Annotated in this window: 50 protein-coding genes and 4 pseudogenes (1 of these 54 cut by a window edge); 33 read left to right on the forward strand and 21 right to left on the reverse strand. The window is 71.9% G+C overall.

What is annotated here, in order from left to right:
• Positions 1-669, reverse strand: the 5' portion of a protein-coding gene (locus tag ACZ4QV_RS31645; protein ID WP_361154791.1) for a PI-PLC domain-containing protein. It extends 321 nt beyond the left edge of the window; 669 of the gene's 990 nt are visible here — the first part of the coding sequence; the start codon lies at positions 667-669; its stop codon lies beyond the left edge, outside the window.
• A gap of 1,248 nt (positions 670-1,917) precedes the next feature.
• Here ACZ4QV_RS31645 and ACZ4QV_RS31650 point away from each other — a divergent pair.
• The 6 genes and pseudogenes from ACZ4QV_RS31650 to ACZ4QV_RS31675 all read left to right on the forward strand — a co-directional run bounded on the left by ACZ4QV_RS31650 (position 1,918) and on the right by ACZ4QV_RS31675 (position 9,455).
• Positions 1,918-3,108: a sensor histidine kinase gene (locus tag ACZ4QV_RS31650; protein ID WP_361154792.1), complete on the forward strand. Its 1,191-nt coding sequence runs from the start codon at positions 1,918-1,920 to the stop codon at positions 3,106-3,108.
• A complete protein-coding gene (locus tag ACZ4QV_RS31655) occupies positions 3,101-3,766 on the forward strand; it encodes a response regulator transcription factor (protein WP_361154794.1) in 666 nt (221 codons plus the stop codon). Before ACZ4QV_RS31650 ends, ACZ4QV_RS31655 begins: the two co-directional genes overlap by 8 nt.
• Positions 3,767-3,983: 217 nt before the next feature.
• Positions 3,984-5,285, forward strand: a complete 1,302-nt coding sequence (locus ACZ4QV_RS31660) for a serine hydrolase domain-containing protein (RefSeq protein ID WP_467763725.1) — start codon at positions 3,984-3,986, stop codon at positions 5,283-5,285.
• Positions 5,286-5,431: 146 nt separating this feature from the next.
• A pseudogene (locus ACZ4QV_RS31665) lies at positions 5,432-6,256 on the forward strand (methyltransferase domain-containing protein).
• A 164-nt stretch (positions 6,257-6,420) separates the two neighbouring features.
• A complete protein-coding gene (locus ACZ4QV_RS31670) occupies positions 6,421-7,392 on the forward strand; it encodes an alpha/beta fold hydrolase (protein ID WP_361635006.1) in 972 nt (323 codons plus the stop codon).
• A 527-nt stretch (positions 7,393-7,919) separates the two neighbouring features.
• Positions 7,920-9,455: a trypsin-like serine protease gene (locus ACZ4QV_RS31675; protein WP_361587093.1), complete on the forward strand. Its 1,536-nt coding sequence runs from the start codon at positions 7,920-7,922 to the stop codon at positions 9,453-9,455.
• A gap of 397 nt (positions 9,456-9,852) precedes the next feature.
• Here the strand turns inward: ACZ4QV_RS31675 and ACZ4QV_RS31680 are convergent, their stop codons facing one another.
• Complete coding sequence (locus tag ACZ4QV_RS31680) at positions 9,853-10,044, reverse strand: hypothetical protein (RefSeq protein ID WP_467763726.1); 192 nt, start codon at positions 10,042-10,044, stop codon at positions 9,853-9,855.
• Between the two features lie 164 nt (positions 10,045-10,208).
• On the opposite strand from ACZ4QV_RS31680, the gene ACZ4QV_RS31685 reads away from it, so the two are divergent.
• Positions 10,209-12,536, forward strand: a complete 2,328-nt coding sequence (locus ACZ4QV_RS31685) for a glycosyl hydrolase family 28-related protein (protein WP_467763727.1) — start codon at positions 10,209-10,211, stop codon at positions 12,534-12,536.
• A 76-nt stretch (positions 12,537-12,612) separates the two neighbouring features.
• Here the strand turns inward: ACZ4QV_RS31685 and ACZ4QV_RS31690 are convergent, their stop codons facing one another.
• Complete coding sequence (locus ACZ4QV_RS31690; RefSeq protein ID WP_467763728.1) at positions 12,613-13,521, reverse strand: helix-turn-helix domain-containing protein; 909 nt, start codon at positions 13,519-13,521, stop codon at positions 12,613-12,615.
• A gap of 153 nt (positions 13,522-13,674) precedes the next feature.
• On the opposite strand from ACZ4QV_RS31690, the gene ACZ4QV_RS31695 reads away from it, so the two are divergent.
• Positions 13,675-14,505, forward strand: a complete 831-nt coding sequence (locus ACZ4QV_RS31695; protein ID WP_361620146.1) for an alpha/beta fold hydrolase — start codon at positions 13,675-13,677, stop codon at positions 14,503-14,505.
• Positions 14,506-14,574: 69 nt separating this feature from the next.
• On the opposite strand, the pseudogene ACZ4QV_RS31700 reads toward ACZ4QV_RS31695, so the two are convergent.
• A pseudogene (locus tag ACZ4QV_RS31700) lies at positions 14,575-15,284 on the reverse strand (SDR family oxidoreductase).
• 118 nt (positions 15,285-15,402) lie between these two features.
• Between ACZ4QV_RS31700 and ACZ4QV_RS31705 the strand changes: the two are divergent.
• Both ACZ4QV_RS31705 and ACZ4QV_RS31710 read left to right on the forward strand, forming a co-directional pair.
• Positions 15,403-16,192: pseudogene (locus ACZ4QV_RS31705) on the forward strand (helix-turn-helix transcriptional regulator).
• Between the two features lie 98 nt (positions 16,193-16,290).
• The gene (locus tag ACZ4QV_RS31710; RefSeq protein WP_361634996.1) at positions 16,291-17,040 is read left to right on the forward strand and encodes an SDR family NAD(P)-dependent oxidoreductase; all 750 of its coding nucleotides are present in this window, start codon (positions 16,291-16,293) and stop codon (positions 17,038-17,040) included.
• A gap of 60 nt (positions 17,041-17,100) precedes the next feature.
• Here the strand turns inward: ACZ4QV_RS31710 and ACZ4QV_RS31715 are convergent, their stop codons facing one another.
• The gene (locus tag ACZ4QV_RS31715) at positions 17,101-17,808 is read right to left on the reverse strand and encodes a B3/B4 domain-containing protein (RefSeq protein ID WP_361634993.1); all 708 of its coding nucleotides are present in this window, start codon (positions 17,806-17,808) and stop codon (positions 17,101-17,103) included.
• 96 nt (positions 17,809-17,904) lie between these two features.
• Positions 17,905-18,741, reverse strand: a complete 837-nt coding sequence (locus tag ACZ4QV_RS31720; RefSeq protein WP_467763729.1) for an EamA family transporter — start codon at positions 18,739-18,741, stop codon at positions 17,905-17,907.
• Positions 18,742-18,900: 159 nt separating this feature from the next.
• Here ACZ4QV_RS31720 and ACZ4QV_RS31725 point away from each other — a divergent pair, with 159 nt between their 5' ends.
• Entirely contained in the window at positions 18,901-19,485 is a 585-nt protein-coding gene (locus ACZ4QV_RS31725) for a helix-turn-helix domain-containing protein (protein WP_361154807.1), read from the forward strand.
• On the opposite strand, the gene ACZ4QV_RS31730 is transcribed toward ACZ4QV_RS31725, so the two are convergent.
• The 3 genes from ACZ4QV_RS31730 to ACZ4QV_RS31740 are packed head-to-tail and all read right to left on the reverse strand — an operon-like array spanning position 19,407 to position 20,560.
• On the reverse strand, positions 19,407-19,829 hold the full coding sequence (locus tag ACZ4QV_RS31730) for a hypothetical protein (RefSeq protein ID WP_467763730.1): 423 nt from the start codon (positions 19,827-19,829) through the stop codon (positions 19,407-19,409). The genes ACZ4QV_RS31725 and ACZ4QV_RS31730 overlap by 79 nt on opposite strands.
• Positions 19,826-20,341, reverse strand: a complete 516-nt coding sequence (locus ACZ4QV_RS31735) for an MFS transporter (protein ID WP_467763731.1) — start codon at positions 20,339-20,341, stop codon at positions 19,826-19,828. The genes ACZ4QV_RS31730 and ACZ4QV_RS31735 overlap by 4 nt, the downstream gene beginning before the upstream one ends.
• 60 nt (positions 20,342-20,401) lie before the next feature.
• Positions 20,402-20,560: a hypothetical protein gene (locus tag ACZ4QV_RS31740; RefSeq protein ID WP_467763732.1), complete on the reverse strand. Its 159-nt coding sequence runs from the start codon at positions 20,558-20,560 to the stop codon at positions 20,402-20,404.
• On the opposite strand from ACZ4QV_RS31740, the gene ACZ4QV_RS31745 reads away from it, so the two are divergent.
• Both ACZ4QV_RS31745 and ACZ4QV_RS31750 read left to right on the forward strand, forming a co-directional pair.
• Positions 20,546-21,202 carry a TetR family transcriptional regulator gene (locus ACZ4QV_RS31745; protein WP_467763733.1) on the forward strand — a complete coding sequence of 219 codons (657 nt, stop codon included), beginning with the start codon at positions 20,546-20,548 and terminating at the stop codon, positions 21,200-21,202. The genes ACZ4QV_RS31740 and ACZ4QV_RS31745 overlap by 15 nt on opposite strands.
• A 176-nt stretch (positions 21,203-21,378) precedes the next feature.
• Entirely contained in the window at positions 21,379-21,720 is a 342-nt protein-coding gene (locus tag ACZ4QV_RS31750) for a hypothetical protein (protein WP_361154962.1), read from the forward strand.
• Positions 21,721-21,804: 84 nt separating this feature from the next.
• Here ACZ4QV_RS31750 and ACZ4QV_RS31755 read toward each other — a convergent pair whose 3' ends face one another.
• Together ACZ4QV_RS31755 and ACZ4QV_RS31760 are read right to left on the reverse strand one after the other, a co-directional pair.
• The gene (locus tag ACZ4QV_RS31755) at positions 21,805-22,404 is read right to left on the reverse strand and encodes a TetR/AcrR family transcriptional regulator (RefSeq protein WP_361879803.1); all 600 of its coding nucleotides are present in this window, start codon (positions 22,402-22,404) and stop codon (positions 21,805-21,807) included.
• Between the two features lie 33 nt (positions 22,405-22,437).
• Positions 22,438-23,229 (reverse strand): MBL fold metallo-hydrolase, encoded by a 792-nt coding sequence (locus tag ACZ4QV_RS31760; RefSeq protein ID WP_467763734.1) that lies wholly within the window; start codon positions 23,227-23,229, stop codon positions 22,438-22,440.
• Positions 23,230-23,934: 705 nt separating this feature from the next.
• On the opposite strand from ACZ4QV_RS31760, the gene ACZ4QV_RS31765 reads away from it, so the two are divergent.
• The 5 genes from ACZ4QV_RS31765 to ACZ4QV_RS31785 all read left to right on the forward strand — a co-directional run bounded on the left by ACZ4QV_RS31765 (position 23,935) and on the right by ACZ4QV_RS31785 (position 26,621).
• On the forward strand, positions 23,935-24,798 hold the full coding sequence (locus ACZ4QV_RS31765) for an ATP-binding protein (protein ID WP_467763735.1): 864 nt from the start codon (positions 23,935-23,937) through the stop codon (positions 24,796-24,798).
• A 101-nt stretch (positions 24,799-24,899) separates the two neighbouring features.
• Positions 24,900-25,322, forward strand: a complete 423-nt coding sequence (locus ACZ4QV_RS31770; RefSeq protein ID WP_361154815.1) for a hypothetical protein — start codon at positions 24,900-24,902, stop codon at positions 25,320-25,322.
• Positions 25,323-25,381: 59 nt separating this feature from the next.
• Positions 25,382-25,885 (forward strand): hypothetical protein, encoded by a 504-nt coding sequence (locus ACZ4QV_RS31775; protein WP_467763736.1) that lies wholly within the window; start codon positions 25,382-25,384, stop codon positions 25,883-25,885.
• Between the two features lie 68 nt (positions 25,886-25,953).
• Complete coding sequence (locus tag ACZ4QV_RS31780; RefSeq protein WP_361587134.1) at positions 25,954-26,250, forward strand: hypothetical protein; 297 nt, start codon at positions 25,954-25,956, stop codon at positions 26,248-26,250.
• Positions 26,235-26,621, forward strand: a complete 387-nt coding sequence (locus ACZ4QV_RS31785; RefSeq protein WP_467763737.1) for a BBE domain-containing protein — start codon at positions 26,235-26,237, stop codon at positions 26,619-26,621. Before ACZ4QV_RS31780 ends, ACZ4QV_RS31785 begins: the two co-directional genes overlap by 16 nt.
• A 56-nt stretch (positions 26,622-26,677) precedes the next feature.
• Here ACZ4QV_RS31785 and ACZ4QV_RS31790 read toward each other — a convergent pair whose 3' ends face one another.
• Positions 26,678-27,664 carry an NADP-dependent oxidoreductase gene (locus ACZ4QV_RS31790; RefSeq protein WP_361634974.1) on the reverse strand — a complete coding sequence of 329 codons (987 nt, stop codon included), beginning with the start codon at positions 27,662-27,664 and terminating at the stop codon, positions 26,678-26,680.
• Between the two features lie 50 nt (positions 27,665-27,714).
• On the opposite strand from ACZ4QV_RS31790, the gene ACZ4QV_RS31795 reads away from it, so the two are divergent.
• Positions 27,715-28,341, forward strand: a complete 627-nt coding sequence (locus ACZ4QV_RS31795) for a TetR/AcrR family transcriptional regulator (RefSeq protein ID WP_361154820.1) — start codon at positions 27,715-27,717, stop codon at positions 28,339-28,341.
• On the opposite strand, the pseudogene ACZ4QV_RS31800 reads toward ACZ4QV_RS31795, so the two are convergent.
• Positions 28,338-28,897: pseudogene (locus tag ACZ4QV_RS31800) on the reverse strand (transposase); the annotation flags it as partial. The gene ACZ4QV_RS31795 and the pseudogene ACZ4QV_RS31800 sit on opposite strands and share 4 nt — an antisense overlap.
• A gap of 517 nt (positions 28,898-29,414) precedes the next feature.
• A complete protein-coding gene (locus ACZ4QV_RS31805; protein ID WP_467763738.1) occupies positions 29,415-30,938 on the reverse strand; it encodes a chitinase in 1,524 nt (507 codons plus the stop codon).
• Between the two features lie 312 nt (positions 30,939-31,250).
• On the opposite strand from ACZ4QV_RS31805, the gene ACZ4QV_RS31810 reads away from it, so the two are divergent.
• Entirely contained in the window at positions 31,251-31,667 is a 417-nt protein-coding gene (locus ACZ4QV_RS31810; RefSeq protein ID WP_361154823.1) for a nuclear transport factor 2 family protein, read from the forward strand.
• Between the two features lie 4 nt (positions 31,668-31,671).
• Here the strand turns inward: ACZ4QV_RS31810 and ACZ4QV_RS31815 are convergent, their stop codons facing one another.
• From ACZ4QV_RS31815 to ACZ4QV_RS31830, 4 genes are all read right to left on the reverse strand, one after another.
• A complete protein-coding gene (locus ACZ4QV_RS31815) occupies positions 31,672-32,472 on the reverse strand; it encodes a thioesterase II family protein (protein ID WP_467763739.1) in 801 nt (266 codons plus the stop codon).
• The gene (locus ACZ4QV_RS31820) at positions 32,469-35,801 is read right to left on the reverse strand and encodes a non-ribosomal peptide synthetase (protein ID WP_467763740.1); all 3,333 of its coding nucleotides are present in this window, start codon (positions 35,799-35,801) and stop codon (positions 32,469-32,471) included. The genes ACZ4QV_RS31815 and ACZ4QV_RS31820 overlap by 4 nt, the downstream gene beginning before the upstream one ends.
• A gap of 67 nt (positions 35,802-35,868) precedes the next feature.
• The gene (locus ACZ4QV_RS31825) at positions 35,869-37,173 is read right to left on the reverse strand and encodes an aspartate aminotransferase family protein (RefSeq protein ID WP_467763741.1); all 1,305 of its coding nucleotides are present in this window, start codon (positions 37,171-37,173) and stop codon (positions 35,869-35,871) included.
• A 136-nt stretch (positions 37,174-37,309) separates the two neighbouring features.
• Positions 37,310-37,981, reverse strand: a complete 672-nt coding sequence (locus ACZ4QV_RS31830; protein WP_467763742.1) for a hypothetical protein — start codon at positions 37,979-37,981, stop codon at positions 37,310-37,312.
• A gap of 962 nt (positions 37,982-38,943) precedes the next feature.
• Between ACZ4QV_RS31830 and ACZ4QV_RS31835 the strand changes: the two genes are divergently transcribed.
• The 10 genes from ACZ4QV_RS31835 to ACZ4QV_RS31880 all read left to right on the forward strand — a co-directional run bounded on the left by ACZ4QV_RS31835 (position 38,944) and on the right by ACZ4QV_RS31880 (position 51,157).
• Entirely contained in the window at positions 38,944-39,609 is a 666-nt protein-coding gene (locus tag ACZ4QV_RS31835) for a hypothetical protein (protein WP_361154831.1), read from the forward strand.
• Between the two features lie 42 nt (positions 39,610-39,651).
• Entirely contained in the window at positions 39,652-40,899 is a 1,248-nt protein-coding gene (locus ACZ4QV_RS31840) for an FAD-dependent oxidoreductase (protein WP_467763743.1), read from the forward strand.
• The gene (locus ACZ4QV_RS31845) at positions 40,896-41,696 is read left to right on the forward strand and encodes a HisA/HisF-related TIM barrel protein (RefSeq protein ID WP_467763744.1); all 801 of its coding nucleotides are present in this window, start codon (positions 40,896-40,898) and stop codon (positions 41,694-41,696) included. The genes ACZ4QV_RS31840 and ACZ4QV_RS31845 overlap by 4 nt, the downstream gene beginning before the upstream one ends.
• Positions 41,693-42,712: a zinc-dependent alcohol dehydrogenase family protein gene (locus ACZ4QV_RS31850; protein ID WP_467763745.1), complete on the forward strand. Its 1,020-nt coding sequence runs from the start codon at positions 41,693-41,695 to the stop codon at positions 42,710-42,712. The genes ACZ4QV_RS31845 and ACZ4QV_RS31850 overlap by 4 nt, the downstream gene beginning before the upstream one ends.
• A gap of 91 nt (positions 42,713-42,803) precedes the next feature.
• Positions 42,804-45,908 carry an amino acid adenylation domain-containing protein gene (locus tag ACZ4QV_RS31855; RefSeq protein ID WP_467763746.1) on the forward strand — a complete coding sequence of 1,035 codons (3,105 nt, stop codon included), beginning with the start codon at positions 42,804-42,806 and terminating at the stop codon, positions 45,906-45,908.
• Between the two features lie 4 nt (positions 45,909-45,912).
• Positions 45,913-47,301: an FAD-dependent oxidoreductase gene (locus ACZ4QV_RS31860; RefSeq protein WP_467763747.1), complete on the forward strand. Its 1,389-nt coding sequence runs from the start codon at positions 45,913-45,915 to the stop codon at positions 47,299-47,301.
• Positions 47,294-48,508 carry a metal-dependent hydrolase family protein gene (locus ACZ4QV_RS31865; RefSeq protein WP_361154841.1) on the forward strand — a complete coding sequence of 405 codons (1,215 nt, stop codon included), beginning with the start codon at positions 47,294-47,296 and terminating at the stop codon, positions 48,506-48,508. The genes ACZ4QV_RS31860 and ACZ4QV_RS31865 overlap by 8 nt, the downstream gene beginning before the upstream one ends.
• Positions 48,509-48,859: 351 nt before the next feature.
• Entirely contained in the window at positions 48,860-49,384 is a 525-nt protein-coding gene (locus tag ACZ4QV_RS31870; protein WP_467763748.1) for a SigE family RNA polymerase sigma factor, read from the forward strand.
• Positions 49,377-49,811: a hypothetical protein gene (locus ACZ4QV_RS31875; RefSeq protein WP_467763749.1), complete on the forward strand. Its 435-nt coding sequence runs from the start codon at positions 49,377-49,379 to the stop codon at positions 49,809-49,811. The genes ACZ4QV_RS31870 and ACZ4QV_RS31875 overlap by 8 nt, the downstream gene beginning before the upstream one ends.
• A gap of 83 nt (positions 49,812-49,894) precedes the next feature.
• On the forward strand, positions 49,895-51,157 hold the full coding sequence (locus tag ACZ4QV_RS31880; RefSeq protein ID WP_361879757.1) for a mannosyltransferase family protein: 1,263 nt from the start codon (positions 49,895-49,897) through the stop codon (positions 51,155-51,157).
• 87 nt (positions 51,158-51,244) lie between these two features.
• Here the strand turns inward: ACZ4QV_RS31880 and ACZ4QV_RS31885 are convergent, their stop codons facing one another.
• Positions 51,245-52,768, reverse strand: a complete 1,524-nt coding sequence (locus ACZ4QV_RS31885; protein ID WP_467763750.1) for a carboxylesterase/lipase family protein — start codon at positions 52,766-52,768, stop codon at positions 51,245-51,247.
• 125 nt (positions 52,769-52,893) lie between these two features.
• On the reverse strand, positions 52,894-53,253 hold the full coding sequence (locus ACZ4QV_RS31890) for a TetR-like C-terminal domain-containing protein (protein WP_467763751.1): 360 nt from the start codon (positions 53,251-53,253) through the stop codon (positions 52,894-52,896).
• 163 nt (positions 53,254-53,416) lie between these two features.
• On the opposite strand from ACZ4QV_RS31890, the gene ACZ4QV_RS31895 reads away from it, so the two are divergent.
• The gene (locus ACZ4QV_RS31895) at positions 53,417-54,280 is read left to right on the forward strand and encodes an alpha/beta fold hydrolase (protein WP_467763752.1); all 864 of its coding nucleotides are present in this window, start codon (positions 53,417-53,419) and stop codon (positions 54,278-54,280) included.
• Complete coding sequence (locus ACZ4QV_RS31900) at positions 54,273-54,827, forward strand: TetR/AcrR family transcriptional regulator (protein WP_361154854.1); 555 nt, start codon at positions 54,273-54,275, stop codon at positions 54,825-54,827. Before ACZ4QV_RS31895 ends, ACZ4QV_RS31900 begins: the two co-directional genes overlap by 8 nt.
• A gap of 34 nt (positions 54,828-54,861) precedes the next feature.
• On the opposite strand, the gene ACZ4QV_RS31905 is transcribed toward ACZ4QV_RS31900, so the two are convergent.
• Positions 54,862-55,749 carry a LysR family transcriptional regulator gene (locus tag ACZ4QV_RS31905; protein ID WP_361154963.1) on the reverse strand — a complete coding sequence of 296 codons (888 nt, stop codon included), beginning with the start codon at positions 55,747-55,749 and terminating at the stop codon, positions 54,862-54,864.
• Between the two features lie 395 nt (positions 55,750-56,144).
• Between ACZ4QV_RS31905 and ACZ4QV_RS31910 the strand changes: the two genes are divergently transcribed.
• Positions 56,145-56,840, forward strand: coding sequence for an SDR family NAD(P)-dependent oxidoreductase (locus tag ACZ4QV_RS31910; RefSeq protein ID WP_361154856.1), 696 nt, complete (start codon positions 56,145-56,147; stop codon positions 56,838-56,840).
• Positions 56,841-56,900 lie beyond the last annotated feature (60 nt).

Here is a 56,900-nt window from a genome sequence, read left to right on the forward strand (position 1 = left end):
GATGTTGGTGTCGCCGTAGTCCATCACCCGGCGGCCGGTCGGGAATCCGGAACCGGACTGGTTGAAGGCGTTGCGGACCTTGTCGCGGCTCCCGGTCGTGGTGATGCCCTCCAGCTTGCCGAGCTTGCCCTCCAGGCTCTTCCAGCCCCTGCCGCCGACGTCCGGCGTGTTGCCGCCGTGGTACTCGAAGAAGCCGTAGAGCACCTGGATTCCGGCAGCCGTCAGCCGCTGTGCCTTGTCGCGCAGTCCGGCGACACTGCACGTACGGTTCTCCGCTTCTCCGCAGTAGTTCGGGTCCTTGATGTCCAGCCAGACCAGCGACAGTCGGCGCCCCGCGTTGGCGTTGGAGATGATGCGGTCGAGCATGCTGTCGAAGCTGGGGCCCCGCCGGTTGTCACCGGCCGAGGAACAGTCGTGCCAAGCACGCCATTCGTTCGGGTTCCACCAGGCACAGACATCGATCTCGATGGCGTTGGCACCATGGTTGATCGCGGCGTCCACGCCGTCCACGGTGTTGACCCGGTGCGCGATGGCGTAGATCGCGTGACGTTGGTCGGCTGCTGCCGCCGGGGTCGCGCTGAGCGCGGTGGCACCGAGGATTCCGCACAGTGCCGCTATCAGGGCCCGTACGATCCGCGGGCCGACGCCTTTTCTACGGTGAGTGGTCAAGAAGGGTGCTCCTCATGTCGGTCTGCAGAAGCGGAGAGCTGCCGGCAGCGCGGCAGACAGGGGACGTTACGGTGCGTCGACGCGTCCGGTAGGGGTGGCTCGGGACCTCGGCCGAGCTTCAGATGTGCGGGGCGCGGCCGCCGTCGCGACAGTGCTCGGGGCCGTGTCTCCTCGCCCCGGTGGGCGTGGGCCCGGCAGGTGTCGCGCAGGGTGTCCGCGCCACTTCGGCGCCGTCTCCGTCCTTGTGCCGGACGGGATGCCGCCTCCTCGCGCGTCGGTTTGGCCGCCGCTGTCCCCACGGCGCTCCTCTTCTGTACAACGTGACGGCGACAAGCCGTCTTTCCGCCGCGAAAGTATCGCGCCCGGCACCCTTTTCGTGACTGGTTATCAGCCGGTTTCCAGCAGCAAATGGCCATTATGCCGTTCCCGTGGGATCTGGCGGACCGGATGCTTCCACCAGGTCCGTGCATGCTGAAACTGACGCCCCCGTGCAGCGGCCACCGTTGCGAGGCCGTACGGCGCGGGCCCGAACCTCGGCGCCGCCTGCCACGCTGTGACGTCGCTGGACGACAACCACCCAGGGGCCGGGATCGGTACCGGCAAAGGAAAACGGAAGGATCAGCGCGCGCTCGGTCACCCTCGACTCCTGCCTGCGCCCGAAATACGGAAATGCAGACGTGCCCCCGCAGTCGACCGCCTCGATCGGCACCCCGCACCTGCTCCTCGATCGCATCGGACACCCCGATGAACACCACCTTCCGGCATACGGCAGGAGGACTTCCGCGAGCGCGTGGACGGCGGCCGCGATACACGGCTCCGCGTGGCTCACCCGGTGACAGGTGAGGGCGAAAAGCGCGGCCTCGACCACGGTTTCGTCGCTCATCGAGACGACGGGGTCCTGCTTTCCCGTCCAGGGATTCTCGTAGGAAGGGAACCGCAGTATGTGACGCACCGCGAATTCGAGGATGGCGCCCGTCCGGCCACGGAGGTACGTCCCGTCCGCGGCGGTGCCCGCCGGCGAACCGGCGGGCACCTGGACCTGGCTGGGCAAGGTCGCCCCAGACGCTCTCCGCGGCCGACTCGGTGTCCGAGTCCGACGCGTTCGACCAGTGCGCTGAGATGATCACGGGATGCCTGCCGTGGTCGGTCGAGCTGTCCGCCGAGCAGGCCGATCAGGCCGGTCGATGACAGCGTGAGTCGTTCTTTGGAGTGATGATGACCGAAGCGCGAGCTCTTAATGTCGGGCGCATGGGAGTACTCGATGGCGTGTGGCCCCGATGGAGTGCTGACGTCGGGCTGGTCGCGCTGACATGTCTGCCACCGCTGCTGTCGCAGCCGTACGTGGACACGTCAGGGGTGGCGTGGTGGTCGCTCGTCGGCTGCGAAGCGGTGACCGTGGCGGTGCTGGTACTGCGTCGGCGGCTGCCGGTCACGGCCTTTGTGGCGGGCCTGGGAGCACTCGTGGCGGCGCTGGTGGGAAGCGCCGGTCAGGACGCCAAACTGACCCCGCTGATCTTCCTGCCGCTCGCCGTACTCCTCTACAACCTGGGCAGCTACCGCACGAGCTGGGTACGCACCGTGCTGGCGATGCTCGGCGGCGGCGCGCTGATCGCGATCGGCCTGGGGGTGAACCAGCTGACCGCGGACGCCGGTGAGTTCCGGGGCGGCCTGGACATTCTCGCCTCCCTGGCTCCGATGCCGCTGTCGTGGGTGATGGGTTTCGCCGCACGTACCCGCCGTGTACTGCTCGCCGCGGCCGAGCAGCGGGTGGCCGACGCGGACCGCGCACAGCGTCTGCAGGCGGCGCAGGCCGCGCAGCGGGAGCGGGCACGGATCGCCCGCGAGATGCACGACGTGGTCGCGCACTCCCTCACCCTGCTCGTCGTACACGCGGAAACCCTGCGCGCTCGGGGTGACGAGCTGCCCGACTGGGCCCGTACCCAGATCGACGGGCTGGCGGCGGCGGGCCGCCAGACCGGTGGTGAGCTGCGCGATCTGCTCCGGATGCTGCGCGATCCCGCCGAAGCGGCCCCGCTCCAGCCGGTGCCCGGCCTCGGAGAGCTGGATGTGTTGTTGGACAGCCACCGTGCCGCGGGAGGCTCGGTCGAGGTGCATGTGGGAACGGAGCTGGAAAGGTTGCCGCATCCGGTGCAGTTGGCGGGGTACCGCATCGTGCAGGAATCACTGGCCAACGCCCGCCGCCACGCGCCCGGAGCGCCGGTCCGGCTCACCCTCGACGCCGCCGCCGGACAACTGCGCTTCGAGGTGGTGAACGGCCGCGCGGCGCGGCGCGGCACAGCGGGCGCGGGGGTCGGGCTCGGTCTGGTCAGCATGCGGGAGCGGGTGGACGCGCTGGGCGGGGAACTCACCGCCGGCCCGACCGGCGACGGCGGATTCCGTGTCGAGGCCACGATGCCGCTGGAGACCGCCGATGTCTGAGCGGATCAGTGTGCTCGTGGTGGACGACGAGCCGGTCATCCGCGCCGGCCTGAGCGCGATCCTGGACAGTCAGGCGGATCTCACCGTGGCCGGCACCGCGGGCAACGGGGAGGAGGCCGTCGAGGAGTGCGCGCGGCTGAGGCCGCGCGTACTGCTGCTGGACGTCCGCATGCCCCGCCGGGACGGGCTGTGGGCGCTGGCCGAGCTGGGCCGCCGGCAGCTGCTCGGGCCGGGGCGGAGCCAGGTGCTCATGCTGACGACGTTCGATCTGGACGAGTACGTGGACGAGGCGCTGGCCGCCGGGGCGGCCGGGTTCCTGTTGAAGAACAGTTCGTACGAGGAGCTGACCGGGGCGGTGCGGGCGGCCGCGGCCGGGCACAGTGCGCTGAGTCCGGCGGTGACCCGGCGGATCATCGAGGGGCATCTGAGCACCCGGCGTCAGCCGGACGGCCATGAGCTGGCCCGGCTGAGGGACCTCACCGAGCGGGAGCACGCCGTACTGCGGCTGGTCGGGGACGGGCTGAGCAACGCCGAAATAGCGGACCGGCTCGTGGTGAGCCTGCACACGGTGAAGACGCACGTCAGCCGGATGCTCGCGAAGACCGGCTGCCAGAGCCGGGCGCAGGCGGCGGTACTGGCCAGGAACACACTGTCCTGACCGCCCCGAGCGGACGGGACACCGGCCCTCCCTGGCGCTGCTCGTCACTCCTCCGAGTGACCCGGAGCCCACAGAAGGCCCGCCAACGAGCGATGTGCCGGGTGGCCGGCGCTGGCTGAATGGTTGCTGTGCGGCGGGCCCGCCATGAAGCCCCTCAGGGGAGGAATTCCGGCCCTCGACGCACGCGACCACCTGTCATGCGCCGAAGGGAACTGTCATGTCCGCACTCTCAACGTCTCGCCGCCGGATTCTGCACGGGGCGCTGACCATGACCTTGGTGACCGGTATGGGCGGAGCGCTCACGGCCTGCTCGGAGACGGACACGGATGCGGGTGCGGGTGCGGCGAAGACGTCGGCCAGGCAGGAGACGTCGGGCGCGCAGGCCGACAAGCGCCTGGCCGATCTCGCGCAGAAGGCGGCGGACGGGGGCTCCGCCGGGGTGATCGTCCGGGTCGTTCGCGGGAGTGGGGCACCCGTGGACATCGCACGGCAGGCCGCCTGGACGAAAGCCGATCACCGCCTCGCCGCCGACGACCAGTTCAGGGTCGGGTCCAACACCAAGACGGTCACCGCCACTCTCGTCCTGCAACTGGTCGCCGACGGCAAGGTCGGCCTGGACGACACGGTGGAGAAGTGGCTGCCCGGACTCGTGCGGGGCGGCAAGGACATCACCGTACGCATGCTCCTCAACCACACCAGCGGCCTGGGCGACTTCCTGCTGACGCCGGAATTCCTGCCCTCCCTCACGGGCCAGGAGCGGCGCACCTGGCGAGCGGAGGACCTCCTCGCCATCACTCCCCCGCAGGATCCGCCGGCCGCGCCCGGCAAGAAGCACTTCTACAGCAACGCCAACTACGCGGCTCTGGGTCTGATTCTCCAGAAGGCCACCGGGAAGAGCCTCACCGAGCTGATCGAGCGAAGGATCACCAAGCCACTGGGCATGAAGGACTCATTCCTGGCCACGGACGCGGGCTGGAGCGCCGGCAAGCAGCACGTGACCGGTTACGAGCCGGGCGCCAAGCAGCTCAAGAGCCTTCTCGCACCGACCGTGGACCTGCCCGAAGGCATTGGCTTTGCCGGCCCTGGACGTCCCGGGGGCACCATCGACACCTCCCGTATCGACCCGAGCTGGTCCGGCGCGGCAGGCGGCATGGTCTCCACCGCACGGGACTGGCAGCGCTTCCTGACCGCGCTCATGTCCGGCAAGCTGCTGCCCGAGGCCCAAATGAAGCAGATGCGCACCACCGTTCCCGCCGCCGAGGAAGGCGGCGGCTACGGTCTGGGCCTGATGAAGGTGGACACCCCCTGCGGCACCGTCTGGGGTCACACCGGCGGCCTGCCCGGCTACTCCAGCGAGATCTACACCGACGCGGACGGCCACCGGAGCGTCGCGGTCCTGACGAGCACGAACTTCGGCATCAAGGAGAAGGCGGCCGCAGGCACGAACAAGGCCCTCGTCGATGAGGCAGCCTGCTCCATGCTGGGCACGTCGCGCCCTTCCGCGAGCCCGGCCGGATAGCCGGTGCGGACATCGCCGTCGCCTGCGACCAGGCCGGTGGCAGCCGAGACCGCGGGCGTCGGCTGCCGAGGGCCCCGGACCGTGCCGGCAGGCCCCGAGGCCCCAAAGGCCCCGGCCCCATACGGACCACGTGCAATGATCCGCTCATGGCAAGGAACCACTCCGACACCGAATACCTCGTGGACAACCGACAGGCCGAGGCGGGTGAGCGGTTCGCCGAGCTGTCGGCGCTCTTCGACCCGTCGACGTGCCGGCACTTCGAGACGGTCGGGGTCGGTGCGGGGTGGCAGTGTTGGGAGGTCGGTGCCGGTGAGCCCACGGTTCCTGCCTGACTGGCCGAGCGTGTCGGCCCGGCCGGGTACGTGGGTGCCACCAACATCGACACCTCCTGGATGCGCGCGGCCGCGGGTTACGAGGTACTGCGCCACGACGTGGCGGTCCAGGCCCGGCCCGAGGGAGGCCCTTTCGACCTGGTCCATGCCCGGCTCGTGCTGGTCCACGTCGCCGAGCGGCACCAGGCCCTGCGGTCCATGGCCGAGGCGCTGCACCCCGGTGGTTGGCTGGTGGTGGAGGACGGTGACCCGGCGTTGCAGCCTCTGATCTGTCCCGACGAGTACGGGCCCGGGCAGGAGCTGGCGAACCGCCTGCGCCGCGGCTTCCGCGAGCTGCTGCGGCAGCGCGGCGCGGACCTGGCGTACGGGCGCAAGCTGCCGCGGCTGTTGCGTGCGGCCGGACTGGCCGAAATCGGGGCCGGCGCCTACTTCCCCCTCACTTCCCCCGCGTGCGCCGAGCTGGAGCGGGCCACCGTCCACCAGGTCCGCGACAAGCTCGTCGCGGCGGGGGCGGCCACTGAAGAAGAGATCGACCGGCACCTGGCGAACATCGCCGCCGGCGGGCTCGACCTGGCCACCGCGCCGATGGTCTCCGCTCGGGGCCGCCGCCCGGTGTCGGCGGCCGGAGTCGACCCCTGAGGTTCACTCCCCACTGCGGCGGTCCCCACTGAATGCGCTCGCGCCCGTTTCCTTGTTCATTCCGCCGAACCATTCCGCTACGTTGGATTCCGCGAGCATGGAAAGTGTCCGTGTGTTCACGCTCGTTCAGCTTCTTTCGGTCGGGGTGTCGAGGTGGTTCGGCGATGGGTGAAGAGCTGGCGCTGAGGGTCGGCCCGTCGCGGATGGAGATGGCGTACGAATGCTTCGGTGACGATCACGCGCCGCCCGTGTTGTTGGTGATGGGCGGCGGTGCGCAGATGATCGCCTGGCCGGAGGAGTTCTGTGCCGAGCTGGTCCGCAGCGGCCTGCGAGTGATCCGGTTCGACAATCGGGACGCCGGCCGGTCGTCGCGCTTCCCCGACCTGACGGGCCCCGATCTGCCGGACCCGGACCCGCAGGACCTCGACCTGCCGGGCCCGGACGTGCGGACGGTGCTGACCGGCGACTCCTCCCTGGCGCCTTACACGTTGTCCGACATGGCCGATGACATCGTCGGACTGCTCGACGTGCTGCAGGTGCGGAGCGCCCATCTGGTGGGCGCGTCGCTGGGCGGGATGATCGCCCAGACCATGGCCGTCGAGCACCCCGAGCGCACCCGCTCACTGACGTCGATGATGTCCAGCACCGGTGACCGCGCCGTCGGCCGCCCCGACGCCACGGCGCTCGCCGGGCTGGGAACGCCTCCGCAGGACCGCCGGAGTTTCATCGCCTGGCAGGTCCGGGCCCTACGGGCCGTGGCGTCGCCGGGATTCGCGTTCGACGAAGCCGCGGCCACGGAGCGGGCCGAGCGTGCCTACGACCGGGGGCACGACCCTGCCGGCATGGTGCGTCAGTTCGCCGCGGCCAGGGCCTCCGGCGACCGTACGGCACGGCTGCGGTCGGTACGGGTTCCGGCGCTCGTCATCCACGGGACCGACGACGTGCTGATCGACATGAACGGCGGGCGAGCCACCGCCGCGGCCATTCCCGGCGCCGAGCTGGCCATCATCGACGGCATGGGACACAGCATCCCGCGCGAACTGTGTCCGCAACTCGTCATGCTCATCGCCCACCTGATCCACCGCGTGGAGACGACGCCGCGACGGTGCGCCCAAGGACCTCTCCGGGTCGGTTGACCGCTGTCACCGCGCCGAACCGCGCTGCGGGGCACAGCGGGCGGATAGATGCCGATTTGTTAGCGAAGTGGCAGCGCTTGATGATCTGTGGCGCCAAGTGATAATTCTTCTGCGGGGCGCGCTTTGCTCCCTTCAGCGCCTCATCAACCGAAAGGTGAGTCATCGATGCGGATGCCTCTGTGCCCGCCGACCGCCGTCGGCTCGCCCGGCAGCGCCCTCACCGCTGACGCCTTTGCGCTGTTCGGAGCGACCGACGGGCGCCCCCGGGCTGCTCGACGGCGCGGGGCTTCTGCCTCCACGGCACCGGGTACGGGAGCGATGGCCACCTCGCCCCGCAGCCTCTCGCGATCGGACGCCTGGAAGGGAATCGACGCGGAATACGCCGTCGCCCTCGTGTAACGGAAACACACGGCGCAACGGAAACACGCTGTGCTCGACATCACTGTGGGCAAGAAGGCCCGCCGGGCCCCGGACATTTCTCCATCCCTTCCCTTTTTCCCTCCCTCTCAAGAATTGAGGAAACACGAGTGCTTGGCAGACGTCCACGCGCCATATGGGTCACCGGGCTGGCCGCGACCACCGTCGCGGTGAGCATGCTGACCGGTGTCCCCGCACACGCAGTCGTCGGTGACGCCGCCAAGAACGGGGCATACCCGTTCACCGCGAAGCTCGACATCGGCAGCGGCCAGCGCGCCTGCACCGGTGTGCTGGTCGATCCCCAGTGGGTACTCACGGCCGTCAGCTGCTTCGCCGACAAGCCCGGTCAGGACAAGGTCGCCGCCGGCAAGCCGAAGTCGGCGACCTCGGTGACCGTCGGCCGCACCGACCTGTCCGGCAAGGACGGGCAGGTACGCACCGTCACCGAACTCGTGCCCCGTACGGACCGTGACCTGGTGATGGCGAAGCTGTCGGCACCGGTCGAGGACATCACCCCGGTCCCGGTCGCCTCCACCGCTCCTGCCCAGGGTGACACGCTGCGCGTCGCCGGTTACGGCCGCACCAAGGACGAGTGGGTTCCCGACCGCCTGCACAGCGGTGGCTTCTCCGTCGACGCGGTGGAGAAGACGACGCTCGCCGTCACCGGCAAGGACGGTGCGAGTGTCTGCATGGGCGACTCCGGTGGCCCGGCCCTGCGTGAGACGGAGGCCGGCGGTTACGAGCTGGTCGCGGTCAACAGCACTTCGTGGCAGGGCGGTTGCTTCGGCTCCGAGGAGACCCGTACGGGCGCCGTCGAGGCCCGGGTCGACGACGTGCACCGCTGGGTCCAGCAGATCCGCCTGACGACCATGTACCGCCATGTCACCGACGTCGTCGCCAGCGCGGACTTCAACGGTGACGGCCGTCCCGACGTCGCAGCCGTCCTCGACGACCACAACCTGCACGTCTTCTACACCGGCCCGGACGGCAAGCTCGAATACGGCCGTGAGCTGTGGAACCACGACGGTTCCTGGGGCCGTAAGCGCGCGATGGTCGCCGGTGACTTCAACGGCGACGGTCTGACCGACATCGCCGCGATCAACCTCGACGGCTACCTCGACCTGTATCCGGGCACCAAGAGCGGCAAGCTGGGCTCTCCCCGCTCGATGTCCAACGACAACAGCTGGAAGATCGTCTCCAAGTTCGCCCGTTACAAGGCCGACGACTCCGGCCGCGACGGCTTGGTGGCCATCTGGAACGACGGCTCGCTGTACGCCTACACCACTGCTGCGGACGGTCGCCTCTCCGGCTTCAAGCGCCAGGTCTGGCACGACAAGACCTGGTCCAAGAAGCACCTCACCAGCGCGGACTTCAACGGCGACCACCGCGACGACATCGCGGCGGTCTCCCAGACCGGTGGCCTGGGCCTGTACACCGGCAACGCCAAGGGCACGTTCGACTACGACAAGGCGATGTGGCCCGACGAGAGCTGGGGCGGTTTCCGGGCCGTCATGGGTGGCGACTTCAACGGCGACGGCAAGGCCGACGTCGCCGCCATCAACAGCTCCGGCGACCTGTTCCTCTACCCGGGTAACGGGAAGGGCACCCTCGGTTCGCGCTCTGCGATGTGGCCCAGCACGTCCTGACGTCGGTACGACGGCGTCGGCACGGCGCAGGACAGCGCGGCGACCCGACGCTGTGACGAGCGTGGTGTGAGGGGCATCCGGCCGGACGGCCGGGTGCCCCTCTGTTGCGTCTGATCGCCGACGCGCCTCCGGCACCCGGGCCCGCGCGCGGCGAAGCCGATGTGACATCAAGCTCCGCCGTCCCTCACGCCAGCGCCTCTATCGCCCATGTGGGTGAAAGCTCGCCCGGCGGCTGTCCTCGGTCGGCGGTTTGCAGTCTCCTGGTCCGAGGCGACCGGCCGCCCCGACGGAGTCCCGTCGTCCCTGGCGTCGGACACGTTCCCGGCACCGGACACGCCGACAACGTCGAACGCGTCCGCGGCATCGGACACGTCGGCGGCCCGCGGGCAGTCCCGTTTCACCCGGCCACCGCGCACCCGGAGGAGCCCATGGAAACAGCAACGGTCGCAGTCGACGTCCAGGCCGGGGACGTGCTCTGCTCCGCGCTGGCTCCGGACGATGCCACGAGGCTGACCAGGGCGACGTCCGCCGCGCTCACCGCGGGAACGATGGTCACCGGGATCGCGGCCACCGCGGCCGCGGCCGACACGAAGGTGAGCTACTACGAACAGCCGGAGGTCGCGCCGGCGCGAACCACCGGGCTCGGAGCCGGGCAGCCGTCCGCCGTGGTCGTCGACGGGCAGGGCCGGTGCGCGCCAACTACCGCTGCTCGAAGGCGCGTTCGTCGTCGGCGAGTGCGATGCGCAGGGGAACGTGACCGTGGTACCGAAGCACGACTTCGCGAACGTCCTCGACTTCGGCGCGAAGGGCGACGACCAGAGCGACGACTGGGACGCCATCACCCGTGCCATGCGCTCCCTGCACCCGCTCCGCCCCGGCGTGGTCTATTTCCCGGCGGGCTACTACCGCATCCGCCGCCCGCTGGTCGTCGGCCGCGAGCAGGGGAAGATCGAGCTGCGCGGCGAGAGCGAACACACCACCATCATCAGGTTCTTCGGCGCGCACGGCCCCGCGCTGTGCATCTCGCCGAAGTCGCTGGGCCACCTGCCCACGTCGGACGCCCTGCTCACCGGAGCGGGCCGGGCCGGCGTTCTCAGCGCGAAGAACCGGAGCACCGTCAACCTCCGTGACAGCCCGGCGCTCGACATGGACGGCGCGGCATCGTTCTCGGTCTCCTGCACGGTGCGCCCCGACGTCCTTCCGGGCGGAGGCGGGGAGCCGGTCCTCTCCAGTTCGGGCCGCCGGCTGAACAGCGAAGCGGCCACCTGCGCTTTCGGTATCTTCCTCGGCGGCACGACAGGCCAGGTCACCGTCACCGCCACCGCCCGGCTCGACGGCGTGGACCACGTCATCTCCCACCCCGGCAGCTTCCCGGTCGGGCAGCCGCTCCACCTCTCCCTGGTCTGGGACGGCACCCACCTCGACCTCTACGCCGGGCCGCCCGGGACGGTACTGACACCCGCCGAGCCACGGGAGGGACAGCGTCCCCGGGCCGGGGCGAAGCTGACCCAGCCCGTCGAAGAAGGCGTGTACCTCGGCGCCAGGAGTCAGCAGCGCTGGCCGGAATACCACGATTTCACGCGGCCGTTCACCGGGCGCATCGACTCCGTCCGCATCAGCGACTTCGTGATCGACCGGGACGCCGGTACACGTACCTTCACCGCGCCGACCGCGAAGTTCGCCTCCGACTTCGCCACCAACGTCAGGCCCGACCCCGTCCACGCGGACCAGCGGCTGGTCACCCGGATACTGATCAACTTCGACCGCGACGTCGACGCCTTCACCGTCGGGTCGACGTGGATCCGACGGACTCCGGACCCCGACCCCGTCTACGTGATGTACCAGTGGGGCGGGCCTCCGGTCGCGGCCGCGCTCACCACGGTCCGGCGGCTGGAGTTCCAGTGTCCCTCGGGCGCGGGTGTCCACGGCCAGCTCTCGAACAGCTCGGTGTTCAGCCACCTCCGCGTCACCGCCGCACGCGACGGGATGAGGCTGCGGAACAACTCGTACCTCTCCGAGGTCGAACATCTCTTCGTCAGCGCCTCCAGGCTCGGCCTCACCCTGGGCGGCAGCGGGCTGGCCAGGGTCAACCGGTTGCAGACCGTCGGAACCCAGTACGACTTCGTGGCGACCGACGTCGTCGGCGTCACCGCTCGCGACTGGTACATCGGCAGCCACCGCTCCGTCGTGCCGCTCCTGCTGACCACAGCGGCGCCGTACGGGTCCTTCCACGGCATCGGAATCGCCATCAGTTCGGAGGCGACACAGGGCCATCCGGAGACCTGGCAGTGCGCGGTGGCCACCTCCGACCTGCACCATCTCGTCCTGGAGAGTTCGGTACTGGAGACCAGCTTCCTGAAGCGGACCGACTGCCCACCCGTGCGCATCGACAACTCCCTGCTCCTGCTCGGTCAGGAACCGCCCAGGCCCCCGCTGGAGATCCCCACCGCGTCGACGTTCGTGAACTGCGAGTTCCGCCCGAGCGCGAGCACCCGCGCGAACCTCGTGTTCACCGGCAGGCGGGGGCCGGCACCGGTCCGGATCCTCGGCAGCACCACCGATCCCGTGAAACCCTGGACCCTCCCCCGGGACGAGAACAGGGTGTCCCATCTCGGTGGCTGTGTGTCCGCGACCGACCTCGGCCAGACACAGTGGCAAGGCGGGCGGGACTGGGTGTTCGCCCTCGACACCACGACGGGACGGATCGGGGCCCGCGAGCGGGTGGCCCAGGGCTGCGGCATCGCGGCCGCGAATCCCCTCACCCTCGCCGCGGTGCCCCTGGCAGCCGGAGCGAGCCGCTACCGGGCCGAGGTCATGGCGACCGACCCGACGGGCCGGGCCGCGACGTGGGTCGTCGAACAGGGCCTGAGCAACGTCGGCGGTACGGTCACCGCCTGGGCGCCCGAAAGCCGGGTCCTCGACTCCTTCGGGTCCGCCGAGGGCTCGGTACCGGCCGGGTGGGACCCGCCACAGATCGTCTCCTTGGACGGTAACGCCGTGGTGAAGTGCTCGCCGCCGGGAGGGCTGACGCTGGCCTTCACGGTCAAGCTGCGGGCGACCGAAGGGCTGGCTGCCTCCTGACGGGACGCTGCGCGCCGACCAGGGGCGAGCCTGTCTTGTCTCGCCCTGGGCCGAGGCAGTCGGACACCGTCGGGCGTCACACCGTGCCTTGACGGGGGACGTATCCGCCGGCGGCGGTGCTGTACAGGGTGCGCCAAGTGGTGGGGGCCGTGCCGGTCTGGCGTTTGAAGAAGGCGGTGAAGTTCCCGGCGTCCTGGAAGCCGAGGCGTCGGGCGCAGTTGCCGACCGGCAGCTCGGTGTGGGCGAGCAGTCTTTTCGCTTCGAGCAGGACGCGCTGGTCGAGGAAGGTCTTGGCGCCGGTGCCGGTGGCGGCACGCGTCGCCCGGGTGAGGGTGCGTACGTCGTAACCGAGTGCCTGGGCGTAGTCGGCCACGTGATGCCAGTCGGTGAAGTGCTCTTCGACGGTGGTCCGGTAGGCGCGGAAGACGCCGGTGTGCCGACTTCCGGAACTCCTTGTCCCGGTCGGGGCCGGCGCGTCGGCGGTGGGGAGGGTGCGCAGGATCAGGGCCGCCAGCAGGTGGGAGAGGAGGGCGGGTGAGGCCAGGCTCGGGGTGTGGACTGCTGCGTCGTGCTCGCGTTCGAGGTGCCCGGCGGCGAGCAGGGCGAGGGACAGGCGCTGCTGGTCCAGGTGCCAGCAGGCCGGGGTACCGGCCTCCGGCACGGTGAAGCCGGGAAACGAACCGGGCCGGAAGAGGATCAGCGGACCGTCGCAGGCCTCGATGTCGCTCCAGCGGTGCACCATGCCCGGCCGGATCCACACGGCGCTGCCTTCTTCCAGCAGATGGCTGTGGAAGTCCGCTTCGTGCGTGCCGGTTCCGGAGCCGATCAGCGCGAAGACGTGGAAGTCGGGGCGCTGCGGCTGGGTACGTCGGCGGTGGACGTCCATCGAGCGCAGCGCGGCGAAATCGAGGACTTCCACCCCGTACGCCGATCCGACGGCCGGGAGATAGTGCACCTGCCGCACCGCACCGTGTCCGTTTTCCACAAGGAATGTGTTCCTTTCCGCCACTGGGTGAACGGTCTCGCGCCTACCGTCGCAGACAGGCCTGACAGCAGGCCAGGGTATGGGTTCACCGGTTCGGCGCGAGCGGCGGAGTCGCTTGCTGCCGACGGAAGGGAAGACGCGATGATGGCGGAGATGGCGGAAACCACAACCGGTGTTGCGGTGTCGGGCGGGTGTCTCGACGTGCTGACACGGGGCCGCACCGGGCCGGCACTGGTTTTCGTCCACTACTGGGGCGGCTCCGCCGCCACCTGGAACAGCGTGCTGGGCCTCCTGCCGCCCGGACAGGCGACGGTCCGCTTCGACCAGCGCGGCTGGGGCGCCTCCCGAGCCCTGCCCGGTCCCTATCACCTCGACCAGCTCACCGACGATCTCGCCCGGGTGGTCCGAGCCCGCGTGCCCGGGCCGTTCGTCCTCGTCGGCCACTCGATGGGCGCCAAGACGAGTCAGCTCCTCGCGGCCCGCCGGCCGTCCGCGCTGGTCGGCCTGGTGCTCGTGGCGCCCGCACCGCCGCAGCCGCCCGTCATGGTCACCGAGGAGTACCGGCAGGGCCTGGCGCACGCCTACGACTCGCCCGAGACGGTGCACCACGCCCTCGACCATGTCCTGACCGCCACTCCGCTGCCCCCGGCGGTGCGGGCCACCGCGGTACGGGACAGCCTCGCCTGCGGCGCCGAGGCCCGGCGCGAATGGCCCCTGCGCGGAATCGCGCGGGACATCACCCGCGCCGTACGGGACATCGAGGTACCGGTGGCCGTGCTGGCCGGGGAGAACGACGTGGTGGAGCCGCCGCACGTCCTGCGTGACTGCCTGCTGCCCCACATCCCGCACGCGACCCTGACAACGGTCCCCGGCGCCGGTCACTTGCTGCCCGTGGAAGCTCCCGATGCCGTCGCGTCAGCCCTTCGGGACTTCCTCGCGGACACAGCAGGGGGCGGGGGCAGGGGCACGGGCATACAGGGCTGACCTCGGGGGACGCGGGTCGCCCCGGTGTCCGCCCCGGCCGGCTGAGCACTGGATACGGCCTGGCCGCCGTCAACGCTGCGCGGTGGGCCGTACCACGATCTCGTTGACGTCGACCTGGTCCGGCTGGGCGACGGCGTAGGCGATGGCGTCCGCGATCGTTGCGGGGTCCAGTGCCATGGCGTCGCGGCGGGCCGGCAGCGCAGCGCGGGCCTCGGGGTCGGTGACCGCGTTGGCGAAGCCGGTGTGGACGAACCCCAGGGAGACGATGGTGACGCGGGGTCGCCCACCTCCTGCCGCAGCCCTTCGCAGACCGTACGGACGGCCGTTTCCGTCGCGGCGTAGACGGCTTGTCCGGGGACGGTGCGGTATGCGGCGGTCGACGCCACCGTGACGAAGTGCCCGGCTTCCTGCCGGCGGAAGACCGGCAGTGCGGCGGCGATACCGTGCAGGACGCCGCGCAGATTGACGTCGATCATGTCGTCCCATGCGTCGACGTGCAGGTCCTCCAGTGGGGAGACCGGCCTGATGCCGGCGTTGTCGACCAGCACGTCGAGGCGCCCGAATCGGGTGACCGCCGTGTCGACCAGGCGGACGAGGTCCGCACGCCGCCGTACGTCGGTCGGCACGCCGACGGCGCGGCCGCCGCTCTCCCGGATCTCGGCGGCGAGCTGCTCGACGCGATCGCCGCGCCTGGCGCCGAGGACGACCGTCGCACCGCGCCGCGCCAGGGCGAGCGCGGTGGCTCGGCCTGTCCCGCTGCTCGCACCGGTGACGGCGATGACCTTGTTGCGGGTTCCGCCTGGTCCGAGTCCATGGCTGTGGCCGTGTCTGTGGTGATGCGTGCGGCCGTGGTTGTGGTGGGGGCCGTGGTCGCGGGGGTCGTGGTGGTGGGCATGAGTGCAGCGACAGCCGGACCAACGCGGTGAGCTGGGGGGCCTTCCTTCGCAGCCGCAGGCAGCGCATCACACCGGACCAGGTGGGGCTGCCGCACTCCGGCCGCCGCCGGACGCCGGGGCTGCGCCGGGAGGAGCTCGCGCTGCTCGCCGGGATGAGCGCGCCACCTGGTGCACGTACCTGGAGCAGGGCCGGGACATCCGCGTCTCGGACCAGGTGCTCGCGGCCCTCGCCTCGGCGCTGCGGCTCGACCGCCACGAGCGCGACCACCTCTTCCGGCTCGCCGGTCGTACCCCCGAGCCCGGGGCCGGGGAACCTGAACCGCTGGCCGCCGAGGTGGCGGCTACCCCCTGCTGCTCCAGCCGCGACCGGCCTACATCATCGGGAGCAACTACGACGTCCTCGGCTGCAATCAGGCAGCCGACGAGCTGTTCCCGAACCTCACCACGCCGACGGGCCGCCCGGCGAACTTCGTCCGCTGGGTGTTCCTCGCCCCGGTGGCCCGGGACGTCGTGGTCGACTGGGAGCCGGAGGCTCGCGGTCTGCTCGCCCGGCTGCGGACGCTGGCCGGACGCCACCCGGTTCACGGAGCTGATCGACGAGTTGAACACGGCCAGCGCAGGCGCGTGCCTGGTGGGCGCAGTACGAAGTTCAGGTCCGGCGCGGCGGACGTAAACGGCTGCGGCGCGGAGGCGGCGAGGAGGCCGAGTTCGTCTACACGGCGTTCCGCCTGGCCGAGCAGCCGGAACTGACGCTGGTGATCTATACCGAGGGCGGGGAGCCGACGGCCTGACGCAGCCGACATTTTCCGTATCGGGCGGTACAGATGTGCTACGTTCTCATTGAGTACCGATCGGTACTGAAGTTCGCCACCTCGTGGAGGTCATTCCTGTGGGACAGCTAGCGGGCAAGATCGCCGTCATCACCGGCGGCAGCACCGGGATCGGCCTGGCCGCCGCCGTACGGCTGGCGGCCGAAGGCGCGCACGTGTTCGTCACCGGCCGGCGCAAGGCCGAACTGGACGCGGCCGTCGAAACCATCGGCCCGGCGCGGGCCACCGCCGTGGCGGGTGACATAGCGAACCTGGCCGACCTGGACCGTCTCTACGACGCGGTCCGTGCCCGGGGCCTGGGTCTGGACGTGCTCTTCGCGAACGCGGCGAGCGCCTCGTTCGCGACGCTGCAGGAGACCACCGAGGAGCACTTCGACCAGACTTTCGATGTCAACGTGCGGGGCACCCTGTTCACCGTGCAGAAGGCGTTGCCGCTGCTCAACGACGGCGCCTCGGTGATCCTGAACTCCTCGGTGCGGGCCGATGACGGTGTCGCGGCCTTCGGCACGTACGCGGCCTCCAAGGCGGCGGTCCGGTCCTTCGCCCGTACCTGGGCCAACGAGCTCAAGGACCGCGGCATCCGGGTCAACGCGATCTCGCCGGGCACCATCGACACTCCCGGACTCGACGGCGTGGCCGCCACCGCGGACGCACCCGTCACCAAGTCGCAATTCGCCGCGGCTGTGCCACTCGGCCGGATCGGGCGTGCGGACGAGGTCGCCAATGTGGTGGCGTTTCTCGCTTCCGAACAGAGCAGCTTCGTCCTCGGTGCCAATCTGTACATCGATGGCGGCGAGAACCAGTTCTGACCTGCGGGCGGCACCCGTTGCGCGAGCCAGAGCCAGGCACGGTCGGCGGGCGGGCGGAGCTCAGACAGTTGCCTGCGGATGTGCCGGGCCGAGGTAGTGGATCGCGGTCTGCTCGGCGTGCGGGGTGAGCAGGTCCCGCAGTTCCTCCGCGGCGGTCTTGAGGAGGTGGCCGTCGCGGGTGGCGTGGAGGGTTTCGAGGGCGAAGACGACGTGGGCGGAGTCCTCGGTGACGCGGGTGCGGTGGGCGTCGCGGTGGTTCCAGTGGCGGGTCAGGACGCCGGTGGTGTCCGCATAGATGATCTCGCCGGGCCTGGGGTTCTCGACGGTGTCGGGTTCGCCGAGCGGCGTGAACTCCTCGGCGCCGTCCGCGTGGCGGACGGTGATGTCACCGGTGACGTGGTCCACGTCGAAGGCGCCGGCGGGCAGGCCGTGCCGTACGGATACGCAGTTGTAGGAGTCGACGGGCGGGTTGACGCGCGGCAGGGCGCCCTTCTTGGCGAAGCGGCGGCCGAGTGCGTCGACGCTGGGGCGGATGCGGCGGGGATTGGTGCCGAAGGACCGGTAGGCGGTGTGCCAGGCCTCGATACGAGGGTCACTCTCGTCGGCGGGCTGCCAGGTGCCGTCGGCGAACTGCCGCTCCAGACCGTCCAGAGCGGCAGCGGTGTCGGGCCAGGGCTCGCGGCCCCGCAGTCCGGTGGCGGTGACCAGGGCGATGAGGGTGTCGGGGAAGGCGTCGGCGACGGCAGGGGCGATGCGGATGTCGGGCATGGGGTCCGTTTCCTGTTCCTGTGCGCGTGCGGGGAGGGAGGGGGCGACTGCGGCGATCGGCGACGGGCGGGCCGCGCACCGCGCAAGGCCGGTCGCTCAGGTCAGGGCGAGGAGGCTGACGGCGACTGCGGCGGTGCCCAGGCCGACCAGTTGGCCGCGGTGCATGCGTTCGGCGAGGACACCGCGGGCCAGCAGGACCGTGCCGGCCGGGTAGAGGGCGGTGAGCACGGCGACGACGGTCAGGTCGCCGCTCCGTGCGGCGAGCAGGAACATCAGGTTGGCCAGGGAGTCCAGCACACCCGCGGCGGCCGACATCGCGTAGGCGGGCCGCTCGGAGCCGAGCTTGCGGCGCATCAGCGCGGCGGCGGTCAGGGTGACGGCCGAGGAGACCGTACGGCCGATGACCAGCGGGGCCACCCCGCTGTCGGACGGCGCCTGGTGCAGGAAGACGAGCTGGAGGGCGATGGCGGCTCCCGCGCCGAAGGCCAGCAGCAACGCCGTACGGGAGGGGCGCACCGCCCCGGTGCCGTGTCCGGCGCTGACGAGCACCACCGCCACCAGCGCGAGGGGCAGGCCGATCAGTCCGGCGGTGGCCAGGCGCTCGCCCTGGAGCAGGCCCACGCCGACGGGCAGGGCGGCGGACATCAGCGCGGTCACGGGCGAGAGCACGTTCATCGGGCCGATCGCCAGGGTCTTGTAGAGCAGCGCGAACGCGGTGGCCGAGGCAATTCCGGAAGCCGCGCCCCAGCCCAGGGCCGCGGCGCCGAACGAGGCGCCGAGCACCGGCCACAGCAGGAGTTCGACCGCGAGACTGGCCGGCGCCGCGATCATCACGGTGCGCAGCACGTGTGCCTTACGGGCGCCGAGGCCGCCGAGGAAGTCGGCACATCCGTAGGCGAGGGAGCTACCGAGAGCCAGCAGTAGAGCGATCACAGCGACAATCCCTTACGATTCAACGGAACGACCAGACCGTACAACACAATGACCGGTCGGCGTCAACCGAACGACCGCACGGTGCATTCGATTGGTCCGCTGTCCAGCGACCGGCGACCGGAGACCGGAGACCGGCGACCAGCCATGGAAGGTGATCAGATGGCCGAGACGGCCGCAGCCCTGCGGACGCTCGCGCAGAACGTCAAGGCGGCCCGCTCCCGTGCGGGCCTGTCCCTGGAGGAGCTGAGCCGACGCGCCCAGGTCAGCAAGGGGGCGCTGGTGGGGCTGGAGAGAGCCCAGGGCAACCCCAATTTCTCGACCCTGGTCCGGCTGGCCGACACCCTGGGCGTCTCCGTCTCCGCCCTGATGCAGGGATCGCCCGAAGGCCGCGTACGCATCGTGGACGCCGATGCCGTGGCGCCGTTGTGGACCGGAGAGCGGGGCAGCGAAGCCCGGCTCATGCTGACGACCTCGGGCCCGGCCCCCACCGAGATCTGGCGCTGGCGGCTGGAGCCGGGCGAGGAATATCCCAGCCACCCGCACCAGGCCGGAGTCGTGGAAACCGTCAACGTCACCGCCGGCCGCATGGTCCTGGTCGTCGACGGCACCGAGCACACCGTGGAAGCCGGCCGGACCGCCACCTTCGACGGCGACAAGCCCCACACCTACCGCGGTACGGGCGACGCGACCTGCCACTTGATCATGACGGTCCACCTGCCGCCGGGACCCGCCGCGACGGGCTGACGGCTCGACCGGCGTCCGTGGCGCGCCGAAGCCGGGCGAGGACGACGCCGGGCAGGAACGAGTGGGGCACGGTGAGGTCGGGACGTGACGGCCTTCTCGGGGGTGGGGCCGGCCACGGACGCGTGCCGGGAAGAGGGATAGCGGCGGACGGACAGGGCCATCACCACGATGGTGATCAGGCCGGCGACGCAGGCGACCACCAGGACGCCGACGCCGCCGGAGGTGTTGACCGCGCCGCCGCCGGCGGTACCGGCCAGGGCGATGCCGACGTAGAGTCCGCTGGTGTTCAGCGCCACCGCCTCGGTGGCGGCATCGCCGCCCATCTGCATGGCGCGGGCGTTCATCGGGGGGTTGTTGGCCCAGCCTGGCACCCCCACAGCACCAACACGAGGCAGACCAGCCACACCGGTGCCGTTTCCTGCCCGATACCGCCGACCACCAGCAGCGCCAAGGCGGCCGCCGCCACCCCGCCGAACGCGGCCAGCAGCGTGCGGTCCACGCCCCACCGGTCGGTCAACCGTCCGCCGAGTACGGTGCCCACCGCGCCCGAGACACCCACGATCGCGACGAAGACGCCCACGTACCGGCCGCCTACGCCGGTGAGGTCGTGGGTGACGGAAGCCATGTAGATATAGGGCATCAGGCCGCCGCAGGCCGCGAGCATCGTGCCCAGTACGCACAGCAGCAACGAGGGCCGCCGCAGCAGAAGCAGCCGCTCGGCCACTCCGGCCACCGGAGTCCGCGGCATGCGGGGCAGCGTCAGCGCCGTCAGCACCCGAAGGGCCATCAGTGTTCCGAAGGAAGGTGCCAGCGCTGTGGCGAAGTTGACCACCGCGAACACCGCGAGTCCGCCCACGATCAGCATTTTGCGTGGCACCCGCCCGGTGGCCACCGCGAGGATCGGACAGGCAATCGCCTAGGTGATCGAGAACACCGTCACCAACTGGCCCGCGGTGCCCTCGCTCACCTCCAGGTCGACGGAGACCGCCGGAAGGGTCCCGGCGATGACGAAGTCATCGGTGCCGATGACGAAGGTCGTCAACAGCAGGCCGATGCTGCCGTGATCGGCGAGCACCCGTCCGGTGTCCAACTGCCGTTGCGTGTACGCAAGAAGCTGCGCACACGTCAGGCGCTCGTCGACGCGGCGCTGGAACTGTTCACGGAACGCGGCTTCGACAGCGTCACGCTGGATACGCTGTGCGACGCCGTCGACGTCTCGAAGCGCACGTTCTTCCGCACCTTCAGCAGCAAGGAGGACGTGGCGCTGGCGCCCGTCCACGACCTGTGGGCCGTTTTCATGGAAGAGCTGGAGACCGCGGAGCCCACGGGCGGCCCGGCCTTCGAACTGCTGGAGGGCGTGCTGCTCGCGACGCTCGGCCGCATGGGCGCGGACGGCTGGGCCGAGCGCCTGCGGCTCAGTCGCCGGCTGTCGGCGCGGACACCGTCGACGGAGGCGCACCACCTTGCCTTCTGCGACCGGACCGGCGCGGCGATCGTCACCGTCATGCAGCGCGGGTTCGACATGACCATGCAGCCGGATCCGTACGGCCTGCGGCCGCGGCTGGCCGTCGACCTGCTGGCGGCGGCCTTCCGCCGGGCCCTGGAACGCTGGGTCGCCGACCCTTCGGAAACCGGCCACGAAGGGCTCGCCGACGCCCTGCGGGACGCCTGCGCGGCCGTGCCGGAAAGCCTCGTACTGCCCGCGCGTCCACACTGACGCACGCCTCCCGGCCCAGCGGCCCCTCGTCGGAAGCGAGCCTCGCCGGCCCCAGAGCGCGAAAGCGGCCTCCGCAACATGTCCAGGCACTCTGGTGCCTCTCGTCGGCACGGGCTACTTTCATCTGCGATGGCCCGCACCGGGGCATCACGACCCAAGGGGGAACATTGCGCAAGATGGCTGTATCTGCCGCGAGCCTGACTCTCGCCGCGGGGGCCCTCGGGCTCACCGTGGCGCCCAGCGCCAATGCGGCGACACCCTGCCCGTCCGGAGCTGTCTGCATCCGCGAGACGAACGGCAGCATCCTGAACAAGAACATCTTCTACAGCTACGGCGCCCACAACCTGTCGAACGTCACCGGCAACCGGGTGATCGTCAACAACCAGACGGGCGGCGCCGGGTTCCAGTTCTGCTACGGGTACAACGGGACCGGTGGCTGCTCCGTCGTGATGCGCGGCGTGGGCGAGTCGGCGCCGTACAACATGACGCCGATCAACTCCGTCGTACTCGTACGCTGAGCACCACCGGAGGGCGTCCCGCCGGCCTTCCCGCCTCCCCAACCTGACGGCTGGAGAGGCGAGTTGCGGGCGGAGCGCTGGGCCTCACCCCTCGCGTGCGCTGTCGGCCGCGGCGAGTACGGCACAGACGCCGTCGCGGGCCGGGCGGGCGGCGTCCGCCCCGAGGAGTGCGGACGTCGCCATGGCCCCCTCGACCAGGATGTGGACCTGCTCGCCGACGCCGCGTACGTGGGTGTAGTCCTCGGCGAGTCCGGTCAAGTAGTCGCGGAGCAGGCTCTTGTGTTCCTGGACGGCTTCGGCCACGAGCGGGTGACGCTCGTGGCCGGGGCCGCCGGCTTCGGCCCAGGCGTTGACGAAGGCGCAGCCCCGGAACCCCGGTGCGGTGATGGTGTGCTGCATGTGGTCGAACGCCGCGAGGAGGCGGGCCCGTGAGCCGGCCGGGGCCGGGGCGGACCGCTCGACGGACCCGGCCAGGTCCGCACGCAGTCGCTGCCCGTGCGCCCGCAGGTAGGCGGCCACGAGGTGGTGCTTGGAGGGGTAGAGCTTGTACAGCCGCGCGAGCGACACCCCGGCGTGGTCCCGGACCTGGGTCATCCGCACCGCGTGGATGCCGTACTCGTAGAAGAGCTCTTCGGCGGCCTGCAGTACGCGTGTCCGCCCCTCATCGCCGTCCGCCGCCGTCAACCCCGGGCCTCCTCATGCGCTAGAACGTTGGTTCTAGTGTACGGGTGCGACCGACGGATCGAACCACTCGCCGTACGGTACGGCCAGGGGCGTGATGCCGAGTTTCCTCGCGCGCCCCTCGAAACGTTCGACCGCCCGCGGAGTCTCGATGTAGATCGGCGGCTTGTCGAGCGTGCCGTAGTGCATGGGGACCGCGATGCGGGCGCCCAGGATGTGCGCCGCGACCGCCGCCTCCTCCGGCAGCATGACGGCGTTGAAGGGGCTCGGCGGCTGGAGGTGCGGGAGCTCGACCACCGCCCCGTTGATGGGGACGAAGGCGATGTCCACCGGGCCGAACCGGCGCGCGATCGACCACCAGTGGCCGTGGAAGACGGTGTCCCCGCCGTGAAAGACGCGCAGGCCGTCGCATTCGACGACCCAGGAGAGCTGCGGTTCCCCCAGCCCGTCGAGGGAGGGCCCCGCGCCGATGCGGAACGGGCCGGCGCCGCGCTCCTCCCACGGCCGCACGACCTCGGTCGCGACGCCGTGTTCACGGAAGGACGCCTCCGCCCCGCAGGTCCACTTGAGGTCGTCGTCCGGTCCGGTGACCGGCTCGGGCCGGTACACGGGAGCGCCGGGAGCGAGCGCCTTGCGGATCGCCACCGGGTCGGCGTGGTCGGTGTGCAGGTGCGTCACCAGCGCCGCCACCGTCTCCCCCGGGCGGGAGGCCGCGGGGAACTTCTCGTCCGAGTACAGCGGCGAGGTGTCCTCGACGAGGTCGATGACCAGTGTCCGACCGGCGTGTTCGAGCTCGGCGCCGGCCCATCCCAGACGTCGTAATCGCACAGCGTCTCCTTCGCTCTCATGGTCAGGCAGCCGACGTCGACATGCCGGACGGGCCGCTAGAACCAGTATTCTTAGAACGGGCATTCTCACCGTAGCAGAATGGGCGTTCTAGGTTGGCCGGGTGGGGTGTTCGGCATGGGAGCGGGGGTGTCGGCGCCGGCAGGACGCCGTTGGGGGACCGAACTACGGTCCTCCCGGGCAGACTTCGGGGCCGCCACAGCGGCCCCGCTGCTCACCTGCGCGCAGCCACCGCGCCAGTCGGCCGGGGGGTTCCGGCCGGCCCGGACGGCCGAAACGGCAGACAGGTTTCCCACTTCCGGCGAATGTCCAAAAAGGACCGCCCCTCCACACTCGTACCCGACCGGACTGAACCGGCCGGTCCTGAATCACATATTCCACAGTGCGGCGCCCAGCAGGGCGCCCGTCGGCTCACGGGGGGGGACGCGGCGGCAGACGCGCTCTGCCGCGGCGCATCGGCAGGCGCCGCCAGGACGGCCGACGAGCACACCGGCCGCCGGTGGCCGGGCTCGTGGACCGGACCACGCGGCTGGTGCCGGGCCGGCCCGTACACGGCACGGACGGTCCGGCTGCTGTCCGGGAGAGACGGGTGCTTCTGGAAGGACGGTCGCACGGGGGCAGCGCCACCTCGCGGCCCGGCAACCGTGTCGGCGACGCCTGCTCGTACGACGGGGGAGGAAGGGAAAAGTGCTGATCGGACACGCTGTTCAGATGCAGGGCACGGGCCCGGAACTGGTGGAGCGGGAGACCGTTCTCGCCACTCTGCGCCACCTCCTCGGCTCCCTGTCCCGCAGACGAGGCCATACCGTCCTGGTGACGGGGCCCACGGCGTCGGGCCGGTCCGCGCTGCTCCGGGCGTTCGCCGAGGAGGCCGCGGCAGCCGGCGCCTCGGTACTCACCTCGGCGGGCTCACCCGCCGAGAGCCGGCTGCCGTTCGAGCTGGTCAACCAGTTGCTGCCGGGGTTGCGTCCGACGGACGGCGCGGCGGAGCACCCGATGCCCGCGCAGCCGGCCGGCACTTCCGGTGCCGACGCCGCCCGCGAGGTGCACCGTTCGGTGGCGCGGCTCGCCCGGACGGCGCCGGTCGTCCTGGTCGTCGACGATGTCCAGCACGGTGACCGGGAGTCGCTCGACTGCCTGCTGTACGCCGTGCGCAGGCTGGAGCGGGCGCCGGTCATGATCGTCGTCTCCGAGCCGGAGCAGCCCGTCCCTGGTGTTCCTTCGGTCAGTTCCGCGCTGCTGCCGCACCGGCGCTGCACCCGGCTGCGCGTCGGTCCACTGTCCGTGGACGGCATCCGGACGCTGGCCACCCACCGTGTCGGCGCTGTCGAGGCGCGGCGGCTGGCCCCTCGGCTGAAGCTTTCACCGGTGGGAACCCGCTGCTGGTGCACGCCCTGCTCGACGACGGCGGCGGGTGCGGGGAAGCGGACAGAGCCGGAGCCGGGGACGAGTGCGGGGACGGGGACGGTGCTGCGGGCAGGGCCGGCACCGGGGAGACGGCCGGCTCCGGGGAGGGGTGCGCCGGCACCCGTTTCCACGACGCCGTACTGACCTGCCTGGACCGCTGCGGTCCGGGCGCGGCGGACGTCGCGCGGGCGCTCGCCCTGGTCGACACACCGGCCACGGCGCAGTTGATCGGCGAGATCACCCGGATGACCCCGGAGTCCGTCGGGCAGGCCGTCACGGCCCTGCGCACGAGCGGCGTCATCGAGAATTTCCGTTTCCGGCATCCGGGGGCCCGCTCCGCCGTACTGGCTTCGGTGCCCTACGAACGGCACCGCGCGCTGCGGTTACGTGTGGCGGAACTGCTGCACCGGCGCGGCGCCCGCCCGGCCGAGGTCGCCCGGCATCTGCTGCGCTGCGGTGAGGTGGGCGCGCCCTGGGCCTGCCAGGTGCTGGAGTCCGCCGCCGAGGCGGCCATGGCCGACGACGACATCGGCCATGCGGTGAACTGCCTGCGGCACGCCCATCTGTCGGCGGTCGACACCGTCCGGCGGACGACGTCGCGGATCGAGACGGTGCAGGCCGAATGGTGCCGTGATCCCGAGCCGTCGCAGCGGCATCTGAAGACCTGATCGGCCAGGTACGGCAGGGCGGTGTCGCCGAGGAGGCACTGCCGTCACTGGTCAAGCAGATGATCTGGCACGGCATTCCGGGGATCGCGGAAGAACTGCTCGACCGGTTGCGCCTCGACACGGGCGCGGTCTGCCCGAGTGAGGCCGCCGAGCGGCAGTTCACGCACCTGTGGGCCGCCTCCGTCTACCCGTCCCTGCTGCGGACGGTGCCACAGACGCCGGTGGGCCGGCGGCGGGACAGCGGGCCGCTGCTCGGCCGGATGGACCGGCCGCTGCGGGCCGCCGGGGCCCTGCTCGACGTACTGAAGCCGGGCGGCCACGACGCGGCGGTGGCCGACGCCGACCAGTTGCTGGTGTATCCGGCCGGCCGGGAACGGGAGGTCTTCCGGGTCGCCGTCCTGGCACTGGAGACGCTGCTGTACGCGGGCCGGGCCGAGCGTGCGGCGCGGTGGAGCGAGCGGCTGCTGGACTCCAGCGGTGACAGCCCGCCAACGTCCTGCTCAGCCAGGCGGCCATCCCCTGGGACCGGCTGTCCGAGGCGGACTTCCGCCGGCTGCTCCTGAACTACGGTGCCTGGAGCGAACAGAACAGCGCGCCGGGCTCGCCGGGCGCGGAAGTCTCCAGTGTCCTGGTGCTCAACCACCGCGCCAGCGGCCCGGTGGCACTGGTCAGCCAGATCGACGCGGAGCGGCCCGGTGCGCGCGACCGGCTGCGCGCCTTCCTCACCGCGCTGGTCGAGGGCACCGCCGTCCAAGGTGATCCGGCCGTCACCGAAGCCGTCCAGGAACTGACCTGGCTCCAGGCCAACCGGCACCTGGTCACCGTCATCGGCAACCAGCCGATCCCCTCGGTCCGTGGCGCCACCAAGTCCGCGACCTGCGCACCAACTACTCCGGCGACCAGGCCGCCACGATGTACCGGCACCTGAACCGGCCCGATGTGCACAGTCCCGGCGCGATCGTGATGCTGATGCCCTTCGGCGGGCAGATCAACGCGGTGCCCCCCCCGGCCGCCACCGCCTCCGCGCAGCGCGACTCGGTCATCAAGATGCGGATCGAGAACTGGTGGGTGAACCCGGCGGACGACGCGTCGAACATCGGCTGGACCCGGGAGATCTTCCAGGATCTGTTCGCGGACACCGGCGGCGTGTCCGTACCGGACTCCGCCACCGACGGCTGCTACATCAACTACGCGGACGCCGACATGACCGACCCGGAGTTCAACCGCTCCGGCATCCCCTGGCCGACTCTCTACTACAAGGACAACTATCCGCGTCTGCGCAAGGCCAAGGGACGCTGAGACCCGCGCAACGTGTTCCGGCACCGGATGAGCATCGAACCTCCGGTCGCGGAGAGCTAGTGCCGCATCGGGCGATGTCCGCCCTGTTGGACGAACGTTGCCCTGGTGCGGCACTGGAGAGTGAACACGATCTTTCCCCGGGCGTGGCCGGTCTCGCTCAACTGGTGTGCCGCGGCCGCGTTCTCGATGGGGAAGGTGGCCGCGACCGGTACGGTGAAGCGGCCCTGCCCGGCGAGAGCGGCGGCCACGGCAAGTCCTTCGACCGCCTGCGGGTCCGCTCCCGGGCCCGCCGAGCGTGTCTGGTGGACTCCGTACTTCGCGGCGTTCATGTCGGCGATGGTCACCACCCGGTCCGGGCTTCCGGTGAGGTCCACCAGATCGGGCAGCGAGCCGGATCCGGCGCAGTCCAGGACGACGTCGACTCCGTCCGGTGCGAGGGCGGTGACCCGCTCGGCCAGCCCGGGGCCGTAGGCGGTCGGTGTCGCCCCCAACCCCGCGACGAACGTGTGGTTGTGCGCGCTGGCTGTACCGATGACGGTCGCGCCGCGGGCTGCCGCGAGTTGGACGGCGACCGTGCCGACCCCGCCGGCCGCGCCCTCGATCAGCAAGGTCGTGCCGGTGCCGATCTCCAGCCGGTCGAGGGCCCGCGTGGCGGTCTCGACGTTCCCGGCCGCGCCGCCGGCCTGCTCCCAGCTCAGCGCGTCCGGCTTCGGCGCCCAGGCCGCCAGGACAGCGTACTCGGCGTTCGCACCGCCGAGCTGTGCGACCTCGACGATGCCGAAGACCTCGTCGCCCGGCCGGATACCGGTCACCCCTGGGCCGACCTCGTCGACCACACCCGCGGCATCCATGCCGAGCACGTGGGGCAGGCGCAGCGGTGCCATGGCGCGGAACCGGCCCGACCGGAGGTGGCAGTCGGCGGGAGTGAGGCCCGATGCCCGCACGCCCACCCGGATGTGGCCCGGTCCCGCGTGCGGTTCCGGTACGTCGGCGACTTCCAGGACGCTTGCGGGACCGTACTCGGAGAATGTCAGTGCTCTCATGGCGTCGGACGCTAGCGGAACACCCCGTCCGTTTGGCTAAAGTGAGAGCGGTGACAAACCTTTTGCCTCACTCCCTGCGCTCCGACGCCCGGGACAACCGGGAGCGCATCCTGGCCGTGGCCCGCACGACATTCGCAGAGCAGGGGCTGGACGTGGCGATGCGCGAGATCGCGCGGCGTGCCGAGGTCGGGCCCGCGACCCTCTACCGGCACTTTCCGACCAAGGAGGCGCTGGTCACCGAGGCCTTCCGCGAGCAGATGACGGCCTGCACGGCCATCGTCGACGAGGCACTGGCAGATCCGGACCCGTGGCGCGGCTTCTGCCTGGTGATCGAGGCGGTGTGTGCAATGCAGGCACGGGACCGGGGCTTCACCGCGGCGTTCGTCTCGGCCTTCCCCCGCGCGATCGACTTCGCCGCGGACCGGGAGCGGGCACTGGACAAGGTCGCCGAACTCGCCCGCCGCGCCAAGGCGGGCGGCAAGCTGCGTCCGGACTTCGTCCTGGACGACCTGATCATGGTGCTCATGGCCAACGGCGGCATCCGGACCACCTCGCCGGCCACCGCGGTGGCCGCCGCACGACGCTTCGCCGCACTGCTGATCCAGGGCCTGCGGGCCGAGCCGGCCATCCCGCCGCTGCCCCCGCCGGTCCGGCTGCCGTTGGCGGTGGTGACTTAGAGGGCGGAGGTGAACGTCCGTCCGTCACGCAGCAGCGCCCGGAGCACACTCGCTCGTCGTCGGGCCAGGGCGATGACGGCCTGGACGTGCTTGCAGTCGTCGCTGCGCTTTTGAGTAGAAGTCCCGGTTCGGTCCGTCGCGGATGATGCCGGTCCGTGCGGACATGTAGAGCACCCGTCGCAGGCGGTGGCTGTAGCGCTTGGGCCGGTGGAGGTTGCCGGCGCGGCGGCCGGAGTCACGCGGGACGGGCACCAGCCCCGCCGCCGAGGCCAGATGGCCGGCGTCCACGTAGGCCGACAGGTCCCCGGCCGCGACGAGGAACTCAGCGCCGAGTATCGGCCCCATGCCGGGCGGGGACTCGATAGTTTCCGCCTGCGGATGGCTGCGGAACGTCTCGCGGATCTGCCTGTCGAGCCGCTTCAGCCCGGTCGTCCAGGGCCAGGATCTGTGTGGCCAGGTCGGCGACGACCTGCGCGGCAACGTCCTCACCAGGCAGCGCGGTCTGCTGGGCCCGGGCCGCATCCAGCGCGGTCGCAGCGGCCGGTCTCACGGATCTGTAACGACCTGCATACCTTGCGGCTGTCCGGTGTGCTGGACCGGATCGCGGGCATGGTGGTCGGCATCCCGACCGAGGTCACGCCCCACGACGGCGGCGGCGGGCGCGCAACTCTACGCGACGTGGTGCTCGATGTTCTGGGGCAGCGTGACGGTCCTCGCCCAGGTCGACTTCGGCCACACCTCGCCGAACCTGCCACTGCCTGTCGGCGTCCGCGCACACGTGGACGCCGACAACCGGACGCTGTCGGAGGTCCGGAGGGCTGCGCCCGTCGTGTTCCGCTTCTCCGAGCGGCCTGCCTGTCATGCCCGTTGCTCCGGCTTGCCCGATCGTCCTGACCGCCGCCGAGTGTTCGAGTGAGCGGGGGCTTGTGGCCACGAGACCGGCCTGCGTCCGCTCCGTCCCCGGATGCCGGGGAGCCGGGCGGCCGGGCGGCCAGGCGGCCAGACGGCCAGGCGGCCAGGGACGGAGATTCGCGCGAAGCCGGGCAGCGGCAAGACGGTCAGCAGCGAACCGGTCAGCAAGAGCCGAGGTTCTGCCAGACGCCCCACTCGCCGGTGGTGCCGGGCTCTTCGCCCTTCGTCCACCACTTGGCCTTCCAGGTGTGCCCGCGGTGCGCGACCTGCTGGTCGGTGGTGTAGACCGTTCCGGGGGCCCAGGGTGCGGCCGTGCACTGGCCGCCGCTGCCGCCGGTGACGGTCAGGGCGTATGTCGCCGTGCGGCTGCCGGAAGGGCCGGTTCCGGTGACGGTGATGCGGTGGGTGCCGGACGGCGTGGCGGCGGTCGTGGCGAGGGTCAGGGTGGAGGAGCCGCCCGCCGTGACGGAATCGGGGCTGAGCGAGGCGGTGACGCCCGCGGGGGCGCCGCCGACCTTCAGGTCCACCTTCTGGGCCGCGCCCGCGGTCACCGCGGTGCGCACCGTGGTGGTGGCCGTGCCACCGGCGGCCACCGATCCGGAGACGGGTGCCGCGGTCACCGCGAAGTCGTTCTGCGGGGTGCCGGAGCCGCTGGTGAAGGGCGCGAAGATCCGGGTGAAGTCCCAGGTCTGCTGCTCGATGCCGGAGCAGTTGTCCGCGGCCGGGCCGCCGGGGCAGCTTCCGTTGTCGCGTTGCAGGGCCCAGAAGGACAGCGTGTTGATCTTCTTGGCCTTGGCCCAGTCGTAGACCTGCCGGGCGTTGGCCAGGGTGAAGGTCTCGGCCGGGCCGAAGTCGTCGGCGCCGGGCATCTCGGTGACGCCGATCATGCCCCAGAGCTGGGCGTCGCTCTTGTCCGGGTAGAGGCGCGCGAGCTGGTCGCGCAGGCCCTGGGCGGCGGTCTCGGTGTCGCGTGCCATGTCGTGGGCGGCGTTGTCGTAGTAGTCGAACGTCATCAGGTTGACCACGTCGACCCGGGCGCCGTTCTGCACCGCGTTCTTCAGCAGGGCGACGGCGTTGGCCGCCGGGCCGCGGGTGGTCGTCGGCAGGGTGTAGGAGATCTCCAGCTTCCGGCCGTTGGCCGCCGCCCAGTCCTGTAGGAGTCTGATCGCCTTGTTGCGCCGGTCGATGCCCGCCGCGTTGTCGAGCGCGTCGACTTCGATGTCCATGTCGAGCCGGCTGACGTCGTAGGCCGTGACGGCCTTCTGGTAGGCGGCGGTGATCTGCTGGACGTCGGTGCAACTGTCGGCGATCTCGGTGCCGGTGGTGTCGGCGGTGTACCCGCCGAAGGAGGGGATGGCGTCACCGCCCCTGGCCCGCAGGGTCTTGATGTCGTCGCCGAAGGTGGCCGGGGAGATCGGCATGCTGGTGCTGCCGTTCCACAGGGGCGTGCAGGAACCCTTGGCGGCCGTCTGGATGAACGCCATCGTCAGGTGCTTGGCACCCGACTCGGCGGACATCGCGGCGGGGCTCTGGCCGGTCCAGGATTCGAAGTAGGGGGCGAAGACCTGGGCCGGGAGGGGGGTGGCCGCCGCCGCGGTGCCGGTGCCGGTTCCGGCGAAGCCGAGCGCGGTGGCGGCGGTGACCGCGGCGACGAGGGCCACGCGTAAGGGGTGCTTGCGTCTCATGTCTGTTCCGTCCAGCCGATGAGGGGTGTCCAGCTCGTCCCGTGCGTGCGGTACAGGGACGGGGAAGAAAGTCCCCCCAAGAGCAGGAACATGTCAATGGTCTGGACCAAACGAGGACTGGACCAATTGGGGCGAGGGGGCATCGGCGCGCCCCCGGGAACGTCTGTTCTTCCGCACCCGGAGGCCCCATAGTGGGGCTGGTCCGGTGCGCTCCCGCCGAAGGCGGGCGGCCGGGGCCCGGACCGGCATTCCGCGAATCCGTCGGGCGGCGGAGCGAACGCCCGTCGCCTCCGTGCACGGCGAGGAGTGATCATGACCGGTGCGGACGAACCCGGTACGGCTCGGCGTGAGTTGTTCGCGCTGCTGGAGAACGTGGACACGGTCGACGAGTTCTTCGGCCGGCTCGCCGACGACGTGCGGTGGAGGCTGTTCGGCAAACACCCGCTGGCCGGGTCCTACCGGGGACGGGAGGAATTCGTCCCCGCCACGATCGGCAAGGTGCGGCCGCTGTTCGACGGTGGACTGTGCTTCCGTATCCGGGGGCTGTACGGCGGCGGGGCGGTGACCGTGGTCGAGATGGACGGGGTCGCCACGGCGAAGGACGGAGTCCCCTACGACCCGTTCTACGTCTGGGTGTGCCGCTTCGAGGGCGAGACCATCGTCGAGGTGAACGCGTACATCGACTCCGCGGCGGTCAACGACATCCTGGAGCGGCTGTCTCCCGGATGACCCGTCAGCGGCGTACCGCCCCGGTGATCAGGCGCACGGTGTCGTGGGGCCGGGTGAAACAGACGAAGTGATCGCCGGACACCGTGGCCAGGGTGACGTCGTCCACCGCGTAGTCCTGCCATGCCGCGGCGGCCGCCGCGTCGAGGTCCGGGTCCTGGGCGGCGCGGATCACGGTGACGGGCCAGGGGACCCGCCAGGCGGGGCCGGGACGGTAGCCGGCGAGCATGCGCAGGTCGGCTGCCAGGGTCTTGGCCGCCAGGTCGTCGTACTGCTCGTCGTGCTGCTCACTGTCCGGACCGGCCCCGGTCCCCGTCCCGGTCCGGTGCTCGTACCCGTGCATCCGGGGCGGCACGCTGTCGGTGTCCGCCGGAGCCGCGGCGACCCGGTGAGGCGGCGGGCTGCCGGAGACGAAGAGGCGGTCCGGCGCCGTGACACCGAGGTGGTCGAGCCGACGGCAGGTCTCGTAGGCGAGCAGGGCTCCCATGCTGTGGCCGAACACGAGGTACGGGCGGTCCGCCAGCCACTGCGCCGCGATGGCGGCCTGCCGTGCCGTACGGGTGAGGTCGGTGGCTGGCGGTTCGCCGACCCGGTCCTCGTGGCCGGGGTACTGGACCGCCCACAGGTCGCACTCGGGTGGCAGAAGGCCCCGCCAAGGACGGAAGGCGCTGGCGCCGCCCGCGGCGTGGGGGAAGCACAGGAGCCGGACGGAGGGCTCACCCGCTCCGCGGGGCGGCGTGGTGAGGTTCCTGAGCCACTGCCCCGCCGGGCCCGGCGCGCGGGTGCCGTCGGGGTGCGTGCCGGTCATCCGCCCGCCGTCCCGTCGTCCGATGCCGACCGCCCCGGCCGCCCCGGCCGCCCCGGCTGCGACGGTCCGCGTATCCGCTCCGCCATCGCGGCCACGGTGGAGGCTTCCAGGAGCGTACGCAAAGGAACGCGCCGGCCGAAGCGGGCGCGGAGGGCGGAGGCGAGCCGCATGGCGCGCAGGCTGTCGCCGCCCAGGTCGACGAAGCGCTGGTGCCGGGAGGACACCTCACGGCCGAGGACGGCCGACCACTCCTCCGCGACGGCCTGTTCACCCGCGCCGCTCGGGGGCTCGTCGGGTACGGGGGCAGGTTCCGGGGCGCCCCAAGCGGCGAGGCGTCCTCGGTCCACCTTGCCGTTGCCGCCGAGCGGGAGTTCGTCCAGCAGCAGGTAGTGCTCGGGCCGGGCGTAGGAGGGCAGCCGGGTGCGGGCGTGCTCCCGTACGGACGCCTGGTCGAGGGTGTCGGCGAGGGGCAGGAGGTAGGCGATCAGCCGGCGGGCCGGGCCCTGTCCGGTGACGACGGCGACGGCGCGGGCGACCTGGTGGTGGGAGGCGAGGGCGGCCTCGATCTCGCCGAGTTCGACGCGATAGCCGTTGATCTTCACTTGGTGGTCGGTGCGGCCCAGGAACTCCAGGACGGCTCCCGGCCGGTAGCGCCCCAGGTCCCCGGTGCGGTACCAGCGGGCCCCGGCGTGGTGGACGAAGCGCCGGGCGGTCTGTTCGGGGTCGGCCCGGTAGCCGCGGGCGACTCCCACACCGCCGATCCACAGTTCACCGGTCACCCAGTCCGGGCAGTCGCGCCCCTGGCCGTCCACGACACGGTAGCGCTGGTTGCCCAGCGGGCGCCCGTACGGCAGGGAGGGCCAGCCGTCCTCGGCACCGTCCGTCTCGAAGTAGTTGGAGTAGACGCTGCCTTCGGTGGCGCCCCCGCAGGCGACGAAGCGGCAGCCGGGCACCAGGGCGCGCAGCCGCGCGGGCAGGTCGGTGCCGATCCAGTCCCCGCCGGTGAGCACCAGCCGCAGCGTGTCCGGCGGCGGGCCGTCCTCCGCGGCGGTGATCAGCGCGTCCAGCAGGACCGGCACCGAGTCCCAGACCGTGACGCGGTGGCCGCGGACCAGGCGCAGCCACGCCTGTGGGTCGCGGGCCTCCCCGGGGGCGGGTACGACGACGGCTCCGCCGGCCGTCAGCGGCCCGAAGATCTCGTAGACGGAGAGGTCGAAGTCGAGTGCGGAGATGGCGATGCCGCGGTCGTGGGGGCCGACGGACCAGCGGTGGTTGATGTCGTCGACGGTGTTGACCGCCGAACGGTGGGTGATCTCGACGCCCTTGGGGCAGCCGGTGGAGCCGGAGGTGAAGACGATGTAGGCGAGAGCGGAGACGCCGGTGGTCACGGGGCGGCGCAACGGTGCCGTCGCATGAGCCTCCTGCCAGGTCAACTGATCGACAGGGGGCGACTGGCCGGCGGAGGGCCGCGGATCGACGGGAAGTCGCGGCCCGACGGGCTGCCGCGGGTCGACGGACCGCTGCGGATCGACGGACCGCTGCGGATCGACGGACTGCTGTGGGCCGACGGACTGCCGCGGGCCGGACGGCGGCGAGCCCGGCGCGTCGGTGATCTCCTTGCGCACACCGGCGATACGGAGGATGTCGGTACGGCGCTGCTCGGGCTGATCGGTGCCGACGGGCACGTAGCAGCCTCCCGCGGCGAGGACGGCGAGCGCCGCGCGGATCTGGTCGGGCACGCTCTTCAGGGAGACGGCGACCGGCTCACCGGGGTCGAGGCCGCGGTGCCGCAGCAGGGCGGCCATGCGCAGCGCGTCGTCGGCGAGGGCGCCACGGGTGACGGTGCCCTCGGCGCAGAGCAGCGCGGGGCGTCCGGGGTCGGCGGCGGCGAGTTCGAAGAAGCGCTGGTGCAGCAGGTGGCCGCTCTCCGCCCGGTAGGTGGCGTTGGCCAGGTTGCGGGTCTGCTGCTGGGCGGCCGGCAGGTGGGCCGGGGGCGGCTGGTTCCAGTCCTGGTCGCACAGGGCGGTCAGCAGGTCGCCGCCCAGCTCGGTCATGGCCGCCGGGAGTTCGTCGGGGAAGAGTTCCTCGGCCAGGTCCCAAGCGAGGCAGACTCCGCCGAAGTGTTTGACGGCCAGACAGTCCAGCCAGACCTGAGGGGTCTGGGTGATCATCCAGACGGGCGGGCCGAAGCAGCGCTCGAAGCACGCCGGAATCAGGTCCACGTCCAGCAGGTTGGTGTAGACGGCTCCGGTGGGCGGGAGCCCTTCACCGCGTGCGCGGGCCAGTTCCCTGAGCCCGGCCGGCCCGGCGGCGAACTGCGGCCGACGGGCCGTACGCCGTTCCTGGTCGACGGTGTGCACCAGTTCCCGGAGCGTGGCTGCCCCGGAGATGTCGATACTGGCCGGACGCAGGCGGGTGAAGTCGCCGACCACGGGCGCGGTACCGGAGCGGGACGCCGGGGACGGGAACTCCGGCAGCGTGATGATGAAGTCGTCGTTGGTACTGAAGCGGCCCAGGGTGTGTACGAAGGCAGCCAGGAGTACGGAGTCGGGTTCGAGGCCCTCGGCGCGCGCTCTGGCGCTCATCCGCCGCCATCTCGGGGCCGGGACGGTCAGCACCCGCCGGCTGAAGCGCGCGCCGGACACCGTCTCCGGGTCGGCGGTCAGGGGCAGTGCGGGGGGAGCCAGGCTGCGCCCGTCCAGCCGCTGCCGCCAGGCGCCCAGGTCCACGTCCGGCGGGGCGTGGGCCTCATGGCGCTGCCGGGCGGAGACGTCGTAGCGCGGCGCCGGCGGGGCGGCTCCGCGGTAGAGGCGCGCGAGGTCGGTCAGCAGGGTGCCGATACTGGGCGGGTCGGCGACCAGCAGGTCCACGTCGACGTGCAGGCGGCTGTCCGTGCCGGACAGCAATGTCAGCCGCACGTCGAGCACCTGTCCCCGGGCCACGTCCAGCCGCTGGCCCGACATCTGTTCACGCACGGCGGCCACTGCCCGTGCCTGCTCCTCGGCGTCCGAGGCGGTGAGGTCCCGGACCAGGAGACGGGCGGTGGGGACGCCGAGCAGGGTGGCGGTCTCGTCGTCGCCGGGGAAGGCGGTACGCAACGGCGGGTGCCGGTCCTGGAGGCGGGTGACGGCGTCCCGCAGCCGTGCCGGGTCCACCGCCGTACCGTCGAACTCGAAGTACATGTGGCAGGCCACACCGCCCAGCGGTGCGGTGTCCTCGCGGCCGAGGCGGTAGGCGGACTGGACGGGGGTCAGCGGGACCTTCCGGACCGTCCCCGGACCGTGCTCCTCCCTTCCCCGCGGCGCGCTGCTCCTGTTGCCGGTTGCCATCGGTGGCCTTCTCCCTCCGTGCTGCTCGCTCGCGTAGCGGGGTGGGTGTACCGGGGCCGTGCCGGGGTCAGCCGCGGGCTTCCCGGGTCGCGGCCGTGATGATCTGCGTGGCCTGTACCGCCTGCTCGTCCGAGATGGTCAGCGGCGGCGAGATGCGCAGGCAGTTGCCGAAGCTGCCGCCCACACCGACCAGCAGCGCCAGCACGCGGCACTCTTCTTGAACCTTCGCGGCCATCTCCGGGGCCGGTTCGAGCGTGCCGGGGCGGGTGTACTCCACGGCCAGCAGCAGGCCCTGGCCGCGTACCTCGCACACCCATGGTTCGTCCGCCAGGGACTTGCGCAGGCCGTCCAGCAGCAGAGCGCCCACCTGTCCGGCGCGTGCGGGCAGGTCGTAGGTGTCGATGTGGTCGAGCGTGGCCAGGGCGGCGGTCAGCGACAGCGGGTTGCCGCCGAAGGAGGATATGGAGGGGACGGTGAGAGCGGACATGATGGCGCGGCGGCCCACCAGCCCTCCCATGGCGAAGCCGTTGCCGACGCCCTTGGCGAAGACCAGCACATCGGGGGCGACATCGTGCCACTGGTGGCCCCAGTACCGGCCCGTGCGTCCCCATCCGGTCTGGACCTCGTCGATGATCAGCGGGATGTCGTACCGCCGCAGCACCTCCTGGTAGGCGGCCAGTTGGCCGGGGGCCGACGGGACGGCGCCCGCGATGCCCTGCACCGGTTCGGCGATCATGGCCGCCGTGCGTTCGGGGGTGCAGGTCGCGATGGTCTCCTCCAGGTCCCTGGCGCACGCCCGGACGTAGTCCTCGTCCCCGAGGCCCGCCAGGGCGCCGTGGCGGCGCTCGCCCCCGTGCGCGTACGCGACCCGCAGCGGGGACAGGCCCCGGCCCTGCCAGGACCGGTCACCGGTCACGGCGAGGGAGCCGAAGGACCGGCCGTGGTAGCCGTAGCGCAGCGCGATGACCTGGTGGCTGCCGCGGTACTGGGTCGTCAGCAGCAGCGCGGTCTCCACGGCCTCGGTTCCCGAGGAGGTGAAGAACACCACGGGGTCGGGGATGCCGGACGCGTCGGCGATGCGCTCCGCCAGTTCCACCTGTTCGCGGATCAGGTAGAAGGTCGAGGTGTGCACGACGCCGGTGCGCAGCCTCTCCCGCACCGCCTCCTCGATGCCGGGGACGCCATAGCCCACGGTGTTGGTCGCGATGCCGGAGTAGAACTCCATGTACGTCTTGTCACGGGAGTCGGTGACGATGCAGCCGTCCCCGCGCACGATCTCCAGGGGCTCTTCGTAGAAGAGCGGCAGCCACGGGGGCATGATCTTCTTGTGGCGGCTGAGCAGGCTCCCGTCCCGGGCGCCGTCGTGTGTCACGGTCTCCTCCGCTGGCTCAGTTCCGCGACGTGGTCCGCGCGCCGCGGCACTGGTCGCGGGCAGGGGGCGTGGCACCCCGGCTGGAGCGGCCGTCCCCTGCCCTCGGCGGGCCTGGCGGCGCCGAAACGCCCTGCGGCTACTGGAGCTTGGCCAGGCTCGGCCACTCGTCCAGCGACCCGGGACCGCGGACGACGGTGTCCTCGTGCGGCTCACCGCCGGTGATGCGGATGCGGACGTAGCGGTCGCCCGAGAGCATCCAGAACTGACTGTGCTGGTCGGGTACCGGCACCACCGCGTCGATACGGTCGAAGCCCGCCAGACTCGGCCAGTCCTCGAACGTGCCCGGCCCACGCACCACCGAGTCCTCGTGCGGCTCGCCGTCGGCCAGTCGGACGCGGACGTAGCGGTTGCCGGAGAGGAACCAGAACTGGCCGTACTGGTCGGGGACCGGCACCACCGCGTCGATACGGTCGAAGCCCGCCAGGCTCGGCCACTCGTCCAGCGACCCGGGACCGCGGACCACGGTGTCCTCGTGCGGCTCACCGTCGGCGATGCGGATGCGGACGTAGCGGTCACCGGACAGGAACCAGAACTGACTGTGCTGGTCCGGTACCGGCACCACCGCGTCGATACGGTCGAAGCCCGCCAGACTCGGCCAGTCCTCGAACGTGCCCGGCCCACGCACCACCGAGTCCTCGTGCGGCTCGCCGCCGGCGAGGTGGATCCGCACGTACTTGTTGCCGTACAGCAGCCAGAACTGACCGTGCTGGTCCGGGACCGGGACCGCCGCGTCGATGCGGACGGACATGAGGGTCTCCTTTCTGAGAGGGGTGCGCCTGTGCTTCGGTCTCCGCCCGCGGGCGACGAACGGCACAGGTCGCGGCAGCGCCGCGGAGGATGTCCGCCGGGCGTGCGCCACGTCGGTGAGCAGACGTCTCCCGATTCACCCGGCGCGGGCACTGTTGCCGGCGCGCCGGGCGACGGCGTCGGCAGGAAGTAAGGCACGGTCGGCCGTGTGCCGCGGCGTTGTTCGCCACGCCGGGGTACGGCACGCGGATTCTTGGCGCCCCTGTCGCCGCTGCCCGAAGACCGCGGACGGTGCGAGCGATCCGGAGGAGTGGGAAGAGGAGACTCCGGCTCTGTTCCGCCATCATCTTCAGCCGTTCCGGCAGTTGTCCAGGCAGGGCGGAGGGTGTTCCATGCGATGTGTTTTTCACACACATGAAACCTGGCCAATCCCTGCCGCCCCCTCAGGGAGAACCCTTTCCCCTCAGCACCCGGCGGGCTCAGTTCTTCGCCCGTATGCCGACCGCTGCACGGAGAACCTTTCAACTGCCATACACCGGCGGCAGTTACCACGGAGCAGAATTGGCCGACATTCTGCCCCGGCCGTCCCGCCCGGCGGCGCCGCAGATCACTTTCGCCGCCCGACGCGCACGTCCGGTACCGGATCGGAGCGCCGACTCGTTTTCGGCATCAGCAACCTCGTGCCCCACAGCGAACGAAAGACGGGGAATTTCCTGCGCCCGGAAAAACTCTCCGTGTCCGCTGTGGCGTCTTTTTGCGGACAAGAGGAAGCCGCACGTGGTGTTCAAGGTTTTCGGGGGTACGCCACCCTTGTCCCCGGACAGAACGAAGGGGCATGACTCCGGCGTCCGACTTTTCTTCGGCGCCGGCGGCCGTCACCCTCACAAACGTTTCCGATCTTCGCGCGCCGCGAACCGCACGGCGCGAAAAAACATCCGATGTCACGAAGGGAAATTACCGGCCATGGTCGATTCGTCCTCCGTCACGTCCCGGCACCTCGTCGACGAACTCACCGCACGACGCGAGAAGGAACCGGTGGGCAACGCCCTGCTCGACGCCGCCGCCGACGGACGCCTGTCCGTCGACGCGTTGCGCCGCCTGGTCAGCACGGAAGCCCAGTGCCACCTGGCCGAACTCGGCGCCTACGGGACGGTGCTGTCCCGGTTCCCGCGCCGCCCGGCGGCGGACCTGAGCATCCGGCTCGCCCGGCTGGTCCACGACGCCCAGCCCAAGCTCCAGCAGTGCGCGCAGGCGCTCGGCCTCGACGACCTGCACGGCAGCGACCGGCCGACGGAGCGCGCCGCCTACACGTTCAACGGCACCCTGAGCTGGCTGGCGGCACAGGGCAGTCAGGCCGCGTTCGCGCTGGCCTCCGCCACCGACCTGCGGGTGTACTTCTCGGGCTGCGCCGAACTCGTCCGGCACATCAGGCGGTCCGGCTTCGAGGCCCCGCAGTCCTTCCTCACCTACTACGAGGACGAGACGCCGCAGGAGCTGGAACAACTGGCCCTGGACGTGGTGCAGGACGGGCTCGACCGGGGCGACGACCCGCGCGACGCCGTGTTCTGCGCCCGGCTGCTGGAGGAGTCCATCGGCGACTTCTGGCGCGCCGCCGCCGGGCCCGCCTGAGGGACCGGCCACCGGAACCCCACCCGAGACCGAGGAGGCAGCATGCGGGTCGGCATCGCCGGAGCGGGAGCCGCTGGGCTGGCCACCGCCTGGCTGTTGGACGGTGTCCACGACACGCTGGTGCTCGAAGCGCGCAAGGACGTCGGGGGCAATCTGCGGTCGGTCCACCTGCCCGACGATGCCGGGTCCCCCACCGCCCTGGACCTCGGTGTCCAGGAGGTGCCCGGCGACGGGGTGACCACGCGGCTGGCCGAGGCCCTCGGCCTGGACGGCGCACAGTGGGCCGAGATGCCCACCGGCCGCACCGTCGTCCGCGACGGCGCCCGCGCGGCGAGACCGGCCGACGGCCGTCCGTCCGCGCCGATCCGCGCCACGGAGGACGCGGCGGAACTGCTGGCCGCGCACGCCGCCGCCTGGCAGCGGGACGCGCTTGCCTGGACCGTCCCGCTGGAGGCGATGGTGGAGCCCTGGGACCTGCCGCGGCACGTCAAGGACGCGGGGGTGTACGCCCTGCCCGCCTCGGTGTTCGGCTGCACGCTCCACGACGCCCGGTGCCTGTCGGCCCGCGCCGTCGGGATGTTCTACGCCGACCCCGGCGACGGTGCCGATGCCCGTACCTACCGGCTGCGCGGCGGAATGCAGGCACTGGCCTGGCAGTTGGCCCGACGTTCCCGGTCGGCCCGGCTGCTGACCGGGACCTCCGTGCGGCGGATCCGCCGTACGGCGGGCCACTTGGAAATGATCGACGCGCGCGGTGCCCGGCACGCGGTGGACGCCGTGGTGCTGGCCCTGCCCGCCGAAGCGGCGCGGTGCGTGCTCGGCTCCCTCGGGGGCACCGGCCGGGCCCGGGCACTGCTGACCGCGTACCCGTACAACGACCTGGTCTACGGCGTGCACACCGACCCCTGCTACCTGCCTGCCGTGCGGGAGCACTGGTCACCGTCGACCGTCACCGTGCACGGCCCGTGGGCGGAGACCACCGCATGGCAGCGGCGCCCGGACGGTGATCTGTTCGTCAGTCAGCTCACGCACCGCGACACGCTCCCCCGCTCCGTCCTGGCCTCCACCGTCTTCCGGACGCTGCAACCGACCCCGGAGATGCTCTCCGCCCAGGCCGAGCTGCTGTCCCTGCAAGGTGACGGCGGCGTGTACTTCGCCGGCCATGTCGCCACCCGGTCCGACGACCTGGACAGCGTCCTGGCGTCCGCGGCCGAAGTGGCCCGCCTGCTGGCGCCCCGCAGTCCCCGCCCGGCGCACCTGCTGCGCACCACCGGAAAGGAAACCCCGTGAACCAGCCTGTCTTCCATGACCAGCGCGCTCATGTCGCCGACCTCGTGATCCCCTGCGTGGACGTGGCCGCCGGGCGCACCACCGAGCCGAGCGGTATCCACGGTCTCGACGACCCCGGTGACGTCGCGTCCGTCGTCGCGGCGTACGCCGAGGGCAACGCCCGGAAGGTGTTCCTGGACGTCTTCGACCCGTGGGACGCCGTCGACTACCTCCCGTCGCTGCTGCGCGAACTCCGGCAGACCGGCGTCAGCCTGCTGGTGTCCGTGGGGCACGGGCAACTGCCCTCCCTCCTGCACACCGGCGGCCTCTTCGAAGCCGGCGCGGACGTGCTGTCCGTGAGCACCGGCCTGATCGAGAAACCGGAGACCGTCCAGGCAGCCGCCCGGGAGTTCGGGGCCGAACGGCTGATGGGCGTCATCAACTGCCGCCGGACCGCGCCCGGCCGGTGGGGTGCCTACACCCACGACGGCGAGCAGGACGCGGGCACCGGCGCCGTCGACGTGGCCAGGCAACTGGCCGGCCTGGACGTCGGAGCCGTCCTCGCCAACAGCGTCGACCGCGAGGGCACCGGCCGGGGCTTCGACCTCGACCTGTGCCACGCCGTCGCCACTGCCTCGGGCCTGCCCGTCATCGCCTCCGGCGGCTGCGGCAGCCTGGACCACCTGCACGAGGCCCTCGACGCGGGCGACACGACGTACGTCCTGGTCAACAACATGCTGCACAAGGGGCAGCACAGCATGGCAGAGATCCGCGACCACCTGCTGGCGCACTCCTCGTTCCGCGCGACCGGCACATGAGCGCCGCGACCATGCGCCGGCTGGTCTTCGGCCGGTACGGCGACCCCGCCGAGGTGCTGCTCCTGCATCGCGGCCCGGTGCCCGAGCCGGGGCCGGGCGAAGTCCGGGTCCGGATGCGGGTCAGCCCCGTCAACCCCTCCGACCTGCTCCTGGTGCAGGGGCGTTACGGGCGGCCCGCCGCCTTCTCCCCCGGGCTGCGGCCGGACGGGAACGGTTCGGCGTCCCCCGTGGGGTTCGAGGGCGTCGGTGTCGTCGACGCCGCGGGCCCCGGCGTGCCGTACGCGACGGGCACGCGGGTGGCGGTGTCGGCGCTGGGCACCTGGGCCGAGTACCTCACCACGGACGCGGACGACGTCCTGCCCGTGCCCGCGGAACTCTCCGACGAGGCGGCCTGCCAGCTGACGATCAATCCCGTCACCGCCCATCTCCTCCTCGACGACCTCGGTCTGGAGGAGGGCGAGCTGCTCCTGCTCACCGCCGCCGCGTCCGCCGTCGGCCGGATGGTGCTCCAGCTCGCCGGCGGGCGGGGGCTGCGCTGCCTGTGTGTGGTACGCGACGAACGTCACCGTCCGGCGCTGAGGGAAGCGGGTGCCGAAGCGGTCCTGGTCCAAGGGGAGGAACGTTTCCCGGAACAGTTGGCGGCCCTCGCCGAGGGGCGCGGCATCGCCGCCGTGCTGGACGCCGTGGGCGGCCCCACCGGGACGCTCGCGCTGCGGTCGCTGCGCGACGGGGGACAGTTCGTCAGTTACGGCCTGCTGTCCGGTGAGGCCCTCACCGTCGCGCCGGAGGACCTGATCTTCCGTGGCATCGCGATGACCGGCTTCTGGCTGCCCGAACGCCTCGGCCGGTGGGCCGCCCACCGCACCGACCGGCTGATGCGCCAGGTCACCGGGCAGTTCCTCGACGGCCGCCTCACCGTCCCCGCGGTCGAACCCTACGACCTGGCCGACGCGGCTCGCGCCGTACGCCACGCGCAGTGCCCCGGCCGTACGGGCAAAGCCGTACTGACCAGCTGACCGGCCCCCACCCCTTCGCTCTCTCCTCCCCCGCCCCGCCTCTTCCTGGCCCCTCGCCCCCGCATCCCTTCACTCCCGTACTGGACGAGCCATGAGCCGCGACCTCCACCACAGCCCCGACACCGTCCCCGACACCGTCCGCGCCTGGAACGACACCGCCACCGACTACCCCCGCGACGCCACCGTTCCCCAACTCTTCGCCGAGCAGGCCCGCGCGCACTCCGATCGAGCAGCCGTGGAGTGGAACAGCGGCTGCTGGAGCTACCACGAGCTGTACGCACGGGTCCGCCGCGCCGCCGCTCACCTGCGCTCCCGGGGCGTGCAGGACGGCGACACCGTGGCCGTCCTGCTGCGCCGCTCACCGAAGGCGGTCGTCGCGGTCCTCGCCGTGCTGGAAGCCGGCTGCGCCTACCTCCCCCTGGACCCCGGCGACCCGGCGGACCGGCTGGAGACGGTGCTGACCGGCGCGGGAGTACGGCACTGCGTCACCGCACCGGGCACCGCTCCGGAACCGGTGCACGACCACTGCACGCAGATCACCACGGACGGCCTGAGCGGCCACCCGCCGCCGGACCCCGGCGACCGCTGGGGGCGAGACCGGCGCGCCACCGACCCGGCGTACGTGATCTACACGTCCGGCTCCACCGGTACGCCCAAGGGCGTCGTCTGTCCGCACCGCGGACCGGTCCGTCTGGTGCGGAACACCGACTGGCTCCAACTGGAACACACCGACCGGCTGCTGGCGACCACAGCGCTGACCTTCGACATCTCTTGCCTGGAGTTGTTCGGCCCGCTGCTGAACGGTGCCTGTCTGGTCCTGCCCGAACCCGAGACCCTGCTGTCCGCCGACGCGCTGGAAACAGTACTGCGGGAGCGGCGCATCAGTGTGCTGTGGCTCAGCGCGGGCCTGTTCCACCAACACGCGGAGGACAACCCCCGCATGTTCGGCTCGTTGCGCGCCCTGATCGCCGGAGGCGACGCGCTCAACCCCTCCGCGGTACGCGCCGTCCTGCGCCACGGCCGCCCCGAACTGCTGATCAACGGCTACGGGCCGACCGAGGCGTCCTCCCTCGTCACCGCCCACCGCGTCGAGGACCTGGCCCCGCACGCCGAGACCGTGCCGATCGGCCGGCCGATCGCCAACGCCACCGCCTACGTCGTACGGGAGGACGGCCGCCTGGCCGCCCCTTGCGAGGACGGGGAGCTGTGGGTCGGCGGTGACGGTATCGCCTGCGGCTACCTGGGCGACGCCGACCGGACCGCCGAGGTGTTCGTGCCGGACCGGTTCGGCGGTGACCCGGACGCCCGGCTCTACCGCACCGGCGACGTCACCCGCCGGCGCCGCGACGGCGTCCTGGAGTACCGCGGGCGCCGCGACCGGCAGGTCAAGATCCGCGGCTACCGGGTGGAACTGGACGAGATCGAACTGACGCTGGCCCGCCATCACGAGGTCCGCGAGGCGGCCGTGGACGTCCTGGGCGACGGGCCGGGCCGGCACCTGGCCGCTGCCGCCGTGCCCGCCCCGGACGTACAGACCGGGGGACTGCCCCGACGGCTCACCGCCTACGCCCGCGACCGGCTGCCCCCGTACATGGTGCCCACCCGGATCGCCACCGTCACGGAGATCCCCCTCAAGCCGAGCGGAAAGATCGACCGCGACCGGTTCCTGGAACTGATGGAGCATCAGAACGACCGGCCGCGCACCGGCGGCGAGCCACCCCGCGGCGCCGCCGAGGAAGCCGTCGCCGACATCTGGACGCACCTGCTCGGCCTCGACCAGGTCGGGCGCGAGGACGAATTCTTCGCGCTGGGCGGTACGTCGCTGCACGCCACCCAGGTCGTCACCGCCGTACGGGACCGCCTGGGCCTGCCCCCGGGATCGGGCCGCGCCCTCATCGGCCGTCTGCTGGACGGCCCTTCCCTGTCCGCCTTCGCCGCCCGCGCCACGGCACTGCGTGACGACGACGGGGCGGAGGCCACCGTGGATTTCGCCGCGGAGTCCCGCCTCGACGACCGGCTGCGCTTCGACGCCCGGCCCGCCGCGACAGCCACCCCGCCCCGCTCGGTCCTGCTGACCGGCGCAACCGGCTTCCTCGGCGTCCACCTGATCGACCAGCTCGTCGACGCCGGAGTGCGGCGGGTGCACTGCCTGACCCGCGCCGGCGACCGGGACACCGCCCACGCGCGCCTCGCCGCCCGGATGCGCCTCTACGCTCTCGACCCCTCCTGCTGCGACGACCGTCTCGTACCCGTACCCGGCAGCCTGGAGGCTCCCCGCTTCGGTCTCACACCCGCGGCCTGGGACGAACTGGCCCGCGAGACGGACCTCGTCGTGCACGCCGGAGCCCAGGTCAACTTCGCCTACCCGTACGAGGCCCTGGCACCGGCCAACGTCACGGGCACCCGCACCGTCATCGAACTGGCCGCCGCCCACCACCTCAAACCGGTCCACCACATCTCCACCGTCGCCGTCCTCGCCGGGTCCGGCGCCGCGGGCGTACGGCACCTCGGCGAGGACGCGCCCCTCGCCCACCCCGACAAGCTCTCCCAGGGCTACCCGGAGACCAAGTGGGTCGCCGAACGCCTCCTGACCCGGGCCGCCGAACGCGGGCTGCCGGTCACCGTGCACCGTCCCCACGAAGTCACCGGCACCCGCCGGCGCGGGGTGTGGAACACCGGCACCCTGATGTGCGCGCTGTTCCGCACCATCGCCGAGACCGGCACCGCCCCGGACCTCCCCCTGCCGCTGGACTTCGTACCGGTCGACTACACCGCCCAGGCCATCGTCCACATCCTCACCCACGAGAAGCCGGACGGCCGTACGTACCACCTGACCAACCCCCGCCCCGCGCGGCTACCGCTCCTGACCAGCCGACTGCGCGCCATGGGATATCCGGTGGAGACCCTGAGCCACGCCACCTGGCTCCGCCGCATCGGCGCCCTGGTCGCCCGCCACCCCGACCACCCCATGGCTCCCTACCTCCCGATGTCCGCCGACGTCCCCGACACTCCGGAGCACGCGGTCAGGAGCCTGTACCTCACGGGCGCCGTCCCCGCGCTCGACCGCACCAACACCGCCCGGGCCGTGGACGACAGCGGCATCGACTGCCCCCCGGTGGACGCCGGCCTGATCGACCTCTACCTGAGCTACTTCCGCGACAGCGGCTTCCTCGAACCGCCGCGACGGGAGGAGTGACACCGTGGACACCCGCAACCCCCGCACACCGGCCGTCGGTCTACAGGCCGGCTTCCCTTTCGACTACGCGGCCCACCTCGACGGCGACCGCCGCGTCGGACGCCTGCCAGCGACGGCACCCGGCACACCGGTGGCGGTCGTCGGGACCGGCCGCAGCGGCCTGACCGCCGTGTACGAACTCCTGCGCGCCGACTGCCGCCCGGTGGTCCACGAGGCCGAGACCGATCCGGCGGGCCCGGGCGGCCGCTGCCTGGGCGGCCGGATGTTCTCACTGCGCCTCGCCGGGGCCGACAGCGCCGTCGACGAACTGGGCTGTAGGCGCTTCCCCGACTCCGCCGCCCTGCTGCACCACTACGCACGGCGCTTCGGACTCCGCCGGCAGCCCTGCCGCGACAACTCCCCTCCCGACAGCACTCCGCCGACCGTGCTCGACATCGACGGTATACGCCGCCCGGCCCGGCGGATCACCGACGTCTGCCCCCTCGACGAGGAATTCCGGCAGGCCCGCACCCGCTGGCCCGACGCACCGGAGGGCATCAGCACCCTCGCCGAAGGGTTCTGGACCCACCGAGCCACCGGCCCCACCGGCCGGACCACGAGCCTGGAACAGTGCGACCGCGGAACCCTCCGACCGGCTGTGACCGCCGTGGAGGCCGAGCGCGACCCGGCCCGCGGCGTGGTCGTGCACAGCGACGACGGAGCCCGCGAACGCTTCGCCGCTGTCGTCTTCACCCCGCGGCTCCACCTGCCGGAGACCAACGTCGAACTGCGCTGCCGGGGCACCACCGCCTCTCCCTTCGGTCCGCGCCTGTGGCGCGCCGTGCGGCGGCTCAGTTGCCGGCAGGCGTCCAGGACCGCGCTGGTCACCGAGCGGCCGTTCTGCAAGGGCACCAGTCTCGACGGCGTCGCCCTCACCTACCGGCTGCCGCGCAACCCGTACACCGTCGACTACGGTGCGCCCCGGGCAGCGGGCGGCCGGACGGCCGTCCCCGACCTCAGCTCTGCCTGGGGCATCGACGCCATGAAAGGGGCGGCCTCCAGCCTTGACGAGCGGGTACGCCTGTCCGTCCGCGGCATGTGCCTCTCCTGCCCGCCCGGCGAACACCCCTGCCGACGCGGCCTGTTCAGCCACTTCATGAAGGACTTCAACGGCGAGCCGGCCGTCCCGGGCGAGCCGCCGCACGCCCTGTCCCTGGCCGGGGACGACACCTCCTGGTCCCCCGGCCGACTCGATCACGCGCCGGCCACCGGCCTCGACACGGCCCGGGGCGTACTGCACCACCTCGGCGGCGCCTACGATCCGGACACCCCCGGTCCGGCAGATGTCTGGCGCCGCTTCGAGACCGGCAACCGTAACCGGCCGACCACCGTTCCACGGGAGCGCCATGAGTGAGACCGTCGTGCTGACCGCCGCCCGCTGGTGGGACGGCAGCAGCGACCGCACCCGTCCCCACGCACGCGTCCTGGTCCGCGACGGACACATCGCCCGAGCGCACGTCCGGGGCACCGCACCCGGCGTCCGGACCGTCGACCTGGGAGACCGCACCCTGCTGCCCGGCCTGATCGACTGCCACATCCACCTGTCCGAGGCGCCGCCGACCGAACTCGCCGACACCGTCAGCGGCCGGACCCTCGCCGCTCTCCGGCCGCTGCGCCTGCTGCTGCAAGCCGGCTTCACCTCGGCCCGGGACCTGGGCAGTACGGCGGAAGAGCCGTTGACCGTGCACTTGCGCAACGCTCAGGAGGCGGGGCTGATCGAAGGGCCGCGGCTGTTCGTGGCGCCGCACCTGATCTCCGCGCGTGCCGGTCACGGCGACCGCTCCACCTTGTCGGTGCCGCACGGCTCGGCGGAGGTCGGTGCGCTGGCCGACGGTGTCGGGGAAATCGTCCGCCGGGTCCGTGTCGACGCCCGGTACGGCGCCGACTGGATCAAGTTCGCCGCGACCGGCGGCCTGACCAGCCCCAGCGACGACCCCGGCCACAGCAGCTACACCGAACACGAGGTCCGGGCCTTGGTCGCGGCGGCCGACGACCTCGGCCTGCCCTGTGCCACCCACGCCTTCTCCGACGAGGGCATCCGCCGCGCCGTCGGCGCCGGCGTCCGCTCCGTGGAGCACGCCTGCCTCGCCTCCCCCGAGACCCTCGACCTGATCGCCGAGCGCGGCATCCACCTGGTGCCCACCCTGTACGCCGCCGAGCTGTTCCTCGGCAAGCTCGACGACGACGCCTTCAGGACGGCGGGCGAACAGCGCATCCGGGAGAAGCTGGTGCGGCACCGGGCGACGATGCGCGGGCACGGGGGCCGGGTCGCGGCCGGCCGGGCCCGTATCGCCTTCGGCACCGACGCTGGCGTGTTTCCGCACGCCGACAACTGGCGCGAGTTCCCCGCCATGACCTCGGCCGGCCTCTCTCCCCACCGCGCCCTGCTCGCCGCCACCAGTACGGCCGCCGACCTGCTGCGCCGCCCGGACCTCGGACGCATCGCCGACGGAGCGACCGCCGACCTCGTCGCCGTACCGGCCGACCCCTTCCACGACATCGAAGCCCTCCACCACGTCGACTTCGTCATGCAGGGCGGAACCGTTCACCGCAGTCCGTGACCGGCCCCCGACGGCCGCGCGCACCGCGCCCTGAGCGCCGCCGCCCGCCGGGGTCACCGGCAGGCCGACACGCTCCCGTGCGAGACTGGGGCGGACAGACACCCGGACGGGCCGGACCGAAGGCCGGCTGCGGTCGAAGGCCGTCCGGTCACGAACCGCCCAGTCAGGCGACATGCCGTTCTCGCCCCGGCGACCCTCCGCGTCGCCGGGGCGAGGTGGTGTCCGGCATCCGCCCGCACCGGCGGTCCGGTGGTCAGTGCGGCGTGCCACGCCGGCCGGCGCCGTGACGAGCGTCACGTCATTTCCTCGTCCTGCGTGTCGACCGCACAGCGCCCGCGGGGCGTATGGCAGGTGAAGCGAGAGATCCGGGAGTGGCTGTTGACCGTCGAGGAGTTCGAAGAGTTCTACGCCCAGACGGTCGCGCGGCTCACGGGGCAGTTGTACGTGATGCTCGGCGACCTGCACGAGGCGCAGGACGTGGTGCAGGAGGCGTTCGCCAGAGGCTGGAGCCGGCGCCGGCAGCTCGACCGGAGCGGGCAGCCGGAGGCGTGGATCCGCACGGTCGCCTGGCGGCTGGCGGTCAGCCGGTGGCGGCGGCTGCGCCGCAGCGCCGACGCGTGGAAGCGCAGCGGTGCCCCGCCCCATGTCGAGGGGCCGGGACCGGCGCAGGTCGCGCTGGTCGGCGCGCTGCGGGAACTGCCTGCCCAGCAGCGTCGCACCCTCACCCTGCACTACCTGTGCGATCTGTCCGTCGAACAGATCACGGGCGAGACAGGGCTGTCGGCGAGCACCGTCAAGACCCATCTGAGCCGCGGCCGCAAGGCACTCGCTGACCGTCTGGACGACCCGCACATCGAGGAGGCGCCCGGTGCCTGAGCCCCAGGACCCGTTGCGGTCCCTGTTCCAGGAAGCGGCCGACGCCGGACGGGACGGCCTCGTCACCGTACCGGCGGGCGAGATCGCCGCGCGGGGGCGGCGGGCGCGCCGGCGACGCGTCGCCGCGGTGGTGAGCGTGGTGTGTCTGGCCTTCGGTGGCGGCGCCGCGACCACGGTCGCGCTGCTCTCCCGTACACCGGCCCCGGCGGGCCCGGCCGGCACGCCTCCGCCCGCCCGGCCGGCTCCGGACCGGCAGCCGGCTCCCGTGGACACGGCGCCCGGTTCCACGTCCTCGCCCACTCCGGAGTCCACGGTCGACGCCTCCATGCCCCCGGAATCGACGGCCACTCCCTCCGGGCCCCCGGAGGCCACGGCCACCGCTGCGGCCTCGGACGCCTCCCGGGGAACGGCCACCGAGCCGCCCTGATCCGGCCCGCTCCGTCGTCCGGTACCCGGCGGACCGCCGCCGGGCGTCCAGGTCTGCCTGTCCACACCTTCAAGGAAACGTTTATGCCCCCTTCGTCGATCGACGCGCGCGAGCACTCCCACCCGCCGGCCACGCCGCCCGGGCGCCTTCCGCGTCTGCCCGGCCCCGCCGTACGGACCGGCCGTGCGCGCTGGGGCAGACGCGGTCCCGCGACCTGGCGCCTCAGCGCCGCGGACCGGGACATCCTGTGGCTGTACCTGTCGACGCGCGTGGGGATCTGGCTGACGGCCTACTGCGCCCGGTGGCTGTTCCCCTCCGACCCGGGCACCCAGGACCCCGGCCCGCTCCTCGCCCCGTTCCAGCACTGGGACTGGGACCACTTCCGGCACATCGCCCAGCAGGGCTACTTTCCCGGGCAGGCCGGACCGTGGCAGGCCGACTGGGACAACCGGGAAGCCTTCTTCCCCGGCTTTCCCCTCGTCCTGCGCGCGGTCCACGTCGTCGTGCCGGACTGGGGTCTGGCCGGGCTGACGGTCTCCTTCGTCTCGGGAGCCGTCGCCGTCCTGGCGCTGGCCCGCATCGCCCGGCACTACCTGTACGACACGGAGGCGGGCCGGCGTACCGTCCTGTTCTTCCTGATATCCCCCTGCGCCGTGTTCCTGGCCGTCGGATACACCGAGGCCCTGTTCCTGGCCCTGGCCCTGCCCGCCTGGCTCGCGGCCCAACGCCACAACTGGCCCCTGGCCATGACGCTGACCGCCGCGGCCACCGCCGTACGCGTCAGCGGCCTCTTCCTCGCCGCGGCCCTGGCCACCCACTTCCTGCTCACTCTCCGCAGCACCCGCAACCTGCGCCCGCTCCCCTGGCTGGCCCTCCCCGCGCTGCCCCTGTTCCTCTTCAGCTGGTTCCTCCAGTCCCGCACCGGTGACTGGATGGCCTGGAAGCACGCCCAGGAACGCGGCTGGTACCGCGTCTTCCACTCGCCCTGGGAAGCCTGGATCAACACCTGGCACAACGCCTTCGACCGCACCCAGAGCACCGGTTACGCCTTCATGTTCCAGGCCGAACTCGTGGTCATGGCCGTCGGTCTGGCGCTGCTCGTCGTCCTGGCGCGCAAGCGCCGCTGGCCTGAGACCGTCTACGTCGCCCTCAGCCTGTGCGCCCTGGGAACCTCGTACTGGTACGTCTCCATCCCCCGCGCCGCCCTCCTGTGGTGGCCCCTGTGGGTCAGCCTGGCCGCCTGGAGCCTGCGCAGCCCCCGGTTCAGGACCGCGTACCTGTGCCTGGCCGCCCCCGTGAGCACGGTGTTCGCGCTGACCTTCCTCACCGGACGCTGGGCCGGGTGATCTGACCCGTCCGCAGACGCACTCGCCCCCGGCCGTACAAGCCGGGGGCGAGTGCGTGGGCCCGCCGGTGGCCGGGCGCCGGTGCCGTCAGCCGCCGCCTGTCGGTTCCAGCGCGGCGAATGCCCAGTCCGCCCAGATCCGGCGGGACGTCTCCTCCGGGTACGGCACCGTGGCGGAGTCCGCGCCGAACACACGGGTCAGCCGGTCCTCGGGCCGGTACGGGGCCCAGCCGGGCGTGCCCGTTCGGGCGAAGGCGGTCCAGGCCGCCGCCATCGACTCCGAGAGCGCCACAGCCTCGCGGGAGGGTTCCGCCCCCAGGAGCAGCTCCGCGACCTCTCCGCCGAAGTTGCCGAAGACCAGCGGGACGTCGAGCCCGTGGCAGGCGCCGAGCGCACCGTCCATCGCCGGGCTCGGCCAGGCCATTTCGTACAGGTACGCGGTGCCGCCGCCGGCGGTGTGGGCCTCGGCCAGGTGGAGGCTGGGCATCCGGAACAGCCAGTCGGACAGCACCAGGTCCTGCAGGTCGGTGGGGTTCGCGTCCGGGTGGCCCGTCCGGTAGGCACGTGCTCCGGCGGCGTCGGGCGCGCACCACTCAAGGGTGGCGGCGGCCTCTTCCTCGGTGACCTTTCCGCGCAGCCCCGAGAGCGCGGTGAATCCCCGGCATTCGTCCCGGGTGTGTCCCACCACGAGATCGATGCCGGCACTCCGGCCCGCTCGCAGCGCCTCCCAGGGAGCCTGCGGCAGTACGTCGCCGTCGACCACCGGGGCGAACGGCATCCGGGCCCGGGCCGCCCGGCCCCACCGCTTCCCGTGGTCCGCCATCGTGTTCAGGACGGTGTCCGCCGCGTCCCGCAGGGCGTCGGGAGCCACCGGCGCCAGAGCGGCGCGCGTCGGGGCCACGCCCAGTTCGGCGGCGACGGCCGTACCGATGTCCGCGGCCAGCGGCAGGCTGAAGAAGGGGCCCGGCACGCTCTGCGCCACGGCACGGTGGAAGAGCCCGGCCGCGCGGGGCATCGCCATCAGCGCGGCCACCGCGCCCGCGCCCGCCGACTCGCCGAAGACGGTCACCCGGTCCGGGTCCCCGCCGAAGGCTGCGATGTTCTCGCGGACCCACTCCAGCGCGGCGATCTGGTCCAGCAGGGCCCGGTTGGGCGGCGCGTCCGCGAACTGTCCGTAGCCTTCCGCGCCCACCCGATGGTTGAACGTCACCAGTACGCTGTCCCGGCGCGCCAGAGCCGTACCGTCGTAGCCGGGCCCGTCCGAGGAACCGATCATGTACATGCCGCCGTAGAGCCAGACCATGACCGCCAGCCCCGCCGCGCCGGGATCGGGGCTGAAGACGTTGACCGTCAGCCAGTCGTCCGCGCCCTCCGTACTCTGCCGCCCGGTGCCGTAACCGAGCGCGAGGGACTGCGGTGGCACCGGCCCGAAGGCGTCGGCTTCGCGAACGCCGTCCCAGGGCAACGCGGGCACAGGCCCGGCCAGATGCAGGTCGCCGACGGGCGGCCGGGCGTACGGCACGCCCCGGAAAACAGCCACGCCGTTCCGCCACCGGCCCCGGACGACGCCGGACGCGGTACGGATCTCGGGCGCTCGGTCAGATCGGGTCATACGATCCCCTTCCCCTGCAACGGCGCACGCCACATTACCGAGTTCCGTCCCGTCGCCGAGCGTCGGCTACCGGCCGCCCGGCGACGGACGGGCTTCCGGCGCGGCAGGCCAGGAGCCGCCCGACGTCAGCGGCCCCCGAGGACCCGCGTGAACTCCTCGGCCAGTCGGCGGGTGTCGACGCTCTCCACGCTGCGCCCGGACAGGATGTGGAAGAAGGGCGGGCCGACGAGAAGTGCCGTCGCCTGTTCCACCGAGAGTTCGCTGTCGCCCGCGCCGAGCGCCGGTTCCACGACCCTCGCGGCGCTCTCACCGAGGATGTCACCGGAGGAGAGCAGCGCCGCGACGGCCGTGTCGTGCTGGGCTTCCCCGATGAGTGCCCGGTAGACGGCTCCGGCGAGGGAGTGCGCGAGGAAACTCACGAGCGCGTCCAGGTAGGCCGTGAGGTCTCGTACCGGGTCGCCGCTCAGCAGGACGCCGGCGCGCACTTCGCAATCGTCGGCAGCTTCTTCACCAGGACCATGACCGCCTTACGCGCACCGACCCGCGAGATGCTCTCCTGGACCCCCACCGGACCGGCCCCGGCCTCGGCCTTACGTCATTGGCACGGAGATACCGACACCACTGGTTAATGGTGTTAGCTTTATGGTTATGAGCATTAACCGGGAAGAGCACACGACGGAAGTCCTGACGGTGGACGGCCGGCACCTGGCGTACGACGTGACCGGCGAGGGTCCGCTGATCGTCCTCGCGCACGGCATGGGTGAGAACAGGACGGCCTACCGCGAGGTGGCCACCCGGCTCTCGGCGGCCGGTTTCCGCGTGGCGCGGACGGACCTGCGCGGCCACGGGGAGTCCAGCACGGGCTGGGCCTCGTACACCCGTACCGATGTGGCCGGCGACCTCCTCGCCCTGATCAGGCACCTGGGCGGCCCCGCCGTCATCGTCGGCCACTCCTTCAGCGGGGGCGCCGCCACCATCGCCGCGGCCGAGGCACCGGACCTGGTCCGCGCCCTCGTCGAGATCAGCCCGTTCACCCGCGCGCAGCAGGTCAGCCTGGGTGACCTGCTGACCCACGCCCGCTACCGCACCGGCGCGACCCTGCTCATGGGCGCCGCCCTCCTGCGCAGCGTCCCGTTGTGGCTGCGCTACCTCGACCACGCCTGCCCGGGTGCCCGGCCCGCCGGTTTCGGCGGCTACCTCGCCGCGGTCGAGGCGGACTTGCGCCGGCCGGGCCGGATGGCCGTCGTCGGCAAGCTGGGCCGGTCCGCACCGACCGATGCCGGCGCCCGGCTCGCCGATGTCCGGTGCCCGGTTCTCGTCCTCATGGGCACGCTCGATCCCGACTGGCCCGATCCCGTGGCGGAAGGCGAAGGCATCGTGGCGGAACTGCCTGCCGGACTCGGCCGGCTCGAACTGATCGAGGGGGCCGGGCACTACGCACACGTCCAGTTCCCCGCCGAAGTCGCCGCCGCCGTCCTGAGGTTCGTCAAGGCTGGCGGCGCGCGTGGCTAGAGCGGCGCTGTCCACGAGCGCGGTGGTCGATCTCGCGCTGCAGGTCCTGGACGAGGGCGGCCCCGAGGCGCTCACCCTGTCGGCGGTGTCCGGCCGGGCGGGGGTCACCACCCCGTCCCTGTACAAGCACGTGCGCCATCTCGCCGACCTGCGGGCACTCGTATCGGCCCGCGTCCTGAACGACATCGCGGACCAGGCCGGACGAGCCGTGCTCGGCCGTTCCGCCGACGAGGCGATCCGCGCGTTCATGACGGCGTGGCGGCGCTACGCGCAGCACCACCCGCACCGCTACTCGGCCGTGCTCCAGAGCCCCGACCCGCGGACGGCCGAGGCCGGGACGCGCCTGGTCGACATCATCACCGCGACCCTCCGCGCCTACGGAATGGAGGACTCCGCCGCCGTCCACGCCGCCCGATGCCTGCGTGCGGCCGTCCACGGCTTCGCCGTCCTGGAAACTCAGGACGCCTTCGGCCTGCCCGAAAACCTGGACGACAGCTACGAGTTGCTGATCCGCATGACGATCGCCGGCCTGCGGGCGCCGCACTGACCGGCGCGCCGCCGGCCGCTGCGCCGACGCGGCGTCACTCCCCTGCCCCAGCTCTCGCGGCCTGCTCCGCCCCGGGCTTCTCGTCCTCCGCCCGCTCCGTCTCCGTATCGCCGGGGCGCCCGCGCAGGGTGGCGGTGGCGATGTCCAGGAAGTCCCGTACGAGGTCCGTGCAACCGCTCTCCGGTACGGCCAGGCAGGTCCCGACCGGCGCGGAGTCGGTCACGTGCAGATAGACGAGGTCGGGGCGGGAGTACGAGCCCGCGACGCTGAGCGGGACGAGCGCGATGCCCTGCCCGGAGGCGATGAGCTCGAACTTCTCCTCCAGTGAGGATGTCCGCCGCGTCCTGACGTCGAGGATCGGCTCACCGGCGAGATCGGCCGAGGTGAGGGTGCGGCGGTCCGCCAGCGGATGGGTCACGGGCAGGCACGCGACCTTGGTCTCCTGGCCGATGGGGACGGTGCGCAGCCCCGCGTCGTCGAAGGGGCGCCGGAGGAATCCGACGTGCGCCCGGCCGTCGCGGAGCGGCGCGTCCTGCTCCCACCAGCGCAGCGGGAAGACGTCGATCTCGACCTCCGGGTGGCTCGCCGTGAACGTCCGGATCGCCTCCGACACGTGCAGGCCGGTCGAGAAGGCGACGATCAGCCGCTGCTCGCCCCGCGCGGCCTCGTGCACGCGCCGCAGCGCCGCGGACACCACCGTGGTGATGGTGCGCGCCTCGTCGAAGAGCTGCCGTCCCGCCGAGGTCAGTTCGACGCTGCGGGTGGTCCGCGTGAGCAGGCGGCAGCCCAGCTCCTGCTCGAACGCGCGGATCTGCCGGCTGAGGACCGGCTGCGCGATGAACAGTGCCCGGGCCGCCCTGCCGAAGTGCTGATGCTCGGCCACCGCGACGAAATAGCGGAGCTTGCGCAGATCCAGGTCCAGATCCATGCCGTAACGAGATCAATGCGGTCGCAAGAGTATTGGACGCCCGAACGGGTCGCTCGGAGAATGGAGTCATGATCGTCGCCACCGTCGCGGCGGGCGGCATCGGCAGTCAGGTACCGCGCATCCCGCTGGAGACCGCCACCGCCGACCGCCGCGAGACCACCGGGACTTCGAGGCATCCGGGCTGAAAGCCGCCCGCTCCGCGTCCACATGGACCGGACGCGGCCGCTTTCACCTCGACCGCTGCCGGAGTCGCCTTCCGGTGCCTTCCGGTGCGAGCGCCCGTCGGCGAACGGTCGCCGGCCGGCGACGGCCGCGAACGACGATCCCTCATCACGACGTGCACCACCCGCCCTCGGCGCACCGACCCGCCGACCCACGACAGGATTCACATGACCGACACCCGCAAGACCGCTCTCGTCGTCGGGGCCTCCCGGACGCTGGGCCTCGGGCTCGCCGCCGAGTTCCTCCGCCGCGGCTGGGACGTCATCGGTACGGTGCGCGGCAGCCGGCGCACCGGCCTGCACGAACTGGCCGAGACCTCCGAGGGACGGCTGACCGTCGAGTCGCTGGAGATGACCGACCCTGACCAGATAACGGCACTGCGCGACCGGCTGGCGGGGCGCCCCCTCGACCTGCTCTTCGTCAACGCCGCCATCACCCGCGGCGACCTCCCGATCGGCGAGGTGCCGACGGACATGTTCACCGAGGTCATGGTCACCAACGCGCTCAGCCCGATGCGCGTCGTGGAGTTCCTGCGCCCGCTGGTCGTGCCGGACGGGACCATCGGCGTGATGTCCTCCGACCAGGGGAGCATCACGCTGAACACCGACGGCGGTCAGGACCTGTACCGGGCGAGCAAGTCCGCGCTGAACCAGCTGATGCGCTGCTACGCCGCCCGGCACGCCGGGGACTCGCGCACCCTGCTCCTGATGGACCCGGGCTGGGTGCGCACCGAACTCGGCGGCATGGAAGCCGATCTCAGTGTGGAAGAGAGCGTTCCCGGGGTGGCGGAGACGATCGAGAGCCACCGGGGGAAGCCCGGCCTCCACTTCGTCGACCACCAGGGGCGGACCGTGCTCTGGTAGCCGCCGCGCCGCCCTCCGTCGAGCGGCCGGTGAGCGACACCGGCCGCTGCCCCGCCGGCC

It is taken from the genome of Streptomyces sp. NPDC026394 (assembly GCF_055567735.1).

Bases quoted from the DNA above. Each gene is read 5' to 3' on its own strand.
- ACZ4QV_RS31650 (WP_361154792.1), top strand. From the start codon at position 1,918: ATGGGAGTACTCGATGGCGTGTGGCCCCGATGGAGTGCTGACGTCGGG.
- ACZ4QV_RS31655 (WP_361154794.1), top strand. From the start codon at position 3,101: ATGTCTGAGCGGATCAGTGTGCTCGTGGTGGACGACGAGCCGGTCATC.
- ACZ4QV_RS31660 (WP_467763725.1), top strand. From the start codon at position 3,984: ATGTCCGCACTCTCAACGTCTCGCCGCCGGATTCTGCACGGGGCGCTG.
- ACZ4QV_RS31670 (WP_361635006.1), top strand. From the start codon at position 6,421: ATGGGTGAAGAGCTGGCGCTGAGGGTCGGCCCGTCGCGGATGGAGATG.
- ACZ4QV_RS31695 (WP_361620146.1), top strand. From the start codon at position 13,675: ATGGCGGAAACCACAACCGGTGTTGCGGTGTCGGGCGGGTGTCTCGAC.
- ACZ4QV_RS31715 (WP_361634993.1), bottom strand. From the start codon at position 17,808: ATGCCCGACATCCGCATCGCCCCTGCCGTCGCCGACGCCTTCCCCGAC.
- ACZ4QV_RS31725 (WP_361154807.1), top strand. From the start codon at position 18,901: ATGGCCGAGACGGCCGCAGCCCTGCGGACGCTCGCGCAGAACGTCAAG.
- ACZ4QV_RS31730 (WP_467763730.1), bottom strand. From the start codon at position 19,829: ATGAACGCCCGCGCCATGCAGATGGGCGGCGATGCCGCCACCGAGGCG.
- ACZ4QV_RS31750 (WP_361154962.1), top strand. From the start codon at position 21,379: ATGGCTGTATCTGCCGCGAGCCTGACTCTCGCCGCGGGGGCCCTCGGG.
- ACZ4QV_RS31770 (WP_361154815.1), top strand. From the start codon at position 24,900: ATGACCCCGGAGTCCGTCGGGCAGGCCGTCACGGCCCTGCGCACGAGC.
- ACZ4QV_RS31775 (WP_467763736.1), top strand. From the start codon at position 25,382: ATGATCTGGCACGGCATTCCGGGGATCGCGGAAGAACTGCTCGACCGG.
- ACZ4QV_RS31785 (WP_467763737.1), top strand. From the start codon at position 26,235: ATGTACCGGCACCTGAACCGGCCCGATGTGCACAGTCCCGGCGCGATC.
- ACZ4QV_RS31790 (WP_361634974.1), bottom strand. From the start codon at position 27,664: ATGAGAGCACTGACATTCTCCGAGTACGGTCCCGCAAGCGTCCTGGAA.
- ACZ4QV_RS31805 (WP_467763738.1), bottom strand. From the start codon at position 30,938: ATGAGACGCAAGCACCCCTTACGCGTGGCCCTCGTCGCCGCGGTCACC.
- ACZ4QV_RS31810 (WP_361154823.1), top strand. From the start codon at position 31,251: ATGACCGGTGCGGACGAACCCGGTACGGCTCGGCGTGAGTTGTTCGCG.
- ACZ4QV_RS31815 (WP_467763739.1), bottom strand. From the start codon at position 32,472: ATGACCGGCACGCACCCCGACGGCACCCGCGCGCCGGGCCCGGCGGGG.
- ACZ4QV_RS31820 (WP_467763740.1), bottom strand. From the start codon at position 35,801: ATGGCAACCGGCAACAGGAGCAGCGCGCCGCGGGGAAGGGAGGAGCAC.
- ACZ4QV_RS31830 (WP_467763742.1), bottom strand. From the start codon at position 37,981: ATGTCCGTCCGCATCGACGCGGCGGTCCCGGTCCCGGACCAGCACGGT.
- ACZ4QV_RS31835 (WP_361154831.1), top strand. From the start codon at position 38,944: ATGGTCGATTCGTCCTCCGTCACGTCCCGGCACCTCGTCGACGAACTC.
- ACZ4QV_RS31840 (WP_467763743.1), top strand. From the start codon at position 39,652: ATGCGGGTCGGCATCGCCGGAGCGGGAGCCGCTGGGCTGGCCACCGCC.
- ACZ4QV_RS31850 (WP_467763745.1), top strand. From the start codon at position 41,693: ATGAGCGCCGCGACCATGCGCCGGCTGGTCTTCGGCCGGTACGGCGAC.
- ACZ4QV_RS31855 (WP_467763746.1), top strand. From the start codon at position 42,804: ATGAGCCGCGACCTCCACCACAGCCCCGACACCGTCCCCGACACCGTC.
- ACZ4QV_RS31865 (WP_361154841.1), top strand. From the start codon at position 47,294: ATGAGTGAGACCGTCGTGCTGACCGCCGCCCGCTGGTGGGACGGCAGC.
- ACZ4QV_RS31880 (WP_361879757.1), top strand. From the start codon at position 49,895: ATGCCCCCTTCGTCGATCGACGCGCGCGAGCACTCCCACCCGCCGGCC.
- ACZ4QV_RS31885 (WP_467763750.1), bottom strand. From the start codon at position 52,768: ATGACCCGATCTGACCGAGCGCCCGAGATCCGTACCGCGTCCGGCGTC.
- ACZ4QV_RS31895 (WP_467763752.1), top strand. From the start codon at position 53,417: ATGAGCATTAACCGGGAAGAGCACACGACGGAAGTCCTGACGGTGGAC.
- ACZ4QV_RS31910 (WP_361154856.1), top strand. From the start codon at position 56,145: ATGACCGACACCCGCAAGACCGCTCTCGTCGTCGGGGCCTCCCGGACG.